This window comes from Paenibacillus chitinolyticus NBRC 15660 (genome assembly GCF_000739915.1).
In the GTDB taxonomy this organism is placed as follows: Bacteria; Bacillota; Bacilli; order Paenibacillales; family NBRC-103111; genus Paenibacillus_F; species Paenibacillus_F chitinolyticus.
In genome coordinates, this window is record NZ_BBJT01000007.1 from 173,015 (window position 1) to 230,685 (window position 57,671).

52 protein-coding genes and 1 pseudogene (2 of these 53 running past the window's edge) are annotated in these 57,671 nt (G+C 55.0%); 20 read left to right on the top strand and 33 right to left on the bottom strand.

Annotated elements, in window-relative coordinates; translation table 11 throughout:
• Positions 1 to 626, top strand: partial view of a LysR family transcriptional regulator gene (locus PCH01S_RS17990; RefSeq protein ID WP_042231860.1) — the 3' portion only. Its footprint begins 253 nt before the window's first position; only the last 626 of its 879 coding nucleotides appear in the window; its start codon lies off the left edge, out of view; it ends in the stop codon at positions 624 to 626.
• A 1-nt stretch (position 627) separates the two neighbouring features.
• Here the strand turns inward: PCH01S_RS17990 and PCH01S_RS17995 are convergent, their stop codons facing one another.
• The 9 genes from PCH01S_RS17995 to PCH01S_RS18030 all read right to left on the bottom strand — a co-directional run bounded on the left by PCH01S_RS17995 (position 628) and on the right by PCH01S_RS18030 (position 8,726).
• Positions 628 to 1,170: a hypothetical protein gene (locus PCH01S_RS17995; RefSeq protein WP_241688764.1), complete on the bottom strand. Its 543-nt coding sequence runs from the start codon at positions 1,168 to 1,170 to the stop codon at positions 628 to 630.
• A gap of 29 nt (positions 1,171 to 1,199) precedes the next feature.
• Complete coding sequence (locus PCH01S_RS31450; RefSeq protein ID WP_241688765.1) at positions 1,200 to 1,373, bottom strand: hypothetical protein; 174 nt, start codon at positions 1,371 to 1,373, stop codon at positions 1,200 to 1,202.
• 287 nt (positions 1,374 to 1,660) lie between these two features.
• Positions 1,661 to 2,173, bottom strand: a complete 513-nt coding sequence (locus PCH01S_RS18000) for a hypothetical protein (RefSeq protein ID WP_042231420.1) — start codon at positions 2,171 to 2,173, stop codon at positions 1,661 to 1,663.
• Positions 2,174 to 2,257: 84 nt separating this feature from the next.
• Positions 2,258 to 3,448 carry an ABC transporter ATP-binding protein gene (locus tag PCH01S_RS18005; RefSeq protein WP_042231421.1) on the bottom strand — a complete coding sequence of 397 codons (1,191 nt, stop codon included), beginning with the start codon at positions 3,446 to 3,448 and terminating at the stop codon, positions 2,258 to 2,260.
• A complete protein-coding gene (locus PCH01S_RS18010) occupies positions 3,445 to 4,476 on the bottom strand; it encodes an ABC transporter ATP-binding protein (RefSeq protein ID WP_042231423.1) in 1,032 nt (343 codons plus the stop codon). Before PCH01S_RS18010 ends, PCH01S_RS18005 begins: the two co-directional genes overlap by 4 nt.
• 25 nt (positions 4,477 to 4,501) lie before the next feature.
• Positions 4,502 to 5,347 carry an ABC transporter permease gene (locus tag PCH01S_RS18015; RefSeq protein ID WP_042231425.1) on the bottom strand — a complete coding sequence of 282 codons (846 nt, stop codon included), beginning with the start codon at positions 5,345 to 5,347 and terminating at the stop codon, positions 4,502 to 4,504.
• Positions 5,348 to 5,353: 6 nt separating this feature from the next.
• Positions 5,354 to 6,304, bottom strand: a complete 951-nt coding sequence (locus tag PCH01S_RS18020) for an ABC transporter permease (RefSeq protein WP_042231428.1) — start codon at positions 6,302 to 6,304, stop codon at positions 5,354 to 5,356.
• Positions 6,305 to 6,362: 58 nt separating this feature from the next.
• Complete coding sequence (locus PCH01S_RS18025; RefSeq protein WP_042231429.1) at positions 6,363 to 7,940, bottom strand: ABC transporter substrate-binding protein; 1,578 nt, start codon at positions 7,938 to 7,940, stop codon at positions 6,363 to 6,365.
• Positions 7,941 to 8,273: 333 nt separating this feature from the next.
• Positions 8,274 to 8,726, bottom strand: coding sequence for a MarR family winged helix-turn-helix transcriptional regulator (locus PCH01S_RS18030; protein WP_042231431.1), 453 nt, complete (start codon positions 8,724 to 8,726; stop codon positions 8,274 to 8,276).
• Positions 8,727 to 9,055: 329 nt separating this feature from the next.
• On the opposite strand from PCH01S_RS18030, the gene PCH01S_RS18035 reads away from it, so the two are divergent.
• Positions 9,056 to 10,624: a PucR family transcriptional regulator gene (locus tag PCH01S_RS18035; RefSeq protein ID WP_042231862.1), complete on the top strand. Its 1,569-nt coding sequence runs from the start codon at positions 9,056 to 9,058 to the stop codon at positions 10,622 to 10,624.
• Positions 10,625 to 10,639: 15 nt separating this feature from the next.
• Complete coding sequence (locus tag PCH01S_RS18040; RefSeq protein WP_174446829.1) at positions 10,640 to 11,413, top strand: SDR family oxidoreductase; 774 nt, start codon at positions 10,640 to 10,642, stop codon at positions 11,411 to 11,413.
• Between the two features lie 120 nt (positions 11,414 to 11,533).
• Here PCH01S_RS18040 and PCH01S_RS18045 read toward each other — a convergent pair whose 3' ends face one another.
• Positions 11,534 to 13,297, bottom strand: a complete 1,764-nt coding sequence (locus tag PCH01S_RS18045) for a methyl-accepting chemotaxis protein (RefSeq protein WP_042231436.1) — start codon at positions 13,295 to 13,297, stop codon at positions 11,534 to 11,536.
• Positions 13,298 to 13,553: 256 nt separating this feature from the next.
• Here PCH01S_RS18045 and PCH01S_RS18050 point away from each other — a divergent pair, with 256 nt between their 5' ends.
• The 6 genes from PCH01S_RS18050 (at position 13,554) to PCH01S_RS30535 (ending at position 19,103) form a co-directional block, all read left to right on the top strand.
• Positions 13,554 to 14,708, top strand: a complete 1,155-nt coding sequence (locus PCH01S_RS18050; protein WP_084706635.1) for a YhgE/Pip domain-containing protein — start codon at positions 13,554 to 13,556, stop codon at positions 14,706 to 14,708.
• Between the two features lie 84 nt (positions 14,709 to 14,792).
• Positions 14,793 to 15,323, top strand: coding sequence for a PadR family transcriptional regulator (locus tag PCH01S_RS18055; RefSeq protein WP_042231439.1), 531 nt, complete (start codon positions 14,793 to 14,795; stop codon positions 15,321 to 15,323).
• A 186-nt stretch (positions 15,324 to 15,509) separates the two neighbouring features.
• Positions 15,510 to 16,724, top strand: coding sequence for a selenium metabolism membrane protein YedE/FdhT (gene yedE, locus PCH01S_RS18060; RefSeq protein ID WP_042231441.1), 1,215 nt, complete (start codon positions 15,510 to 15,512; stop codon positions 16,722 to 16,724).
• On the top strand, positions 16,714 to 16,941 hold the full coding sequence (yedF, locus tag PCH01S_RS18065; protein WP_009675875.1) for a sulfurtransferase-like selenium metabolism protein YedF: 228 nt from the start codon (positions 16,714 to 16,716) through the stop codon (positions 16,939 to 16,941). Before yedE ends, yedF begins: the two co-directional genes overlap by 11 nt.
• 163 nt (positions 16,942 to 17,104) lie before the next feature.
• Positions 17,105 to 18,505 (top strand): DUF5050 domain-containing protein, encoded by a 1,401-nt coding sequence (locus tag PCH01S_RS18070; protein WP_042231444.1) that lies wholly within the window; start codon positions 17,105 to 17,107, stop codon positions 18,503 to 18,505.
• A gap of 139 nt (positions 18,506 to 18,644) precedes the next feature.
• A complete protein-coding gene (locus PCH01S_RS30535) occupies positions 18,645 to 19,103 on the top strand; it encodes a hypothetical protein (RefSeq protein ID WP_129112439.1) in 459 nt (152 codons plus the stop codon).
• A 334-nt stretch (positions 19,104 to 19,437) separates the two neighbouring features.
• Here the strand turns inward: PCH01S_RS30535 and PCH01S_RS18080 are convergent, their stop codons facing one another.
• The 3 genes from PCH01S_RS18080 to PCH01S_RS18090 form a co-directional block, all read right to left on the bottom strand.
• Positions 19,438 to 20,457: an NADP-dependent oxidoreductase gene (locus PCH01S_RS18080; protein ID WP_129112440.1), complete on the bottom strand. Its 1,020-nt coding sequence runs from the start codon at positions 20,455 to 20,457 to the stop codon at positions 19,438 to 19,440.
• Between the two features lie 167 nt (positions 20,458 to 20,624).
• The gene (locus PCH01S_RS18085; protein WP_042231448.1) at positions 20,625 to 20,918 is read right to left on the bottom strand and encodes an ArsR/SmtB family transcription factor; all 294 of its coding nucleotides are present in this window, start codon (positions 20,916 to 20,918) and stop codon (positions 20,625 to 20,627) included.
• A gap of 31 nt (positions 20,919 to 20,949) precedes the next feature.
• Positions 20,950 to 21,351: a winged helix-turn-helix transcriptional regulator gene (locus tag PCH01S_RS18090; RefSeq protein ID WP_042231449.1), complete on the bottom strand. Its 402-nt coding sequence runs from the start codon at positions 21,349 to 21,351 to the stop codon at positions 20,950 to 20,952.
• Between the two features lie 198 nt (positions 21,352 to 21,549).
• On the opposite strand from PCH01S_RS18090, the gene PCH01S_RS18095 reads away from it, so the two are divergent.
• A complete protein-coding gene (locus PCH01S_RS18095) occupies positions 21,550 to 22,752 on the top strand; it encodes an MFS transporter (protein ID WP_042231451.1) in 1,203 nt (400 codons plus the stop codon).
• Positions 22,753 to 22,855: 103 nt separating this feature from the next.
• Here PCH01S_RS18095 and PCH01S_RS18100 read toward each other — a convergent pair whose 3' ends face one another.
• From PCH01S_RS18100 to PCH01S_RS18130, 7 genes are all read right to left on the bottom strand, one after another.
• Positions 22,856 to 23,710: a diguanylate cyclase domain-containing protein gene (locus tag PCH01S_RS18100; RefSeq protein WP_042231455.1), complete on the bottom strand. Its 855-nt coding sequence runs from the start codon at positions 23,708 to 23,710 to the stop codon at positions 22,856 to 22,858.
• On the bottom strand, positions 23,700 to 25,787 hold the full coding sequence (locus tag PCH01S_RS18105; protein ID WP_255246851.1) for a cellulose biosynthesis cyclic di-GMP-binding regulatory protein BcsB: 2,088 nt from the start codon (positions 25,785 to 25,787) through the stop codon (positions 23,700 to 23,702). Before PCH01S_RS18105 ends, PCH01S_RS18100 begins: the two co-directional genes overlap by 11 nt.
• A 49-nt stretch (positions 25,788 to 25,836) precedes the next feature.
• Positions 25,837 to 27,090: a glycosyltransferase family 2 protein gene (locus PCH01S_RS18110; RefSeq protein ID WP_042231458.1), complete on the bottom strand. Its 1,254-nt coding sequence runs from the start codon at positions 27,088 to 27,090 to the stop codon at positions 25,837 to 25,839.
• Between the two features lie 10 nt (positions 27,091 to 27,100).
• Positions 27,101 to 28,651 carry a hypothetical protein gene (locus tag PCH01S_RS18115; protein WP_042231460.1) on the bottom strand — a complete coding sequence of 517 codons (1,551 nt, stop codon included), beginning with the start codon at positions 28,649 to 28,651 and terminating at the stop codon, positions 27,101 to 27,103.
• The gene (gene wsfD / locus PCH01S_RS18120) at positions 28,629 to 30,191 is read right to left on the bottom strand and encodes a glycan biosynthesis hexose transferase WsfD (protein WP_042231462.1); all 1,563 of its coding nucleotides are present in this window, start codon (positions 30,189 to 30,191) and stop codon (positions 28,629 to 28,631) included. Before wsfD ends, PCH01S_RS18115 begins: the two co-directional genes overlap by 23 nt.
• Positions 30,192 to 30,213: 22 nt before the next feature.
• Positions 30,214 to 31,344: a hypothetical protein gene (locus tag PCH01S_RS18125; RefSeq protein ID WP_042231468.1), complete on the bottom strand. Its 1,131-nt coding sequence runs from the start codon at positions 31,342 to 31,344 to the stop codon at positions 30,214 to 30,216.
• Positions 31,345 to 31,655: 311 nt separating this feature from the next.
• Positions 31,656 to 33,566: a family 20 glycosylhydrolase gene (locus tag PCH01S_RS18130; RefSeq protein ID WP_042231470.1), complete on the bottom strand. Its 1,911-nt coding sequence runs from the start codon at positions 33,564 to 33,566 to the stop codon at positions 31,656 to 31,658.
• A gap of 506 nt (positions 33,567 to 34,072) precedes the next feature.
• On the opposite strand from PCH01S_RS18130, the gene PCH01S_RS18135 reads away from it, so the two are divergent.
• The 3 genes from PCH01S_RS18135 to PCH01S_RS18145 all read left to right on the top strand — a co-directional run bounded on the left by PCH01S_RS18135 (position 34,073) and on the right by PCH01S_RS18145 (position 37,268).
• Entirely contained in the window at positions 34,073 to 34,750 is a 678-nt protein-coding gene (locus tag PCH01S_RS18135; RefSeq protein ID WP_042231472.1) for a response regulator transcription factor, read from the top strand.
• Positions 34,740 to 36,239: a sensor histidine kinase gene (locus PCH01S_RS18140; protein WP_042231475.1), complete on the top strand. Its 1,500-nt coding sequence runs from the start codon at positions 34,740 to 34,742 to the stop codon at positions 36,237 to 36,239. The genes PCH01S_RS18135 and PCH01S_RS18140 overlap by 11 nt, the downstream gene beginning before the upstream one ends.
• 270 nt (positions 36,240 to 36,509) lie before the next feature.
• The gene (locus tag PCH01S_RS18145) at positions 36,510 to 37,268 is read left to right on the top strand and encodes a hypothetical protein (protein WP_042231478.1); all 759 of its coding nucleotides are present in this window, start codon (positions 36,510 to 36,512) and stop codon (positions 37,266 to 37,268) included.
• A gap of 291 nt (positions 37,269 to 37,559) precedes the next feature.
• Here the strand turns inward: PCH01S_RS18145 and PCH01S_RS18150 are convergent, their stop codons facing one another.
• Entirely contained in the window at positions 37,560 to 38,195 is a 636-nt protein-coding gene (locus PCH01S_RS18150) for a hypothetical protein (protein ID WP_042231480.1), read from the bottom strand.
• Positions 38,196 to 38,622: 427 nt separating this feature from the next.
• On the opposite strand from PCH01S_RS18150, the gene PCH01S_RS18155 reads away from it, so the two are divergent.
• From PCH01S_RS18155 to PCH01S_RS18165, 3 genes are all read left to right on the top strand, one after another.
• Entirely contained in the window at positions 38,623 to 40,110 is a 1,488-nt protein-coding gene (locus PCH01S_RS18155; RefSeq protein ID WP_042231483.1) for a peptide MFS transporter, read from the top strand.
• 236 nt (positions 40,111 to 40,346) lie between these two features.
• Complete coding sequence (locus PCH01S_RS18160; protein WP_042231485.1) at positions 40,347 to 40,616, top strand: ArsR/SmtB family transcription factor; 270 nt, start codon at positions 40,347 to 40,349, stop codon at positions 40,614 to 40,616.
• 67 nt (positions 40,617 to 40,683) lie between these two features.
• Positions 40,684 to 41,799, top strand: a complete 1,116-nt coding sequence (locus tag PCH01S_RS18165) for an alkene reductase (protein WP_042231487.1) — start codon at positions 40,684 to 40,686, stop codon at positions 41,797 to 41,799.
• A gap of 149 nt (positions 41,800 to 41,948) precedes the next feature.
• On the opposite strand, the gene PCH01S_RS18170 is transcribed toward PCH01S_RS18165, so the two are convergent.
• From PCH01S_RS18170 to PCH01S_RS18185, 6 genes and pseudogenes are all read right to left on the bottom strand, one after another.
• Entirely contained in the window at positions 41,949 to 42,767 is an 819-nt protein-coding gene (locus PCH01S_RS18170) for an SDR family NAD(P)-dependent oxidoreductase (protein ID WP_042231492.1), read from the bottom strand.
• A gap of 24 nt (positions 42,768 to 42,791) precedes the next feature.
• Positions 42,792 to 43,223: a MarR family winged helix-turn-helix transcriptional regulator gene (locus PCH01S_RS18175; protein ID WP_009675904.1), complete on the bottom strand. Its 432-nt coding sequence runs from the start codon at positions 43,221 to 43,223 to the stop codon at positions 42,792 to 42,794.
• Between the two features lie 74 nt (positions 43,224 to 43,297).
• Positions 43,298 to 43,432: pseudogene (locus tag PCH01S_RS29890) on the bottom strand (SDR family oxidoreductase); the annotation flags it as partial.
• Positions 43,433 to 43,695: 263 nt separating this feature from the next.
• Positions 43,696 to 45,126, bottom strand: a complete 1,431-nt coding sequence (locus PCH01S_RS18180) for an alanine/glycine:cation symporter family protein (RefSeq protein ID WP_042231498.1) — start codon at positions 45,124 to 45,126, stop codon at positions 43,696 to 43,698.
• A 114-nt stretch (positions 45,127 to 45,240) separates the two neighbouring features.
• Entirely contained in the window at positions 45,241 to 45,384 is a 144-nt protein-coding gene (locus tag PCH01S_RS30925) for a hypothetical protein (RefSeq protein ID WP_169743586.1), read from the bottom strand.
• 124 nt (positions 45,385 to 45,508) lie between these two features.
• Positions 45,509 to 46,402: a putative RNA methyltransferase gene (locus PCH01S_RS18185; RefSeq protein ID WP_255246852.1), complete on the bottom strand. Its 894-nt coding sequence runs from the start codon at positions 46,400 to 46,402 to the stop codon at positions 45,509 to 45,511.
• A gap of 248 nt (positions 46,403 to 46,650) precedes the next feature.
• Between PCH01S_RS18185 and PCH01S_RS18190 the strand changes: the two genes are divergently transcribed.
• Positions 46,651 to 47,115, top strand: coding sequence for a MarR family winged helix-turn-helix transcriptional regulator (locus PCH01S_RS18190; protein WP_042231501.1), 465 nt, complete (start codon positions 46,651 to 46,653; stop codon positions 47,113 to 47,115).
• Between the two features lie 84 nt (positions 47,116 to 47,199).
• Positions 47,200 to 48,654, top strand: coding sequence for an MFS transporter (locus tag PCH01S_RS18195; RefSeq protein WP_042231504.1), 1,455 nt, complete (start codon positions 47,200 to 47,202; stop codon positions 48,652 to 48,654).
• A gap of 10 nt (positions 48,655 to 48,664) precedes the next feature.
• Here the strand turns inward: PCH01S_RS18195 and PCH01S_RS18200 are convergent, their stop codons facing one another.
• Positions 48,665 to 50,188 (bottom strand): alpha/beta hydrolase, encoded by a 1,524-nt coding sequence (locus PCH01S_RS18200; RefSeq protein ID WP_241688768.1) that lies wholly within the window; start codon positions 50,186 to 50,188, stop codon positions 48,665 to 48,667.
• Between the two features lie 262 nt (positions 50,189 to 50,450).
• Here PCH01S_RS18200 and PCH01S_RS29370 point away from each other — a divergent pair, with 262 nt between their 5' ends.
• Positions 50,451 to 51,905: a C39 family peptidase gene (locus PCH01S_RS29370; RefSeq protein WP_053228748.1), complete on the top strand. Its 1,455-nt coding sequence runs from the start codon at positions 50,451 to 50,453 to the stop codon at positions 51,903 to 51,905.
• A gap of 47 nt (positions 51,906 to 51,952) precedes the next feature.
• Positions 51,953 to 53,353 (top strand): M14 family metallopeptidase, encoded by a 1,401-nt coding sequence (locus PCH01S_RS18210; protein ID WP_042231508.1) that lies wholly within the window; start codon positions 51,953 to 51,955, stop codon positions 53,351 to 53,353.
• 67 nt (positions 53,354 to 53,420) lie between these two features.
• Here the strand turns inward: PCH01S_RS18210 and PCH01S_RS18215 are convergent, their stop codons facing one another.
• The 5 genes from PCH01S_RS18215 to PCH01S_RS18235 all read right to left on the bottom strand — a co-directional run.
• On the bottom strand, positions 53,421 to 53,984 hold the full coding sequence (locus tag PCH01S_RS18215; protein ID WP_042231511.1) for a DUF1003 domain-containing protein: 564 nt from the start codon (positions 53,982 to 53,984) through the stop codon (positions 53,421 to 53,423).
• 330 nt (positions 53,985 to 54,314) lie between these two features.
• Complete coding sequence (locus tag PCH01S_RS18220; RefSeq protein ID WP_042231513.1) at positions 54,315 to 55,376, bottom strand: LLM class flavin-dependent oxidoreductase; 1,062 nt, start codon at positions 55,374 to 55,376, stop codon at positions 54,315 to 54,317.
• A gap of 106 nt (positions 55,377 to 55,482) precedes the next feature.
• The gene (locus tag PCH01S_RS18225; RefSeq protein ID WP_042231515.1) at positions 55,483 to 55,989 is read right to left on the bottom strand and encodes a GNAT family N-acetyltransferase; all 507 of its coding nucleotides are present in this window, start codon (positions 55,987 to 55,989) and stop codon (positions 55,483 to 55,485) included.
• 168 nt (positions 55,990 to 56,157) lie between these two features.
• Positions 56,158 to 56,499, bottom strand: coding sequence for a zinc ribbon domain-containing protein YjdM (locus PCH01S_RS18230; RefSeq protein ID WP_042231519.1), 342 nt, complete (start codon positions 56,497 to 56,499; stop codon positions 56,158 to 56,160).
• A 144-nt stretch (positions 56,500 to 56,643) separates the two neighbouring features.
• Positions 56,644 to 57,671 carry the 3' portion of a metallophosphoesterase gene (locus tag PCH01S_RS18235; protein WP_255246853.1) on the bottom strand. The gene runs 343 nt beyond the window's last position, so the window shows 1,028 of its 1,371 coding nt (coding positions 344-1,371); its start codon lies beyond the right edge, outside the window; its stop codon occupies positions 56,644 to 56,646.

Below are 57,671 nucleotides of genomic sequence, written 5' to 3' on the forward strand. Positions count from 1 at the left end.
TACGGAGCGGCTGGTCGGGCAAGCTCTGCATTGGGGTCAATACACTGTCCGACGATCTGCTTCCCCGTATATTGGGCGAATTCAGGCAGAATTATCCCCAGTTTACGTTCAAAATTCATCAGAACGAATCATCGATCCTCTGCCGGCTGCTCAAAGAACAGACCATCGACTTGGCCATTGTCCGCATGCCGCTCCCCCTGCCGCTGCAGGATTTTACGGTGCATTATGTGCGTTCGGAGCGTTACTGCTTCGTAACGGCGGCCGGCGACATGCAGGCGCAGAGCCCCGTCACGTTCGAGCAGATCCGCGAGTATCCGCTGATTATTCCGAGTACGGAGGGTCTGGGGCTTCATCATATGATCCACGAAGAATTCGCGAAAAGACGGCTCGAACCCGACATCGTGTGCGAATGTTCCGATATGTCTACCCTGCTCCAGCTCATCTCTTCGGGACTCGGAGCCGGAATCGTGCCGGAAACCGTGCCGAAGCTGCATCCGGGCCCGCTCCTTCGATATATTCCCATCGAAGGCGACATCCTTCCGGCACAATCGGCCTTGATCGGCCTGAGGGACGGTTGGCTTTCGCGGGCGTCCCGGTCGTTTATCGACGCTTACCGGAACTGGTAACCTATGCGCGTCCGAACTTCTCCTCCAGCCGCCGCTTCATGGCTTCCCGGTGTTCGGCGAACTGCTTATGGCGGTGACCGTTCGCCCCGGAAGGATGGGGAAACCCGTGCAGAATGCCGCACTCCCCAAGGAATCCTGCCTCTTCCATCCGCAGCAGCAGGCCTTCTACCGTCTTTCCGAGGGGAATAATCAGCGCTCCGGGCTGCCGCTCCAATTCTTCCTTCGTGAAAGCGAAAGCCGTTTCCCGCAGAAATTCATTGGACAGAAGAGGCGGCTGCGCGCCCGTGTAGTTTTTTCCTTGTACGAAAACGGGGTACCGCAGCAGAGAAGTCGTATGCAGCACGGAGCCGATGCCTTGCGTGAACAACTCCCCGCTCGAAGCCAATCCCAGATAGCGGTGCAGCTCAAGCTCGTCCAGCATCGAAATCAGGTTGCGCCGCATGCTTCCCGAGAACCTTGCCGCTTCCTTCGCCTTTCTGACGATCTCGTCGTCCGGCAGTCCTTGAAGAAGACCGGCCCTTGCCGTTTCGAAGGCCGTTTTCATTTGGGTCCAGCCCGGCGTAATCCCCACGATCACGACTTGGGCGGACGGACAAATTCGTTGTGAGGCGCGTAATACATGGCCAGCCGGCCGCTTCTTTTCATCAGAAAATCGCCCGTGAGAAGGTCCTCTTTGGTGAGCGGACGATCCGCCGGCAGTGAAAGAATAGCAGGCTTGTATGTATGGAACTCGCTTGTCGGCAGCATGTTAGGCCGACCTCCTTCCTATTGAGGTGATCCGGGCTGTAGCGCGATCCACCCTTTCACGGTAAATCGGACTGCTGCGCTATTCCGGCTTTACCCACGGTTTTCTACGAGTATTGCCAGTCTGTTCCATGGAGAACCTGCTCCTCTGTTAGGGATAGGTTCGGGCCACTTGTTTCGGATATGCAATGCAACGCTTTCTGCCTGCTCCGGACTTGGCGCTTTTCCGCCCGCCCGTATCAATAAAAGGCCGGAACCGCATAAAGCACGGATTCCAGCCTTTACTTGTGTTATTCCTTCTCGGACAAAAATTTAAGAACAAGCGAATAAGTTCCGGTTTCTCCCGAAGCCGGAAGCGTAGGGGCATCCTCATTCTCCGGTGCCTTGTCCGCCCCCTCTCCCGCAGACGGCACCTCCAGCATGAGCCAGTTCGGAGCCAGCGAGCTTCGCAGCACCTCCGCTTCGTCAGCCGCCAGCGCCAGTCCCTCGATCCGTCCTACGGACATGGCGAAATCCGTTTCGGCTTCCCGGCCGAGCCGTTCTTTGAGCCACGACTGGAGCCCGCCCGTGGTATTGAATTTCATCCGGTAGCCGTTTCGGATGCCTTCGGCAATTTGTTCGCCGTGCGTCTCTCCGTAAACGAAAAAATCTTCGTAACTGGAATCGTCGCCTGATACTTCCTGCAAAGGCTTTACATCTCCGGACGCCGCACTGACCAGCAGCACCTCGTCAGAAAGGCCTAACCGGCGCACACGCTCCAGTAATACAGCCGTTTTTTGCGAAAATCTTCCCTGCTTCTCCATAAGAAACACCTCTATTCATAAGCTGTCGCTGTTTATGTCCGCCGCATCTTGCTCTATTCTTATCCCAGTTTATAGAAAATTCCGCTACTCATGCAAGTGGCAGGCCGCATAATGCCCGGGAGCGATCTCCCGTAGTTCCGGCTCCTGCACCGCGCAGCGGCCTATCGCAAACGGACAGCGGGAACGAAATTTGCATCCCGTTATCGACTCCAGCGGACTCGGCAGATCCCCCTGCAGAATACGGCCGCCTGCCGGCGCGGCCTTCGGATCGGGAACCGGTATCGCGGAGAGCAGCGCCTCCGTATAAGGATGAGCCGGGCTCGTATACAGCTCCTCGCTCGGAGCGACCTCCACCAGCTTGCCCAGGTACATCACGCCGATGCGGGTGGAAATATGCCGCACCATCGATAAATCATGGGCGATGAACAAATAGGTCAGCCCGAGCTCATCCTGAAGCTCTTCCAGCATATTGACCACCTGTGCCTGCACCGACACGTCAAGCGCCGATATCGGCTCATCGCACAGCACAAATTCCGGACTGGCCGCCAGCGATCTGGCAATGCTGATCCGCTGACGCTGGCCTCCGCTGAATTCGTGAGGGTAGCGGTCGGCATGCTCGCTCTTCAGGCCGACCCTGGCCAGCAGCTCAAGCACACGCTCACGCCGCTCCGCACGTGAAAAGGCGCTGTGGATCTCCAGCGGCTCGGAGATGAGCTGGAGGACGTTCATCCCGGGATTCAGCGAGGAATACGGGTCCTGGAAAATGGCCTGCATCCGTTTCCGATAAGGCTTTAGCTCCTTCTCGGCCATCGGGGCCATATCACGGCCGTCGTAGCGGATCTCGCCGGAAGTGACGTCGTGCAGCCGGATGATGCAGCGGCCTGTCGTGGACTTGCCGCAGCCGGATTCTCCGACAAGCCCGAATGTTTCGCCCCGGTGAATGCGGAAGCTGACGTCGTCGACCGCTCTCAGCTCCCGGGTGGTGCGCCCAAACAAAGACCGGGAAGCCGGGAAATATTTCTTCAGCCCCCGAACGTCGATCAGCACGTCCCGGCCTTGGTCCGGGGAACCGGCTGCATCGCCCGATTCTCCGCCGGCGGTGCCGGGGGCCACCGAGGCAGCCGTATGGTTCCCGTCTCTGGCTCTGCGGCCGCTTCCGGCGACCCGGGCACCGGGAGTCTCACCCCTCACGGCCGCTCCGGCCGCGCCCGGGTCGGCGCTCTTCAACGCAGTATGGCTCGCATCAGGGGCCGTTGTATCGCGCTCTTGGCTCACGAGTCTCCCTCCTTTCGCTTCGTGTCGGCCGCCTGCGGCACGTGCCCGCTATCGTGGTTGTCGGGTCCCCCCGCCAGCCAGCACAGCGAACGGTGTCCCGGCTGCGCTTCGTAATACGGCGGGAGCCGCAGGCACTTCTCCATCGCATGGGGACAGCGCTCCATGAATGGGCAGCCCGGGGGCGGATCAAGCAGATTCGGCGGCGTGCCCTCGATTGGCACGAGCTTCTCCCGGGAACCGCCGCCCGTCTTCGGGATGGAGCGCAGCAAACCCTGCGTGTACGGATGCCGCGGAGTCTCGAAGATGGCTTCCACAGGTCCCTCTTCCATCACGAGCCCGCCGTACATGACAACGACCCGGGTGCAGACCTGCGCGACCACGCCCAGATCGTGAGTAATGAGCAGAACGGACGTCCCTGTCGTATCGCACAGGCTCTTCATTAGATCCAGAATCTGAGCCTGGATGGTGACGTCCAGCGCAGTAGTCGGCTCATCGGCGATCAGCAGCTCGGGCGTGCAGGAAATCGCCATCGCGATCATCACACGCTGCCGCATCCCCCCGCTGAATTCGTGCGGGTACTGGTCGATTCTCTTTTCCGGCGACGGAATACCGACCTCCCGGAGCAGTTCTATCGCCCGCAGGCGGGCCGCCTTGCGGCCGAGCTTCCGATGACGGCGGATCACTTCGGTGAGCTGCGTCCCGACTTTGACAACGGGATTGAGCGAGGTCATCGGGTCCTGGAAAATCATCGCCACCCGGTTGCCGCGGAGCTTCCTCAGCTCTTCTTCCGGCAGCCGCAGCGTGTCCGTCCCCTGAAGCACCACCTCGCCGCCGACGATCTTGCCCGGTGGCTGAATCAGGCGGATCAGGGACTTGGCCGCCACGCTTTTGCCGCTTCCCGATTCCCCTACAATGCCGACCATCTCGCCTTTCTCTACCGTAAAACTCACGCCCCGGACCGACTGCACCTCGCCTTCCCGGGTGAAGAACGAGGTTTTTAAATCACGAACCGATAATAAGGAAGCCATTCATCTCCACTCCGTTGCTGAAAAATTAGCGCCGGTTCACCTTCGGTTCGAACGCCGAACGGAACACATCACCCAGGTAATTGAAGCTAAGAACTGTCGTCAGAATGAATAAACCAGGAAACAAGGCCAGGTAGAAGTTTTCACCCAAATAGCCCTTGGCGTTGTTTAGCATGCTGCCCCAGGAGGCATAAGGCGGTCTTACGCCGAGCCCGAGAAAGCTCAAAGCGGACTCCATCATAATCGTACCCGCTATCGAAATCGTGGCGGCCACGATAATTGTCGGGACAATGCTCGGAATAATATGCCGGGCGATTATCCGGAAAGTACTCTGCCCGGACACACGGGCATACAGCACATATTCCCTTTCCTTGACGGAAATGGTCTCCGCGCGCACAATCCGGGAGATATACATCCAGCTGAGCAGGCCGATAATCAGAATGATGGTCAGAATACTCGGCTTTAAATAGGCGTTCAGAATAAGCATCAGGAAAAAGGACGGAATGGACAGCAGAATATCGACGCCGCGCATAATAAAACTGTCCGTTTTGCCGCCGAAATACCCGCTGACCGTGCCTACGGCCGTCCCGATAACGACGGACAAGATCATCGACAGGAAGCCTACGCTGAGCGAAACCCGGCCGCCGTACAAAGCGCGCGCGAAATAATCGCGGCCGTTGTCATCCGTCCCGAACCAATGCTCGGCACTCGGAGGCTGCAAACGCTCCGTCAGATGAATGGCATTGGGGTCGTACGGAACGGCGAAAGCGAATATCGCCGCCAGCGCGTACAGCGCGAGCAGGATCAGCGCCGCGAGGCCCGACTTCTGCCGGAGCAGCTGCGCCTTGAGCAGGCGCCATCTCATGGAGTTCATTCGTCCTCACCTCATCGTTTTTATTCGGGGATCTGCCAGGCCGTACAGCACGTCGGCCAGCAAATTACCGAAAATGAGCAGGAAAGACGACATCATCGTCATGCCCATAATGAGCGGATAATCCAGACCGAAGACCGCGTTGATGCCGAGCGAGCCCATGCCGGGCCATGAGAAAATACTTTCCACAATAAAAGCGCCGGTGATAATCTCGGCAAAGGACAAGCCGAACAAGGTGATCACGGGCAGCAGCACATTCCTCAGAATATGGCGGAAAAGTACCGTACGTCTGGTCGAGCCGTAGGCGTACTGGATCTGGACGTAATCCTCCTCCAGCTGGCTGATCGTGCTCGACCGGATATAACGCATAAACACGGAGACATGCGTGATGCACAGGACCAGACAAGGCATGATGCCGTGCTTGATGACATCCCAGGCGGAATGGACACCGATCGTCCGCATCCCCATACTCGGAAGCCAGTGCAGTTGAACGGTGAAGACATAGATCAGAATCAGCGCAAACCATAAGCCCGGCAAAGAAATGCCGATGTACGACAGAAGGCTGAGCACACGGTCCGCCAGCTTGTTTTTATACACGGCCGAGATGAGTCCCAGTACAACCGCGACAAGCAGCGAGAGCAGGAATGCGGAGCCCATCAGCCCGATTGTTGCGGGAAGGCGTTCCACAATCAGGGTCAGCACGGGCCTGTGATTGTTCAGCGAATACCCGAAATTGCCCGCCAGTACATTTTTCAGCCATAACCCGTACTGGATGTACAGGGGCTGATCCAGCCCCATGTTCTGCCGGATCCGTTCCACATCCTCCGGGCTCATATTCGGCGTTACAAAAGAAAGAACGGGATCTCCCGGCGCCAGCCGGATCAGTGCGAACGAGACTATCGAAATAAAGAGCAGGATAGGTATCAACTGCAGGATGCGGTGCAGCACGTATTTTCCCAAAAGAAATTCCTCCGTCAATGACGCCTGGTTGTCTTTGGTTCCGTCCGGACTACCGGCTTCATTTCATGTAGATTTTCGAGTAATCGTCAAACAGCACAACCTGTTTCGGCACAGCCTCTTCGAGACCTCCGAATCTCGCGTCTACCGCCACGATCGACTTGCCGTAAGCGATCGGATACGTCGTGACTTCCTCGGCGGAAAGCTCTTGGATCGACTGGTAGAGCTTCGCGCGTTTGGCGGAATCCGTCTCCACGGCCGCTTTCGTCCACAGCGCGTCGAACTCGCTGTTTTTGTAATGCGAATAATTGTACGATCCGCTGCTGAGATAGAGCGGTTTGTACGCATCGGGTTCGAAGCCCATACTGTAGCCGCCGAAGGACATATCGTATTCCTTGTTGTCTTTGTTTAGAGCTTTCTTGCCCAGCGCCGCTCCGTCCAGAGGAATCAGCTCCACGGTCACGCCGATGGCTTTCAGCTTCTGCTGCAAGTAAAGCGACATGTTTTCCTCGGCCTTGCTTCCATTGAAGTACGCGAACCGGATTTTCAGCCCTTCGGCCCCGGCCGCTTTAAGCAGTTCCTTCGCTTTTTCAGGGTTATAGTCGTACCCCTTCAGATCTTTCTGCTGGTACAAAGTATCCGGCGAAAAAATGGAAGAAGCCGGCTCCGCAAACTCTTGGGACGAAAAGCCTGTCGTAATCAGTTCCTTCTTATCGAGGCCGTGCACGATAGCCTGGCGGACTTCCTTCTTATTCATAACTTCGATGTTCGTATTGAACACCATCGTCGTGACTCCGCCCGAAGGGAACGTGATGACGTTCGCCTGCCCGGTGCCCTTCACTTTGTTGTAGTCCTGGGGCTCGATCAGCATCATGTTGATTTCCCCGTTTTGGAGGGCAAGTACTGCCGCACTGCTGTCCTTGGCCACGCGGTAAGTGATGCTGTCCAGCTTCGCTTTCCCGGCAAAATAAGAGTCGGACCGTTCCAGCGTCACATATTCTCCCGGGCGGTACTCTTTGAATTTGAAAGGCCCGGAGCCGACCGGCTTGTTGTTCTTGGAGCTTTTCTCCAGATCGCTTTCTCCTGCGAAAATATGCTTCGGAACGGGGATCAGCTGTACCAGCGCGCCCTCGAATGCCGCCGTTGTCTGCGGAAGCGTGAATTCCACGGTCAGGTCGTCGAGTTTCTTCGCCTGGATAGGCTTGCCGTCCAGCACGAACAGGCTGCGGAAATAGCTGTGCTGCTTCTCGTCCAGCACCTGCTCGAAAGAAAACACGACGTCGTCGGCCGTCAGTTTCTGCCCGTCATGCCACGTCAGGCCGTCGCGCAGTTTCAGCACGTATGACTTGAGGTCCGCGGACGGCGTCAGGCTCTCCGCCAGCACGAACGTTTTCTTGCCGTCATTGATGCTGAAAAGCGGCGCAAACAGCGACTTGCCGATCGTAAGGGACATGCGGTCTCCGGCATACAGCGGATTGAATGTTTTCGGATCGTCCTTGATCGCCACGATAAGGCCGCCACCGGTTTTCGGAGCGGACGAACCCTCCGCCCCTTCCGGGCTTCCCGTTCCGCTGCACGCGCTTGCCGTTAGAACAATGACGGACATGAGGACAGCGGCTAAACTTTTGGACCATTTCATAAAAATCCCTCCCGATAAAGAATGAAATCCCGGAATTCCGGCGAATCTTTTGTTTACATCTAAACCCATCTGTTTAGTCGGATAAATGATAGAGAAACACACAGCCTAGGTTACTCGAACAGGCCGCCATCACCTTCGATGTCTTCCTTGACCTTCATGGCGCTTACCGAGCCATTGCCCCAATCCGCAGCCGACGCCGCATCTTTGATGTCCACATGGGCATCTTCGGAAGCTTAAGGAGATTGCCTGCCATCCGGCTGCCCGTTTCTGCATGAGCAGCCGCGGCTGCCTGACTGGGCGCTAGTAAGCTTGCATCTCATTTCTCCCGGCATCTTATTTCATCTTTTCTTTCAAAACGTTATCCAGCAGCCGTTCCAGCAGTGAAAGTCCCCGGACGATAGCTTCGAGCTCCTCCTGCGACGAGTTTTTAACGAAAAGCTCCTGAAACTCTTGCACGTTGGCGAGAATATCCTTCATCTTGTCCTCCGCTTCCGGGGACAGCTGAATCTTCACCACACGCTGATCTTCCTTCGTCCTGAAGCGCTCGATCAGGTTCATATTCTCCAACCGCGAACAAATGGCCGAAACGTTGCTGTCGACCATATTGAGCGCCGAACCGATATCGCTGACCCGCATGGCCCCTTCCTTATCGAGAAGAAGCAAAATGTTGATCGACGGAGCCGTAAGATTATGCGGAGAATAGTGCTGGTTGACGATTTTGGCGTGCTTCGTATCGATCACCCGCAGCAGCTCGCCCACCTTGACGCAATAATCCGTAAGTTTCATGGCATTCCTTTCCTGCATTTATTTATTACGATAAATATTATAACGATAAGTATATGGCGTCAATGCTTTTTCTTCCGGAATCGGGAAATATCTTTTGAAAATAATTCGTCTCGGCCGGAACGGCAAAAAGCCGTCCTTTCCCAAGCCCGTGGGCTATATGTTTTTTTCCTTTGTGCCGCCGCCCAAACACCCCGGACCTTTTTTAGTTTGCGGCCCATACGAAGCGCGAAAAGCCTCTGGTATAGTTAATCGCAAGAGGGCGGGCTTCTTGCCTGCATTCCGGGAGATTGTGGTACGATCAAGCCATGATCTATCTGCGAGGTGAGCCGATGACGACGTCTTTTACGGTTAAAAATTTGCTCGATATGCCGCTCTTCCGGGGAGTCGAGGTTTTGGCGGGGGCACAAGGGCTGTCCAACGAAATTTTCTACGTAGACTGCATGGAGACGCCGGATCTCACAGGCTGGCTGCGGCCCAATGAGCTTATCCTGACCACGGGCTACTCCTTCCGGTTCGAGCCGTCCATGCTGTGCAGGCTTCTCGATGAAATGCACCGGGTCGGAGGTTCTGCCGTCGGCATCAAAACGAAGCGGTATTTGCAGGAAGTGCATCCCGAAGCGATCGAGCTGAGCAACCGCTACGGCATTCCGCTGTTCGATATTCCGCTGGACGTGCCTTTTATGGACATGACGCGCTCCATTATGGACCAGATTTTGCAGCGGCAGGCTTATCTGCTTAAAGAAGTCCACGAAGTGAACCAGCAGTTCACCGGCATGGTCCTGAACCGCAAATTTTCGGAGCTTGTGATTCTTATCGGGAAGCTGCTGCGCTGTGAAGTGGCCATTCTCAACCGGGAAGGCGAAGTGGAGAGCTGCACGGCGGACTATAACGCGGCATCCGGTGTGGAAAACCGTCCTGTTTTTACGGGGAACCGGATATTCGGAACGCTGTCTCTTACGCGGAAGTTGGAAGACGGGGACCATTTCGAGAAAATGTGCCTGGATCATGCCGTGATGGCTCTCGCCATCGAATTTACGATCCGGCAGGCCCAGCAGCTTCACCGGTCGCGGGAGCAGGAGCTTTTTGCGGCGGAGCTTCTCTCGGGCGGGGTTTCCCGCCAGGAAGACCTGCTCCGGTACAGGGCCAAGCATCTGGGCATCCCTTACGGCGGCTTCGTTTACGTCATGGCGCTCCGGGCCTCCTGTCCCGCGGATACGGATTCCGAAACGGTTAAGACCCTTCACTCCCGCCTGGCCGAAGAAGTGAACCGCGACAGCGGCGGGCAAAGACGGCTGGCCGTCGAGATCAACGACCGCCTGCTCCTTATCTGCGCGGCAGACCGGCCGGAGACCGGGAAGCAGCTGGAAACCGCCCGCAAGTACAAGGCGGAGCTGGAGGCCAGAGCTTCCCGGATCGTTGGGACGGACGCAGCCGCCATGATCGTCCGGTGCGGCATCGGCGCTGTCCGCGGCCAATACGCGGACCTGCACGCGAGCTGCCTGGAAGCCCGGCAGGCTCTGGCTTTCGGAGAGCAGGCGGCGGATCAGCCGGAAGTGCTCCATTTCCATGACAGGCTGGTAGAACATCTGCTCATGGACGTTGCCGGCCACCCGCTTCTGGAACAGCTTCACGGGGAGCTGATACAGCCGCTGCTGGATTACGACGGCGAAGCCGGGACGGAGCTGCTGCCGACGCTCGAAGCTTACCTGAAGTCGGGCAGCACGAAACAGGTGGCCGAAGAGCTGTTCATCCACCGCAATTCCGTCTTGTACCGGCTGGAGAGAATCCGGGAACTGCTGCGGACGGATATTCATGATCCGGACATCCGGTTCCGGTTGGATCTGGCGATCCGCTACGGACAATCCCGGAAAATCAAGCGCGTTTGCCCTCAGCTTTAACTACGAAACGAGGAGATGGATGCGATGTCAACGTTAAGAGACCAGCGTGTCGTGATTATCGGAGGAAGCTCCGGAATCGGGCTGGCGGCAGCCCGGCAGGCTGTCGGACAGGGAGCGGAAGTGATTATCGCGGGACGTTCCGCGGAAAGGCTGCAACAGGCTGAAGAAGCGCTCAAGCTTCCGGAGAGCGGTGTGTCGTCGCATGAGGATATTCACCCGGCCGGGCGTGTGCGGACCTTCCGGCTGAACAACCGGAACGAAGACGAGCTGCAATCGTTCTTCGACCGGGTCGGAGCTTTCGATCATCTGTTCACCCCGGGCGCTTCTTATGTGCGGGGACCGATCACCTCGGACGCGGAGACTGCGCACAGCTGCTTCGAGGGAAAATTCTGGCCGCAGTACAACGCCGTCAAATACGCGGTGCCTTATCTGTCCCGCAGCGGCTCCGTCGTGTTGATGTCAGGGGCTTTCAGCCAGCGCCCGCTTGGCGACGGGGCTTCCTATGCAGCCTGCAACGGAGCCATCGAAAGCCTCGGCAAAGCGCTTGCGGTCGAGCTGGCTCCCGTACGTGTCAACGTGGTCTCACCGGGCACAATTGTGACCGATTTCAATTGGGAGGGCGCTTCTCGGGAGAAGCGGGAGGAGTCGTACAACGCGTACAACGACATGTGCCTGCTGGGCCGAACCGGAAACGCGGACGAAGTGGCGCACACGGTCGTGTACTTGATGACGAACGGCTACACGACCGGAAGCACTCTTTTCCCGGACGGCGGTTACATCTTACGCTGATGCCGTGAACGAGGAGCTGCCGCCCTTCCCTTGCTTCCGCCCATATGCCAAAAAGCCGCCGGCCCCGGAGATTTCCTCCGAGGCCGACGGCTGTTCTTATTGCAGGCAGGCCGGAACGCTTTAGGAAGCCGATGCGGCCAGCTCCCCTTGTCCTCGGTAATGAGCGTTTGGCTGACTTGCCGCCCCCGGTTCATCGCCCTCGAATTTGAATTTCTGAATTTCGTCCTGCAGCTCCTTCGCCATGTGGCTGAGCGCGTCGGAAGACGCGGAAATCTCCTCCATGGAGGCGAGCTGCTCCTCACAGACAGCCGCTACACTCTGGGAATGGCCGGAAATATCCGCAGACAAGCCGGCGAGCTGTTCCTCCGCCTTAAGCAGCTGCTCCATAGCGGCCGACAGCTCTTCGGTTGCCGCCGAGACTTCCTGCACCTGGCCGGTTACGGCCCCGATCGCTTGGTAGATGCCGTTGAACGCTTCCCCGGTGCGGTTCATAACGCGCGTTCCCGCCTCCACCTCCGCGGAACCTCGGTTCATGGCGGTCACCGATTGAGCTACCGTCTGCACCATCCGCTGAATACCCTTCGCGATTTGCTCCGAAGCTTCCCCCGTCTGCTCCGCCAGCTTCTTTACTTCTCCCGCCACCACGGCGAACCCTTTGCCGTGCTCCCCGGCCCTCGCGGCTTCGATGCTCGCATTAAGCGACAGGAGGTTCGTCTGCCGGGCGATATCCTGGATGAAGGCCGTGATCTTCTCAATGTTTCTGGACTGCTCGCCCAGGTCATGTATAACCTCGGCGGATTGTTCTATCGTGGTCCGGATCTGCTGCATCTGGACCACGGTTTCCCCGAGCAGCTTTCTGCCCTCTTCCGCCTGAAGCGCCGCTTGTTCCGATGACTCCACTGTGATCGAAGCGGACTCGGCAATGCGCTGGATACCCTGAGCGCTTTCCTCGATCGCCTGCTTGTTTTCACGCAGCTGGTTCACCTGCCGGTCGGCCGTCCCGGAAATATCCTGCATCGATTCGGCCACCTGCTGCGCGCCCGTGACCGCCTGTTCGGAGCCGTCCGACAATTCCTTGGAAGCGGCGGCCACTTCAACGGCGTTCCGGTTGATTTTGGCGAGCAGCGTCCGCAGGTTCGCTTTCATTTCATTAAAAGCCCCCGCCATTTGGCCGATTTCGTCTTTCTGCCTCAGCCGCACATCGTCGCCCGTCAAATCGCCCTCCGCGATCCGCTTGGCCGCCTGGGCCACCAGTGTTACGGGGCGTGCGATCATCCGGGTAATCAGATAAGCGAGCACAATGCCCGCGACAAGCGCCGTAAGAAGCGTGACCCGCAGAAGCATCTTGATGTCACTTACCTTGTGTGAAATCTCCTGAACGGACTGGTTCAACTGCGCTTGCTGAAAGTCTTCCAGCTCCGCAGCCGTATCCGCCAGTTGGCGGGCCATGGGCACGCACTTTTCTTCTACCAGCCGGGTGTAATTCCGGATATCCTCCGCTTTTTTGTAGGCCGCTATTTCGTCCACGATACCCGCATACTGTTCTTCCAGACTACTTAGCCGGGCGGCCAGTTCTTTGGACTTGTCCTGATGTATATTAGCCTGCAGCTTGCTCATATCCGCTTTGAACGTCTGTCTGTCCTGCTCGTAACTTTTAAAATGTTCTTCATTGCCCGTCAGGAGATAACCCCGCACGTTTTTGGTTTCTTCGGCCGCGGTTGTTCCCAAATCCTTGATAATCAGAATTTTCTCTACCCGGTCGTTAATGAGACTCTGATATACCTGGTTTACCGAGGTAAGCTGGTAGAGCCCGATAGCCCCGACCGTGAGAGTCAGCAGCAATACCGCTGCAAAGCTGAGCGCAAGCTTCTGTTTAAACTTCATAAGGTTCCTCTTTTTTATGTAATGTTTAGGTCTTAATTCCTATTAAACCTGAAATCACGGTTTTAAAACATGCTATTTTCGGCTTTTTTCGATAAAGATTTCATAAAATTTAAGTCTTCTGACTTAGTTTCATGTTTAAGACCCGTTCATCATTTATTCATTTGACAAGCCGGCCCGCCAAGCGTAGAATTACAAAAATAAATTACTCTAATTAGAGTACTTTAGATAGAATATATTTCTCTAGGAGTGAGAACACGTGAACGGATTTTTAAATTTTATGAAAAGCAAAGCCGTGATCGGCGGGTTAACGATGATCCTGTTTTACCAGGTCGCGTTTATCGCCATTTTTATGTCCGGATACAGCGCGATTCCGAAGAATATCGACGAGCTTAAGGTCGCGATCGTCAACGAAGATACGCAGGCCGGCAAGGAAATCGCCGCCAACTTGCAGAAAGAGCTCCCTTTCCGCGTCACGACAGGCGCTTCTCTGGAGCAGGCCCGGGAGGAGCTAAACGACCGTGACGTTCATATGGTCATCCATATCCCCGCGAACTTTACGGAGAAGCTTTCCCAGCAGAACCAGAAAGCTCCCATAGATTTTATGATCAACCAGTCCAACCCGGCGACGGTTACCAGTACGATGCAGTCGGTCGTTACGCAAATTACCGGCAGCCTGAACCAGCAGTTCGCCGTACAAAGCGCCCAGGGCATTTTGCAAAACTTGAATATGCCCGAAGAGCAGGCCAAGCAGCTCGCGGCCGAGATCCCGACGAAGCTTGCGCCGAGCACGATCAATATCAATAAAGTGCCTGCGGGGATGCATAACCAGATGGCGCCTTTCTTCCTGGCCATGGTCAGTTATGTGGGAGCCATGATTTTCTCCATGATGGTTACGGGCGCAACCCGGGCCTATACCCCTATCCTCGGCCGCGCCAAGGCTTTCTGGTACGCGCAGGGAGTAAACGCGCTTGTCGCCTTCTTCTCTCCGCTGATCGGCCTGACGATTTACTTCCTGATTCAAGGCGGTTACGAGGCCAGCGTCTTCCTTCAGGTATGGCTCGTTCATGCGCTGGAGCTGTTCGCGGCGATCGAATTTATGTCTATTTTCTGCTACCTGCTCAAAGACGCCGCGATTTTCGCGAACCTGACGCTCATGCTGTTCCAGACCATCAGCAGCGGCGCCGTCATGACGCAGGATATGATGCCGGCTCTGTTCAGATGGATAAGCCACATCTCCATCATGTACTACACCGTCCAAACCGATTTCAGCCTGCTTTTCGGCGGAGGCAAGATCGGGGAAAATCTCCTCGGACTCGCCGGTATGGCCATAGCGTCGCTTGTGGTCGGACAGTTGGCCTATCTGTTCGTTTCTCCCGGATTCAAGAAAAAAGCGCTGACGGATGCTTCTTGAGCTCTCTTCGTGTAAAATAAGAAGGTCTGCGGGGCCGATGGCCCCCGGCTTTTCACCATGATAGTTCAAAGGGGAGACTTTCCGATGTCACTGCAGATTTTTATTCTGGGAATCTTATGCGAAGGCAACCACCACCCTTACGATATAAAGAAAATGTTCAAGAAGAACAACATGGAAGACGTCCATAAGATCAGCGACGGAACCCTCTACTACAATTTTGATGTCCTGTTAAAAAAGGGCTGCATCGAAAAGCTGGAAGTCATCCGCGACGACAACCGTCCGGAGAAAACGACCTACGGAATCACCCCGAAAGGCCGCGAGTTTCTGGAACAGGAAATCTACGCGAGCTTCCGGAATTTCACCGGAGTCGAATCGCTCTACTCGCCTACCCTGTTTCTGAAGCATGCCGACAAAAACAAGCTCGTTTTTCTGATCGAGGAAGTCATGGACAAGCTGAGGAACAGGACCGAGCAGCAGAATCAGGAATGGGATGCCTTCAAAGATAAAACGCCGCCGAGCGTTCATCTCATACAGGAGTATGTCCAAAGCCGGATGAAGCTGGAGTCGGAGTGGCTGGAGAAGCTGCTTGCCTTCGTTAAAAACGGAAGCGAATAACGGGTCCGGTCCTCCTCATGGAACGGATGAAGTCACAATTCGGATCAGGTGCAAAAGAAACTTTTGCCCTGATTTTTTGTTTTTACGGAATTTTTTATAAAGCGGAATTCCCCTATTGTTCCGGAGGTTGTAGTAGAATGAAGGATGGATAAGATTGACTACTCAGAGTAAGGGGCTAGAAGAAGTATGCGGGAGACCGTCAAAAAAATTTTCACTCATTACTGGAGTCCTTATATCGCCATGGGTTTGGCCGGCGTCTTAAGCGCTCTGTACTTCGGCATCACGAACACCGTTTGGGCGGTAACCGGGGAATTCACCCGTCTGGGCGGGCACATTCTCCAGCTCTTCGGCGTGGATGTGTCGGATTGGGCTTATTTCAAGCTGGTCGGCATGAACGGGACTACGCTGACCCGTACCGACGGATGGATCGTCTGGGGGATGTTTATCGGCGCCCTCGTTATGATTCTGCTCAGCAACAATTTTAAAATCCGCATCCCGAAGCAAAAACGCCGGCTTGTGCAGGGGTTTGCCGGAGGAATTATCGCCGGTTTCGGCGCAAGGCTGGCCCTCGGGTGCAACCTGGCCGCCTTCTTCACGGGCGTGCCGCAGTTCTCGCTGCACTCCTGGATCTTCATCGCGGCTACCGCGATCGGCACTTATCTCGGCGTGAAGGTCGTGAACACGGCCTGGTGGAAAGGCAAGCCCATGCTGAGCAAGGGCAATACGGCCGCAGCCCCGTCAGCCGCGAAGAAACGGATCGTGCAGCCTTACGTGGGGGCCGGGATTGCCCTCGCTTACGCGGCGCTTATCGTTTATTTCTTCGCCGCGGGCAAAACCATGCTCGGCGCCGCCGCGATTTTCGGCGCCGCCTTCGGCATTCTGATCGAGCGCGGGCAGATCTGCTTCACCTCGGCGTTCCGGGATCTCTGGATCAGCGGCCGGGCCACCATGACCAAGGCCATTACCGCAGGCATGGCGATCAGCTCTGTGGCTACACTGATCATCATCCTCGTGTACGGGCTGGAGCCTATCACCAAAATCGCCGCACCCAGCACGCTTGTGGGCGGAATTTTGTTCGGCCTCGGCATCGTGCTTGCGGGAGGCTGCGAAACCGGCATGATGTACCGGCTGATGGAAGGCCAGGTCGTCTTTCTGCCGGTCTTTATCGGCAACATTATCGGAGCGACCGCACTGGCTTACGCCTGGGATCATCTCGGCGTCTTCAACCTGCTCGCGAAGAGCGGCTCGAAGATTAACCTGATCCCGCTGATGGGCCCTTACGGCGCCCTGTTCGCTACGCTCGCGCTGCTTGCGGCCGGATTCGCCGTGGCCGCTTATTGGCAGAAAAACTACCGGTTCGGAACCGGATTCAAGAAAGGGGACACCACACATGTCCGTTGATTACACACTCGATATCAGGGGCGAATCCTGCCCTTATCCCGTCATTTATACACTGGAAACCCTTCGCGATATGAAAAAAGGGCAGCTTCTGCAGGTGATTGCAGACTGCCCGGCCGCCTTCCGCAACGTACCGGAAGAAGTGGTGAAGCACGGCTATACGATGGCTCAGGAACCGGTCAGAGACGGACAGGAATTTACGCTGTATATCCGGGCGTAGCGAAAGGTCTGCAAGGATTGTCCTTATCATCCGATATAGGAAACTATCTTCTTTCGAAAGGTCGGTTGCATCCAGAATGAACGCATTCTTCTCTTCAGGTTTACATACCAGGAACAGCAAAAACGGTAATTCTTCACGCTTCAAAAGGAAAGCAGGGCGGCTCTTGCGCCTTGTTCCCGCGCTGATCGGACTCTCTCTGTTCGACTTCTCCGCAGGGATCTCCTCCGCATCCGCATCACCGGGACAGGATGTGTCGGTCGTCGTCAACGGCGCCGAACTGTTTCCCGATTCCCGCGCCTATATTCAAGGGGAGTCCGGCTTGACATACGTCCCGCTGAGGTCGCTGTCAGAGGCGTTTGGCACGGAAGTCGAATGGTCCCAATCGACGAAAACCGCCACTGTGCGCAAAGGCGCCACTCTTATCGACCTGACGGTCGGGAGCACTCTGGCGCACATAGACGGGCGCGAGGCCGCACTGGAATCTCCCGCGGAGCAAGAAAACGGCCGGGTCATGGTGCCTGTCCGTTTCATTGCCGATGCACTCGGCGTTGCCATCGCTTGGAATGCCGATACCCGGACGGTAACTCTGGGTGATACGCCGGCCCCGGCTTCCGTGTTTGCCCCGGGCGAAGGAAACGACGTCCAGAACATTCTGAATCAAGCATTCGTCACCCAATCGAACGGGTGGGTGTATTATCAGAATGTGGGCGATGAAAGCAAGCTGTACCGGATGAAAGAAGACGGGTCGCAGCCTGTAAAAATCACGGATGACCCCGCCGTTCAGATCCAAGTGACCGGGGGCTGGGTATACTACCGGCTTCTCACTCAAGGAGAACGGACCGACGCGGGGGAAGTGTACCGGATTCGGCCCGACGGCAGCGAACGCACGAAGCTCAGCAAAGAAAAAGCCGGACAAGTCTATGTAACCGGAGACTGGATTTACTATAACGTTACGGCGGGTTTCGGCTCAGGCCCTCTTTTCAAGATGAAGCTGGATGGAAGCGGCAAACAAGAACTTTCGCAAAAAGACGAGGATGTAATGGATTTCGTCCTCTATCAAGGACGCATCTATTACAAGCGGAGCACCGGAGGTCTCTATTCCCTGGACCTTGACGGCCGAAACCGCAAAACCTACACAAAGGAATTCGTTCATGAACTGCGCGCGGCCAACGGCTCCATCTACTACCATAAGGACGCTAACCAGCTGTTGAAAATGTCCATACAGACCGGCGAGGAATCTGTGGCTGTGGACAACGTGCCCTTGAGCCGTTATTATGTAGGACCCGATTATCTCGTTCTGGAAAAGGCGCTGAGCTTCCTTGACCGCAAAGTCTACCTGACCGATCTGCAGGGTGCCGGGGAAAAACTCCGGGTAGACAACACTCTTGTTCAGTTAAATGTTATCGGCGATTGGATCTATTTCATCACTTATGAAACAAAGAGTTCCGAAACGCACCGTTACGCAGACATCGTTATTTCTCTCGGCCGTATCAAGAAAGACGGCTCGCAGCGTGAAATCATCACGTCCAAAACGAGCAATCCGTTCCCTAACGATCGGCTGTAACAAAAACGCACAAAAAACCTCTCAAATGCAGAGTTTGAATAAAATAATAATTTTAACAAATTTTGTAATTTTTTCACTCTTTAACCTGTCTATTCTATTGGAGCTTAAAGTTCCTAAAATCAGGGTTGGAGGAGATCATATGCGAAAAAGATACGCAAAAAATTTGTTGGCCTTAGGTGTTGTTGCTTCAGCATTACTGGTAGGATCTCAATCGGCTTTTGCAAGTGACGGAGTGGGAGACTCCCGGGGAACCGCAATTCCTATTTCCCCCAATTCAGCTGCCGTGCAAACTATTTCCGACAGTACGGATGTTGATTATTTTACATGGACCAACAACACGGGGAACAGGATAAGCAGCGCTTCTGTTCATCTTTACAGCCCTTCGAACAATAATTATGATCTGCAAGTTATACAAATTTTGTCTCAACATAATAACTTCGAGGCTACGACAACAGCCAGTGACCACGGCAACGGGATAGAAGATAGTGTCAGCTTCAGCCCCATCTATCCTGGTGACACCGTCTATTTTAAAGTTTACGGACACGACTCCTCCCAATACGGAAGTGCTCCTTATACCTTGTCCTTCTTCACCTATTAAGACCAAACAAAAAAACCTTATTCCAGGAACACCCCGAAAAGGCCATAATGGACAATCCGGGCCTAGCGACCTGTATACCCGCAAAACCCAAAAACCCTCCGAAACCGCAAATGCGGAACCGGAGGGTTTTTCTTTTTCCGTTTGTACTATGCCTTGCGCTTCAAAATCCTTTTCTTGTGCATAAAAGTATTGATGCTTCCCGATGGCCTCTTGCAGATTGTTCAGCGCCTGGGTGCGAAACTGGATCTCTTTCGTTTGTCCGGTATGGCAAAATGTCCGCCGCCGTGTGACCAGTTCCCCATATACTGACATCTCTAAACCGCAAGATTCTCGGTCACTCTCCGTCCGCCTCGCTTACTTTTACAAGCATTTTTCCCAGATTGGTTCCTTTAAAAAGCTCCAAGAACGCTTTAGGAACGTTGTCGAAGCCTTCCACAATCGTTTCTTCGTACTTCAACTTCCCTTCGGACAGCCATTTGCCCAAATCGGCCCCGGCTTCATGAAAACGGGAAGCATAATCGCTCAGAACGAAGCCTTGGATCAGAGAACGGGTCTTAATCAGTTGAGGCTGAATCCGGGGACCCAGGTCGCCGTCCGTGCTGTTGTAGGAGGAAATGGCGCCGCAAAGCGGGATCCGTGCATGGTCGTTCAGCTGTTTCATCACGGTGTCCGAAATTCGTCCGCCCACATTGTCGTAGTAAACGTCAACTCCGTCCGGACAAGCTTTCGCGATTGCTTCATCCAGGTTATCCGCCGTTTTATAGTTAACCGCGGCATCGAAGCCCAGCTCTTTCTCCAGGTAGGCGGTTTTCTCGTCCGAGCCCGCGATACCGACGACGCGCGCTCCTTTCAGCTTCGCGATCTGCCCGACCATCATGCCCACCGCTCCGGCCGCGCCGGACACGACGACGGTCTCGCCTTCTTGCGGCTTGCCGATATCCAGCAAACCGAAGTAGGCCGTCATTCCCGTTAGTCCGAGTACGCTCAAATAAGCGGACAGCGGGGCCAGGTCTTCGTCCACTTTGCGGACGGCTGAAGCGTCTACCGTGTTGTACAACTGCCAGCCGAGCATCCCCAGCACTTTGTCCCCTGTTTCAAATTGCTCCGAACGCGACGATACGACCTCCCCGACAATCCCGCCGCTGATCGGCTCGTCCAGCTTGTAAGGCGGCACGTAAGATTTGGATTCGTTCATCCTGCCTCTCATATACGGGTCAACGGACAAGTACAGCGAACGCACGACAACCTGGCCCTCGGCAGGATCGGATACGGGAACTTCCCTGAATTCGAAATGATCTACGGTCGGCATACCCTCGGGACGCGAACGGAGTAAGATCTGTTTGTTCATCGGCACATGAATTCACTCATTTCTCGTTGGTTTTATTGAACAATGGTTAATAAAAAATAAAGCTACCGGACAAACTAGCTGCATCAAAGGGGGCGTGACCTGTTTTTTACCCTATTTTGATAGTTTTAAAACTCTTCAACTATTGACCAAAAAACACAGGCTTCCCGACAATTTTACAAACTGTCCAAGAAACCCGGCAAAAATCGATAAAACACGTCTCTACACAGTTCGCTCGTTTTATTCTGGCCGCTGCGGCTCACTTTTATGAGGCCGGCTTCATACAAAATCTTTAGATGATACGATACGTTCGATTTGTCCATGCCTATGGACTCGCCAATTTCCCCGCACGTATTGCTGCGGTCATGACGATGAAGATACCGGATCATCTCGATCCGCTTCACTTCGGCCAGCGCCTTAAAAATCTTGACCCGCTGCTCGTCTTCCACAATTAATTGTTCGATAGTCATAGAATTATTTTAGAATTCCTCCTATGTTATGTCAATTTACTGGCGACTCTTCTTCCTTATCAAAGCTTTTGTCGTTTAAAAAACTGTCTTCCAGGACGGCTGACTTGTCCCCGTATACTTTAACGATGTGATTCTCGCCCCAGGCGCAAAGAGAATCGAGGATTTTTTTCAGCCCCCACCCGTATTCGCTAAGCTCGTAATCCACGCGAGGCGGAATTTCCTGGTGGATCGTTCTTTTGATAACTCCGTCTTCCTCCAGCTCTCGCAGCTGCTGGGTGAGCATTTTTTGCGTAATCGTCGGCATAAGGCGCTTCAGCTCGCTGGTGCGCCTTTTCCCGTGCGTCAGGTGGCATAGAATCACACACTTCCATTTTCCCCCGATAATCTCCAAAGTCGCTTCAACCGGTATGTTGTATTTCTTCTTTGTTGTCATGTTTCAGCCTCCATTTTATAGGTTTCCCCAAAGATACTACGTTACTCTCAAGTACCTATAATACTTAAAAGTACGTTCTTTTCATGCAGGTCTCTATCCCCCATAATAGCATTCACCGGCCGGTATTCACCATACCGTTCGTTCAAATAACAGACTTCCAGTTATACCCGGAATTCTGAACCGATAGGAGAGAGAACCATGATTGCCGTTTCACAGAAAAGCACACTCGCTCTACTGGCCCTGGCCATTAGCGCATTTGCTATAGGCACCACCGAGTTTATCAGCGTAGGGCTGCTGCCTCTGATTGCGGAGGACTTGCAGACCTCCTTGACGACAGCGGGACTTACTGTCTCCATGTATGCGCTCGGAATTACGCTCGGTGCCCCGATCTTGACGTCCCTGACCTCCACGATGACGCGGAAAACGCTGCTCCTGTGGATTATGGTCGTCTTCATCATCGGCAACAGCTTGGCCGCCGGAGCGACGACCATAGGCGTCCTGCTTGCCGCCCGCATTGTCTCTTCGCTGGCCCACGGGGTCTTCATGTCCATCGGCTCGACCATCGCGGCCGATCTCGTGCCCGAACACCGCCGCGCCAGCGCGATCTCCATCATGTTCACGGGACTGACCGTGGCGACCATTACCGGCGTGCCGATCGGCACCTTCATCGGCCAGCAGTGGGGATGGCGGCTCGCTTTTGCGGCCATCGTCGTTGTGGGCGTCGTCGCCTTCATCGCGAACAGCGTGCTCATCCCTTCCACCCTGCCGAAGGGAGTCCGCACCACGTTCCGCGATCAGCTTAAGCTCGTGACGAACGGCAGGCTGCTCCTGATGTTCGTCATTACGGCGCTGGGCTACGGCGGCACCTTCGTCGTGTTCACGTTCCTGTCTCCCCTGCTGCATACCGTCACCGGGTTCGGGGAGAATACCGTCACCCTGCTCCTCCTCGTTTACGGGGTAGCCATTGCCGTGGGCAACGTGATCGGCGGCAAAGCCGCGAACCGCAAGCCTCTGCCCGCTCTGCTGGTCATGTTCCTTCTGCAAGCAGTCGTCCTGTTCACGCTTGCTTTTACGGCTCCTTACAAGGCAGCCGGACTGATTACCATCATACTGATGGGGCTGTTCGCCTTTATGAACGTGGCCGGGCTTCAAGTCTTCGTCCTGACGCTCGCCAAACGCTATGTTCCCGCAGCGGTTGATGTCGCATCCGCGATCAATATCGCGGCGTTCAATGCCGGGATCGCCATCGGCGCTTACCTGGGCGGTATCGTCACCGAACGTATGGGCTTGATCCATACCACCTGGGTGGGCGGCATCATGGTGGTGGCCGCCGTTGTTCTGACCGGCTGGAGCCTGCTTCTTGAAGGCAGGAATGCAGCCCAAGCAAAAGCGGCAAGTTAACCGACGATAAGAATCATTTTCCCTTTGGAGCCTGGTTCCATACACAAAAACCGGTACGCTGAGCCATTCAGCATACCGGTTTTTTTCATGCAACAAAAAGCTCCTAAACGTCATATTCCAGTTGTTTCTTCGCCTGAACGATAAAGTCGATCGGTGAGTGGATCGTCTCCGCCTGGTACTGGATCGCACCCATTTTCAAACTGAGGTCGACCTTGTATTTCTGGGCAAATTCCCGGGTGTTGAACTCTTCCAGGCTCTGCTTGATCCGTTCCATCACGACTTTGACCCCGTCACGGTCGGTGAACAACAGCAGCCCCCATGTGGCGTCTTCCTTGTCCAGCAAGTACAGGGCATCGTTGGTCCGGATGCTGGCTTGGCTGATTTTGGAGACGTCGATAATAGCTTCCGCAAGCTGTTCATCGCCGATGAGCGGGCGGATCTCGTTCCAGTACTTCACCTTGATGACGAGCAGCGTCAACGGAATGTTATACCGGGTCGAGATCCCCGCGAACACATTCGCATCCTTCCGGAACGCGAGGCTGTTCTTGAGGTCCGTCCGTTCGTCCAGCGTCGCCAGCCGGGCCTTCTGCTTCTGCAGATCGTCGTTCTCGGCCTGGAGCTGCCTCGTCGCCGTCGTGAAGAGCCAGATGACCACCGTCAGGACCGGCGTCATGATCAGCCAGAAGTAAGTCGATACGCCAATGGTCTCCCCGCGGGTTACGGTCTCGTACAGAATGTAGGTCCCGTACCCGAAAATGAACACGATGTTCAGGATGAGCCCGGCTGTAACCGTGGTGAAGTAAGTGACTATCACAAAGAAGAAAGCGAGATTGAGGAAAATCAGATTTTCCACGTACTTGTTCGGGTCCCCGGCAGTGAAAGCGACGCAGATGTTGCACAGCACCAGCAGCACCAGGAAAGCGATATCGGATAGAAGCGAACTACGATTAACTTTCATCGCGGCCACCTCTCTTCTTCAAGTGTTTGCGGATCAGCAGGATCAGCGAGAGAACCGCAAGTGCGGCGATCAGCACGAAAGCGACCAGGAAGCCGAGAACGTCGCCGCGCTGCAGCACGTCCTTCACCAGGGACTGGTCTCCCTCACCCGCTTCTTTCTTAAACCGGTAAGCGCTGACGCTGCCATCCTTATCGGTGAAGACGCCGTCGCCGTATACTTTCCACTTGGCGTTCTCGTTGGCGATCAGCTTGGAAGCCAGGTAATAGTTTTCGGCACGGGCTCCCGTCACGGCCAGAAAGCCGTTGCCCGCCTGGAATGGCGAGGCCAGAAGTTGGAGCGTTCCCAGCCGTTTTCCGTACTCGGTTTCAATGCTTATTTTTTCGTTGGACAGAATGCCTTCGCCCTTGGGATCGTACTTGAAGTATAGATTCTTGTTGTTTTCCTGAATGAGCTTGTTGTCGATAAACGTACCGATGGCGATAATATTGGAATCCTTCAGCTCGTCCGATCCCGCCGTATCCTTATAAAAACGGACGTCCCCGGTGTTGCCGCTGGCATACTGGCCCAGCAGGTTGAACACATTCGAGACGGAACGGTACGTGTAGTCATCTTTCGCCTCGGGAAGCACGACCGCTACGCGGTTGTACACTCCGTCACGCAGGAACGGATACGGATAGTTGTTGAACAGCATATCCGTCCGGTCCTTCGTTTTGAAATTAATCATGGAATCCTTCGTAAGGAAGGCCCATGGCGTCTGATTGCCGTTCTGCGTACAGGCGGCACTGATCATCTGCAGGTCAAAAGCGACCGTCACGGAGAAGTTGCCGGATACCGCGGCGTTGGACGGAATCGCGAAAACGGCCTTGTCTCCGTTAGCCATTTCCTTCGTCAGCTTCTTGCTGCCGATCGGAATGTTGTTAATGGAGACCGTCACCAGAGAACGGTTGAAGTCGAGATTCTGGGCATACCGGAAATCGAGAGTGATCTGACCGGCATCCGCGATGGACCGGTTGGTCGGCAGGGATACGAAATAGGACTTCTCCCGGTGGCCCGGCCCTCTCACTTCATCGCCCGTCTCGGTAAACGTCACCTGGGTGCTGTAAGCAACGGGAGGCGTCGTTACATCGGTGCTCTCCTCGACGATCTTCAGGTCGCTGTCCGTCTGTTCCATCAGGGACGGATTGGCGACGAAACGGCCCGCATGAACGAGCAGCTTCGGATTCTGGGAGGTCACGACCAGCGTCGGCTGCGTGTCCTTGTTCACCAGCTGGATGACGGCCTTCGTGTTGTAATCCTGCTTGCTCAGCAGCCCCTTGATTCCTTCCGGAAGCCGGTCATACAGCCCGACGAGGACAACCGCCTGCTTGTCCTCCAGCACATCGGCCCGGTAAGGCAGCAGCGGAATATCCTTATCCGCGTTTTTCTTGGCCTTGGCGAAGCCGGAGAGCGCGTATACGGCCGCCTCCAGTTCGGCGGAGTCGCCGTTATCCGGTACCGTCAGGACGCTCTGTCCGGCGCCGACCGTATCCAGTCCCGCGAAACGGTGACTGAAATCGTTGATGGCCGCCTTCAACTCGGCGTTCGTGTAGGCCACATCGATGCTCGATGTCGTAAACAGGCTGAGCCAGTGATCGGGCGCATCGTCCGGCGCGCATATCTCGTTATCGACCGTACGGATGTAGCCGGTTATCTCCAGCACGTTGCTGCCCTTCTTGAGCCATTCCTTAGGCGCGGATACCGACAACCGCTGGCGCCCGTTATCGGCGGCCACAGGGCGGAAGGAATAAAACGCATGACCGTTTACGGATAAAGTGACACTGGATATCAGTTCTTTAGCGAGCTGCGTGGCCTGATAATCCAGATTGATTTTGACCGTGTCCACGTTCCAGTAGTCCATCAGCTCGAAATACTTCTGTTTGGAGCTTACGGCACCCGACAAGGATGCTTCGCTTTCAGTGAATGCGGTCTGATAAGTGCGCGCTGCCCCGCTCGCGGGAGCAGCAGCGGCGACCTGGCCGAACTGGACCGCGAATATCGATAAGAGGCAGATGAACACCAGCCATTTTTTCATAGTCATCATGAAATTCTCCTGTACTCGATTTTTCGTTGAAACCTTCCTAAGCGCCTTAATAGCGTTCGGTTTTGTACCATTTTACTTCCCGGCCGAAAAGTTGATCCTTGAAATAGTTATAAAGGCCGTAAGCGGCGACCGCCATCCACATCTGGCAATAGGATACGTACATGAGCATGATGATCCAGACATTGGAGAGGTTCATCTCACCTTTTTCGGTGGTTAACGTGACATAAGTGCCTACTACAAAGAGCGTGACCGCAAGCAGCCATAGAAACGTACTGAAGCTTGCGATGGTCGTATGTACATAACCCAGCGCATTGAGCACAAGCAGAACATCGGAGGTCACGAGCGCCGTCACCAGGAGGAAATAGATCGACAGCAGATAGATAATATCGAACCGGATCCTCTTCGCTTCGGGGCGAAAGAGCAGCTTGCAGTTCTTCACGATCACGTAAATGTTGCCCTTGGCCCAGCGGGTCCGCTGTTTGAACCACACCTTGACGGTCTGCGGCTCCTGTTCCCACGTGACGGCCTTCGGCTGAAACTTGATCCGGTAGCCCATCATGTAGATCCGGAAGCTGATCTCGGTATCCTCGGCGATCGCCTTCACATCCCAGCCCCCGATGCTCTCCACGATATGCCGCCGCATAATGAAGTTGGTGCCGGGTATGGTGCACAGCTTGAACAGCTTCCACCTGCCGGCTTGTGCCATCCACTGGAACGACAGCGTTTCGATGTTAATGAAGCGCGTAAGCAGATTCACATCCCGGTTGCGGGTGCGGAACTTGCCGATGACGGCACCGAGGGAAGCGTCGTTCGTGATTTCCGCCACCAGATACCGCAGCGCTTTTCTTTCCGGCGTGTTGTCGGCGTCGTAGATGGCGATCAGCTCGCCCTTGCTCTGCGCGAATCCCAGGTTGAGCGCATTGGACTTCCCCTTGCCTCCCGTTACGGAATCGGTATTGATAATGATGAGATTGCGCCGGGGATTCCTCGCCTGGATGCCCGCCAGCAGCTCCGCGCTGTTGTCCGAGGAATTATCGTTGATCACGATAACTTCATACCGGTCGTGCGGGTAATCGAACGCCAGCAGCGCTTCCACCGTCTGGCTGATCACCTTGCCTTCGTTATGAGCCGGGACCATGATCGTGACGAAAGGCTCTTCGCCCGCCGGAATGTCCGGCATAGGCTCTCTCTCGGTTTGCACGTAATAGAAGTAGCCCGCGATAATGAGCAGAACATTGACAAGAAGAAGAGACCAGATGCACAAGACCGCTATCAACATCAGGTAGTCTGAGATAGTCATGGAGAGCTCCTTATTTCAAATATTTTTTGCGGTACAGACGATATCCGACCACGATCAAACCTCCGAAGACAACCAGGGACACCACAATAATGATGATAAAAATGCGGTTCTGAACGCTGAATGCCCCTGCCAGGCTCTGCTGCTGTTTCTTCTCGTATTCATAATCGGCACTGATTTTTTGGGGCGTGTATTCCGTATTGACCGGACTGCCGTTGATCGTAACGGTACCGCGGGACGAAGCGACGAGAGTATCCCCCGCCTTCACCTCATGACTTCCGTATTTATAATCCGCGAACGGAATCCCGGAGGACCCCAGCGTTCCGACAGCCTCCTCCATCTCTTCTTTGCTCCCGAAAAAGTCATAAACGACGGCGGTATCCATCGGGAAAACAGGAACCGACCGGTCCGCGGCGCCGAACTGCCGGAGAAAGCTCATCGGCATACTGTACGGAGCGGACGCGAAAGGCTTCGACGTATCGGACGGATCGATGTACAGCGTCTTTACGTCCGGGAAAAGAACCGCGGAATCGAAGAAGCCGAGACCCGATTTCGCGTACTCCTTGTCGTACGCCCAGTACATCTCCGTGCCGACGCCGAGCGGAGCCACCCCGTTCTTCGCCAGAACGGCGATAAACCAGTTCATCTTCTCCCGCAGGGTGCCGCCTTCCCGGCTCACTCCGTCCAGGACGACCGGAGCGTTGACCAGAATGCTTCCGTTGCGGGTCTGCACGTATTTCAGCGCTTCCTCATACCGCTTCATAGCCGGGAAGTCGGTATTGCCGAATACGGGCCGGATACTGATCACAAAAGGAATACCCGCCCCGTACAGCCTGTCCGCCGTCTCCTCCAGCAGATTCAGATCGGAGAAGGGGTAGATTTCTTTGAGGACCACATAGGCTTGGCCGTTCTCCTCTATACCTAGCCACTTTTTCAACACCGTAGCCATGGCAAGCTCGCTCAAGTTCCCTTTCTGAAAATAAGGGACATACGCCGTTCCGCCCGCCTCGGCGCTAAAGGGCGCCTTGCGCCCGCTTCCGCTGAGCGTAATCGTGCCGTACGTGCTTCCGCCCGTCTGCGTCAGCACTTCGATATCACGGACGGGGATATCCGCCTGCGTCCGCTTGTCCGCGGCAATCTCGGCGGTATCGCGGCTGACGGTCTCCGTTGCGGCGGAAAGCTTGTCGCGCGTTTGGGCCGGCAGTTGATACCCCACATGCAGGTAAGCTCCCGGATAAGCGGACAAATCGTCCAGATACGCCCGGTTGCTTATGCGGATATCCCCGTCGTTGACGACGGTAACGACGTTGGTGTAAGCCTGCATCGTTCCCTGCTTGTACCGGTCGATACTCGATACGGTCACCTGGGTGCGATAAGAGGCCAGGAGCTGCTGAAGCACGGTCACATTGCCTTCGCGCGGCGTCCCTTTGGCCAGGCTGTCGTAAAGCAGCAGCACCTTGACGGGCTGGGACCCGGCAGCGGACGCGTGAGGCAAAGGAATCAGCAGCAGAACGAGCAGGAACAGACGCGGCAGGCTGATTTTATAGGCTTGAATGCTGCGCAAGCGCGTTCCCACCTTTCCCGGTTCCGGTGCGGATCTTATCCGCTTCATCTGCCGCGTACTCGTGATTACGCATCAGGCGGCGGCTTAATCCGTCCGCAATCGCCATGAACGTGACGAGATCGAATGCGACCGTGAACAGAAATTCGTGCTTCGCGAGATCCGCGTCCCCCGCCCCGATGATCGAGACCAGAATGCCCGCCAAACCGATAAAAATCATCGTGACGATCAGAAGGAGACGTTGGGCAAGCCGAGGGTCGCGGGCCCGGAAAGCGGCGACAAACGAAGGCATGTACAGGCCCACGATGACTACGATCCAGATCACGATGAATCCGTACGTTTTGGGCGACAAGCCTTTCTTCATCACACTGTAACCGGAGAAGAAATCCGCGTGCGTCCCGAACGGTTTTCCGGCGGAGGCTTCATAGTTCCCCATCGCCGTAGGCCGGATCGTAAAAGCGTCCTTGGCCGCCACATTCAGGATGGAATGCAGCTTATCCGGATGAGTGACATAGTAGGCCAGAATGGAAACGAACCCATAGCGGCTGTAAAAATCTTTTTCAAGCATGGGTGAATTCACGTCCACGGTAGCGTAAGGCTCGTAAAAGATACTGCCTTTCAGGATCGCATACTGCTTGTCGATCTCGAACGATTTCAGCGTATTCTCGGGATTCGCGGTCTGCATCAGAACTCCCCGCGTCATGGCGTGATACTGGTTGATGTTCACGAATTCCTTGGAAATCATGGCGTAAGTCGCCACCCCCGATACGAACAGCAGCACCAGCGACCCCGCCGTAATCAGCCGGAAAAGCTTCTCTTTGCGGACCCACAGGAGTACCACGGCCATACAGGCGACGATCATGCCGACCGGGGCGTTCTGCTGCTTGGACGTCGTCAGGATCAGCGTGCTTATTACGAACAGTGCCAGCAGCGCGTAATCGTTGTATCTTTTGCGGTACATAAGCAGCCAGGACGCGAAGACGAACAGCATCATGACGTATACGATGCTTTCCCCGAAGAAGGAACTGAAGTAGGCGGTGTACCCCGTATCACCGAACATAAAAATAGCCAGGAGCGCAATAAGATAGCCGTGTTTCCTCGCTATTTTCCAGGTCAAAGCTTCCACCAGCAAATACACGGCAGCCGTCAAGAGCAGCGTAAAGAGCAGCGCTTGAAAGCGGATGTCGAATACGACGGAGCTGAACAGAAGCTGGTTGAGCAGGAGCGCCGCTTTAATGAAGAGCGACTGGGATGACACTATGGTCGTACCGTTTTCGTTAAAGTACTGGTAAATGCCGTATTGCTTGACGAAATAGCCGAAGCGCTGGCTGTCGTAATCCGGCAGATTGAAATAAAGCCCCTCGCTGTAGATGCTGCGGAAAAAGTCCCCGTTATCGGCTACTCCGATATACGGAGGAACAAACAAGGCAAAGCCGGTGATCAGCAGAACACCCAAAGCGGCCAGCAGAGCCGGAGAAACATAACGTCCCGCCAGCAAAAAACCTAGACGGAGCCGCTCTTTGATGGATTTTTCCGTCGTCATCCGGATCACCTTCCTTAGTTAGTTAGTAAGTATAAGCCAGCAGGGCCATGAGATTATCGAAGGAATACGCCTGGCCGGATGCGACATCGCCGAAGCCCCCGTTAAGCGGGCTGCCTTCGTCTTTCACCTGATAGGCGTTCATTCTCTGAATGCTGTCCTGATAGAGCGACGCATCGCCGATCTCCGAGCCGATCATCGCCGTAATCGCGTAGATCGCCGTAGACTGCACCTGAGTGGCGGGCGTCCCTTCTTTCGTATAGCGGCCGTACAGGGTCCCCGCTTTTACATGGTCCTTGATGTAACGGATGCTGGCCGGAGCCGGTTCGCCCGCTTCAGCCAAATGCAGCACCGTGAGCAGGGATTCCACCATGTTGATCCCCTCTGAGGTGTAGGCGTTCTTCTCGTAATCGAACCGTGTCTCGTAGAAAGGGAACGCGTCCGACAAATATCCTTTTGCGATAAGGCTTTTCATATTATCCAGCAGCGCTTGCCTGGAAGCATCCGGGGCAGGCAGCATGCCGAGCGTCCGCAGGTCGATATAGCAGAGCGTCACGAACTTGTTCGTAATCCCGTACGTTTCATCGTAAAAGTCGTAAAGCCTGCCGTCCTTCACGTTCGTTTCGTAGAACCGCTTGCCGTATTTCTCCGCTTCCTTAGCGTAAGCCGGTTCGTCGAAAGCCTTGGCCGCCTCGGCCAGAGCCCGGATCACCCGCAGATCGTCCACAGCCGCGTTGAGCGGGTATTTCTTCTGCTGTTTGGGACTGTACCGGTAGCTGAAGCCCCGCTTCAGGTCAAATGTCTGTTGGGCAAGCGCCCAATGCCGCGCGAATTCCTCTTTCCGCTTGGATCGTGCGTCTTCCCTCATTTGAAGCGAAGCGGATTCGCTGAGCACTTCGTGGCCCGTGGCCGCTTCCTTGGCTTCGTCCGTTTCCTTGAAATTCGTAAACACGCCGAATGGACCCGTCATGCGGGTCTTTACAAAAGCATACAACGCCTGCCGTTCGTTCTGCACGTTGATGATTTTTCCATTCTGCCCGGCCGGTTCCCCGGAAGGGGCCGGCATCGGAGGAGCGTCTTCTGTTTTCCGGTTGACGATCAGGAACAAAACCAGGCACAATACGACACCGAGCGCGATTGCGGTTCCTTTCTTCAAGCCGTCACTTCCTTTATTCCGAATCTCATTAAATCACCGTTATCTATGTTTAAGCTTAAAATCCGCTTTACCTGCCAAAATATTCTACCTCCTTAATACTGCCACAAAGTCGCAAATCAAAGCAATGCCCGTTCCATTAAATTTGACATAAGGCGACATTAAGAAAAGCCGCAAACGCGGTCTCCCGGCTTGAGCGGCTCTTAAGAGATAAGGAATTCCTCTGCGGGTTTCCCGCAAAAAAAGAAGACCCCTCTCCTGACGAGGAGGGTCTTCCGTTACTTCCTTGCATATTGGCGATTCCGGATTCCGGCTTAGAACGGATTATTGACGTGGAAAAAGACGTTTGGCGACGCCATCCGGTAGTAGAAGCTGCACCAGCCGACGCCTTTGTTCGTGAACCGGTTCGACGTGCTGTACAGCAGGCGCTCCTGCTCCAGTTCCTCGATCCGGCCGATCCGGCCTTCCGCGTAGTCCAAAAGCCGCACGGATGCAGTATCCAGACGGCTCAGAACCCCGCCGTAACGGATGTCGATGACTTCCCATCCGAACGGCTTGAACATGCTCAGCCACTGGGTTCTGTGTGCCGCCCGCAGGGCGCGCACCGCTTCCGCAATCTCCGGAAGCACGTCTTTCGCGATACGAGTCAGCGTATCCTTATCACCCGCATCATAAGCGCGCTTAAGCTCGATGCCGATCTCGCTCTTGCGCTTCAGCACGCCGGCCAGCTTCTCCGGCACGTCGAAGATGTAGTCGAGCGACGCGCCCGGGTCGCGCCTGCTGGAGATGTCCTGCTCCACCTTCGCGTAGTGGGCGGACATCTCCAGCCCCTCGATCTGCTTGTCGAACAAGCCAAGCAGCACGTCCTGGTACAGCAGGAACTTCGACGGGTTGCTCTGTTTGCGGTTGTCCGGCTCCGAACCCGGCGTTTCGTCCAGGTACTTCATCTGGAGATAGGCGTCCGCCTCAAGGCCGGTGCAGAACTTCACACGCTCGGCGAGCACGTCCCAGTCCGGGGAGCCCTCCGTATACGCGTGCTCCGCGTAAAACTGCAGGCCGAGCAGCGCAATGTACGGGTTGCTCTCCATCCCGTCGTCGCCCCACATGGTCGCGTAGGCTTCGCGGATGCCGTGCTTCTTGTTCACGCGCAGCGCGGCGTCGGTCGCTTTCAGCGACAGGCCGTAGTTCACGCCGAACGTATTGAACACCCAGACGCCGCCGGCGTATACGAGATTGCAGCCGAGCGGAGCGTGCTGGGCAATCTGGTTTTCGTAGTCCGTTTCTTCGGTATGCACATAATCCCAATACACCAGATCCACGTCTTTGGGAATACGGGCGGCCATCTCAGCCGGAATTTGCGTGTCTTTGTTGTAATGCTCGCTGCCCGTGCCGGAAGCCAGCTTAAGGAACATATCGCTCCACATCATCGCTTTCAGCCCGCGACGGCGCGTCATGTCCAGCACCTTATCCAGGTGCGTGATCATAATGTCAAAACGGCTCGTAAACCCGTTCTTGTCCAAATATTTGCCGCGGCCCAGCTCTTCCGCCTCGTCCATGCCGATGTGGATTTTGCGGCTGCGGAACGGTGCGCTGGCCGCATCGATCATCTTCTCGACTAGCTCGTCCGTTTTGTCGTAGCTGACCAGAAGGGCGCCCTTCGTGTCTTTGTAGTCCTTAACGGGCTCCCACTTCAGGAACTCTTCCAGGTGGGCAAGCGTCTGGATGCTCGGAAACGCTTCGATTCCGAACTGATCCGCATAATCGTCGATCTCTTTCAGTTCCGCTTGTGTATAGCGCCCGCGCATATACCCGAAATACGGCTCCCCTTCGATCTCGTAAGTGTCCTCGAGATACAGCATGACCGTATTCATGCCCATCAGCGCCATTTTGCGGATCATGAATTTAAAGCTTTCGAGCGTCAGTACTCCGTTGCGGGACAAGTCGAACATAGGTCCGACAACGTCCAGATGCTGTTTCTCCCGGATGCTGAACGACTCTCCGCCGCTTCCGTGCTGAACAAGAAGGCCGAGCGCGCGGTAAAACTGATGCTTCTGCCCGTAGCGGATATAAGCCGCTCCCTGCTCCAGACCCACTTCCAGATCGCCGGATGACGGTCCGACGGCAACTTTCAATCCGTCTTCCGCTTCCGTGACGGAAAGCTCCTGCAGCAATACCTGCAGACCCGGCTGCAGCCCTGTCAAATCTCCTTCGAAACGCAATTTCATTAGCGGTTTCCTCCCCAATTGTTTTCCTGTTCCCGGCTTGGCCGGTCTCTCTTTTTGTATGGGCATAAAGACCGAATCTTACGATGACTGAAAGCTCTTTACACCGTTTCATCGAGTCAGCAGCTTCATGAACTCCGGTAAAAGCGTGGTTCCAGACTAACGGCTAACTTCCCTCAGCGGAGACCGTCCCCCGGACGTCATTTCCACAGAGCGGTTGCGTGTAACCGTTTTTTTACCCAGATACTACGTTCTACAAGCCGCCGGATTGTCCTCCTCCAACCGTATTCAAATAATTGATTAGGTTAAAAGAAAATGTTTTCAAGACGGCACAAAAACATCCCGGCTCGGGAGTGCCGGAATGTAGTGGGCCGCATTTGCCATTTTTCTGACACAATAGATCTTTAAACTGGGGGTTTAGAGAGCAGGAAGCGCCGTATAGTTATTACCAGGGCGTCCGCCTTCTCCCGCTGATATACTAACGGTGATAGAAAGGAAGCGGACCGACTATGAAAAAAGTGCTGATTATCGAAGATGAAGCGCCGATTGCCCGCATTTTGCAGGCTTATCTGGAGCGTGAACCCTATAGCGTAAAATGGAATCCCGGAGACGGCGGCATGCTGGACTTGTTCCTGACCTGGAAGCCGGACCTGGTTCTCCTGGACTTGATGCTGCCCGACCTCGACGGACTGGACGTCCTGAAACAGATCCGGCAGCACGGAAGCTGTCCGGTCATTATCCTGACGGCCCGCGGTTCCGTACCGGACCGGCTTCAAGGGCTCCAGCAGGGAGCGGACGATTACATCCCCAAGCCGTTCGATCCCGACGAGGTGATCGCCCGGGTGCAGGCGGTGCTCCGACGCTCCGCCTATATGGCTGACAGCCGGACTGTCCGGCTTGGCAGCTTGGTCGTCGATTTTACGGCGTGCACGGTTTATTTGCATGACAAGCTGCTCCCGCTGTATCCGCGCGACTGGAGCCTGCTCGCCTTTCTGATCAAGCATCCCAACCAATGCTTCAGCCGCGAGCAGCTGCTCGACCGGGTGTGGGGCATGGACTACGAAGGAGGCGACCGCGTCGTGGACACGACGATCAAGCGGCTTCGTCAGTGCCTCCAGGACTGGCCTTCTTCCGAAGGGGAAATTCTTACCATACGGGGATTGGGGTACTCGCTGCATGTTCACTAAACCGCAAACACAACCGCAAACGATGCCCATGCTGCGTTTCTGGACCTGGCGCTATGCGCTGATTCTGTTTATCACCCTGCTCATCGTCAGTCTTATTGCGGGCGTCTGGATCACAAGCAACGCGAACCGGCAAAGTTACGAGGTGCTCCAGGCCAGAGCGGAGCAGCTCGCCGATTCCTACGCCCGGGTGATGACGCTTTATCCATTAAGCGGCCCTGCCCAGACTCAGGGAAGCATTCGCACCGAAGTGCGCGCGAACCCGGCCGTCAAAGTCTCCCCCTCCACCACTTCCTTTAATGTCATCAGCCCGATTGAGGTTGCACGGCCTCTGGGCGATGAAATGATGCAGATCGTTAACAGGCAGGGTAACCTCGATACGTTCAGCAGCAGCGGTGCCCAGTACGACAACGCGGAACGCCCCGGCGGATACGCTGCGGTGCTGAAAGGGCAGACCGACCGCGAAAGCTTCTCCCTGAACGACCGGACCTGGCTGCGGGTAGGCGTGCCGCTAATGGATCGCGGCAGTGTAATAGGTGCTCTGTATCTGAGCACGCCCACACCCGACAATGCGGAACAGACCCGGCAGACTTACGTGATCGCCGTTCTGATTACGCTGGGTCTTGCGCTGGGCGGCTGGACCGCTATTTACCTGCTGCTCCGCAAGCTCACGAGGCCGCTCCGGCAGCTAGCCAATGCCGCTCTTCAAGTAGCCGACGGGCACTATGCTCCTGTCCTGCCGGTCGCCCCCATGAAAGAAAGGGAGCTTATGCAGCTATTTACTTCCTTTAACGAAATGACCTCCCGGCTCCGGCAGCTGGAGCAGATGCGGACCGACCTCCTCGCCGGAGTGTCACACGAGCTGCGCACCCCGCTCACTTCCATCCGCGGAATGGTCCAGGCCGTCCACGGTAAGGTGGTCACCGGAGGCGAAGCGAACGAATTTCTGGAGATTTCTCTCGAAGAAACTAAGCGGATGCAGAAAATGATCGACGATATGCTGGAGTTCTCGTCTCTGGAAGCGGGAGCTGTCCACTCCGAGAAGACAACGGTGGATCTCTCCCTGCTCGTGACTCATCTTGTGCAGCAGTTAAGCTCCCTGCCCGCCTGCGCCAATGTTCGCGTCGAGACGGTCCTCCCTGCGGAGACAATCCGGCTGCTTGGGGATCAAGGGCAGCTTAAACAAATGCTCATGAATTTGATTATGAACAGTACGGCGGCGGGTTCAACCTCGATCACCGTGCACGCCTATCCCCTCGGTTCCATGATTCACGTAGATGTGAAAGACAACGGCAGCGGAATCAGGGAATCCGAAGTGCCGCATATTTTCGAGAGATATTACCGGGGAGACAGCCGGAGGAAGAAGAAGCAGGGGCTCGGTCTGGGCCTCCCCCTCAGCAGACTGCTCGCCCAGGCCAACGGCGGGGAGCTGGCCCTTCAGGAGACATCGCCCAAAGGAACGGTTTTCAAGCTCACCCTGCCTGCCGTCTGACCCTCCTTCTCATACCCGTCCCGACCTAAGCCGTTCCGCTTCCTAAGCCGGAACGGCTTTTTGCCTTGGAAGTTTGGGAACTTTTGAAGCTCTGAGACTCCGGCCCATTTCCGGGCGTTCTGTTCGTTACCGCAATCTTTCTCCGCTGCCATATTCCCAACACAATGGGCCTGTATAGTCTTACCTGTAGCCGGCCCCGACAGTCGACATTCACAGATAGAGAGCCGGTTAATCCGATCGCGATGCGATCCAAACTAGGGAGGAATCACTATGAAAAAGAAGTTGGCAATGGGAACGATGGCTTTGGCGGTTTTTGCAATGGCGGGCTCCGCTTATGCGGCGCAACCTGAGGCTTCTGCCCCTGCATTCACAAAAGCGGCCACTGCGATCTCCGCAGTAAAGGGCAGCACAGCTGTCTTCAATGAGGTTAAATTACCTCAGGGCGTCAGCTTCGAGGAATTTGCCAAAAAGCAAGGCCTGACCGCCGAACAGCTCATCGAAAAATTGAAAAAGGACGGCACGCTTGACCACTTGGCCGAAGCAAAGGGACAAACCGTTGAAGAGGCCGCTGAGTTTTTAAAGAAAAACGGACTATTCGCGGCAAGCCATAACGCTCTAGCCATCAGTACTTTTTCCCCTGCGGAGCAGGGAGACGGAAAAACGGACGGCACTGCAGGGAACACCATCAAAGCCGTGCTTTTAGAAAAAAACGTGACAAACGACAAAGGCCAAACAGCCGAGACCGTAGAGGATATCGCGCTCCCTCCAAGCTTGAGCTTCGAGGAATTCGCCAAGGCGCAAGGCTTGACCGTCGACGAACTGATCGCCCGATTGAAAGAGGACGGAACCCTGGGCACCATCGCCAAGGCAAACGGACAATCTGTCGAAGAAACGATCGAATTTGTGAAAAAGAACGGTTTGTTTGCGGCCGCCGGGAAGGCTTCCCTCTTCAGCACGATCATCTCGTCAGTGGACGGCGGTACAGTGGCTAGAGGGGCTGTCCAAGCAATTAAGCTCGATTCCAAGTAACCGGCGCAGTCGTCGGGACCGTAAGGGCACGCCGCAATCGTTTCAACATTCTTGTGTGCTCTGTCCGATAGGTTCTGCCCGATCGTATAGGTCTAGGTCAACCTGACAAATGGCTAGAAGAAACGGCAGGCCCCTAAAATAAAAAGCTGCCCCGATAGGTCCGATGACCACGGGGCAGCTCTTCTTTTATTCAAAAGAGAGACTTGAACGGTATTGCTGCTGTTCGTACGGGAATGCGTGTCGACGGTTGTGCCCGGGGGCCGGTGCTGCCGAGCGCGTCCCTCGCGTTCGTTATTTTCGCGGATCCTTCACCAGAATTCCCCGGTAAGCAACCGAAATGGCCTGGTCGAGCATATTGGCTCCGGTCATAAGCGGACTACCGCTCACCGTTCTTGCCGCCGAGTCAGGAATAAATCGGTTCACCGCGCTCATATAATTCGTTAGCTGGGTAGCGGTTAAATCGTCCCGCATCAGGATGCCGATCTTGGTCAGCGCCTGGGGCACGCCGATCTGCCAGTGGTACCAGTTGCCGTAAGGAGCCACGGTCGTGTTGTACTTCTGCGTATAAAGCCAGTCGAGGGCGCTCAGCACGTCATTTTTCAGAGCCGTATTTCCGTAGAAGGAAGAACCCTGCGTGTAGTAAACCGTAATCATGGAAAGCAGGCGGTTGTACGAATTGGTGATATCGCCCGATTTTGTATAACTGTCCGTGCTGGTAAAAGGGAGGTCGACCCACAAATAAGTCCGGTCCGCACCGCGGTTCAGGATATCCCAAACTCCTTTACCGCTGGAACAAGGGGCCGAAGCCGCCGCACACGAAGAAACGGCGCTGTCCATTTTGGCGAGTTTGCTGCGGAGCACGGGGTCCGAAACGGGAAGGGAATATTGATCGTCCCCCAGAATCAAATGCAGCAGCCTCAAACGCACGCCGTCACAAGGGTCCTCCGCCCGGACCGGACGCGCGCCTGCGCCGAGCAGCGTCGAATACAAGGGAAAAACAAAGGATCACGGAAAGATAAGGCGCTTTGGTCAGACGGTACATGGTCATACCTCCTCCATTTTATCAAAACTTAATGAAAGCGTTATCTTTTCCGTCATACGGAATTGTAAAGCCCTACACGTGCAAGATTTTTACTTTTATCGGCCTGATTTCGACTTCCAAATTTTACATTTTTGACTTGAATAGCATTTTTTTAGTAATCTAGTAGAGTGCCCTCTTACACCACTCACGTCATTATAAGCATTCTTTGCCCTCCGAGATTGTAACTTATGACACCTGGGTATTATATCTTGTGGGAAAAACTTACTTGGCTCCGCCCAAAAAGAGAATCGTTTAAACAGGGGAGATTGGTATATGCCGGCTATCGACAAGCAGAAGATCGTGGAAAGTGTACCCCAGAAGGGGTTTTTCGGACATCCCAAGGGACTGTTCACCTTATTTTTTACCGAGTTTTGGGAGCGGTTTTCCTATTACGGAATGAAAGCCATCCTTGTTTTCTACATGTATTACGAAGTGACCCGCGGCGGTCTCGGCTTCCCGGAAGGAACCGCACTGGCCATTGTGTCCATTTACGGTTCCCTCGTGTATATGTCGGGGATCATCGGAGGTTGGCTCGCCGACCGGCTGCTCGGAACTTCACGGGCCGTGTTCTACGGCGGGATTCTGATCATGTTCGGGCATCTCGTGCTGGCCGTGCCGGGGAACGTCGCTCTCTTCTTCGTCTCGATGGTGCTGATCGTGCTCGGCACCGGGCTGCTCAAGCCTAACGTATCCAGTGTCGTAGGTGAAATCTACAGCGAGCAGGATACCCGCCGCGATTCCGGCTTCAGTATTTTCTATATGGGGATTAATCTGGGCGGCTTCCTCTCTCCGCTTATCGTGGGAACGGTGGGAATGAAGAACTTCCACCTCGGCTTCGGTCTGGCGGCTATCGGGATGTTCCTCGGGCTGGTCTTGTTCGTTTCGACTAAGAAAAAGAACCTCGGGCTGGCCGGAACCGTTGTGGCCAATCCCATGTCCCCGGCCGAGAAGAAGAAAGTCTTCACGATTATGGGGATAGGAATCGTCGTGGCGGCCATCCTGGTTGCCATCGCCATCCCGGCGGGTCTTCTGACCTTCTCAACGTTTATCAAGCTGATCGGGGTGCTCGGTCTTCTTATTCCGACGATTTACTTCATCGTTATGTACAGAAGCCCCAAAACCACCGCCGTAGAACGCTCGCGGCTCGTGGCTTATATCCCGCTGTTTATCGCGGCGATCATGTTCTGGGCCATTCAGGAGCAGGGCTCCACGATTCTGGCCAACTACGCGGATAAACGGACCCAACTGGACTTCATGGGCCTGAACATTTCGCCGGCCTGGTTCCAGTCGCTCAACCCGCTGTTCATTATCATTTTTGCGCCTATCTTCGCGTGGCTGTGGATGCGGCTCGGCAACCGCCAGCCGACGATTCCGAAGAAGTTCTCGCTCGGCCTGCTGTTCGCCGGCTTGTCCTTCCTCGTCATCCTGCTGCCGGCCTACTTCGGCGGTGGCGCTCTGGTGAACCCGCTGTGGCTGGTGCTCAGCTACTTCATCGTCGTAGTCGGCGAGCTATGCTTGTCGCCGGTCGGCCTGTCCGCTACGACGAAGCTTGCGCCTGCGGCCTTTACGGCCCAGACGATGAGCCTGTGGTTCCTGTCCAACGCGGCGGCCCAAGCGATCAACGCGCAGATCGTCAAGTTCTATACGCCCGAGACGGAGATGCTTTATTTCGGCGTCATCGGCGGAGCCGCGATTGTGCTCAGCCTGCTGCTCTACGTGTTGTCTCCGAAAATTCAAAGCTACATGAAGGGGATAAAATAAGATTTTACAGGAAACCTCCGGTTCGAACCGGAGGTTTTTTTATGTTTCCGGAGTTTATAGGCAGCGATATTGAAGATGTTACGGCACATCCTCATGACGCATGACCGCCCCTCTTTTCAAGAGCCACTCCTGCCATTCACCCTAACTTTAGAACTATTGACAATAAATTCCTAGTGAATTACGCTATTTCTAGAAACACTAAAATACGACGACTTCTTGAAAGCGGGTTTTACGCAGTGACCGATGATTATGCGGTTAAAGTCTACAAAGCGCTCGGTGAAATCACACGTCTGCAGATCGTCAAAGCGCTGGTGAAACAACGGGAACTGGCCTGTCTGGAGATGGCCGAACTGTTGAAAATCACGGCCGCTTCCACTTTGACGCACCACTTGAAGCCACTGCTAGAGAGTGGAGTGATTGCCGTCCGCAAGGAGGGAACGTTCCGTTACTACCGCATCCAGCGGCATGTTCTTGAGCAATACGCGCCTTATCTGCTTGGAGAGTAGAGCGGCACACTTTTTATTTCGGTATTTGCAAAAATATAAAATTATCGAAAAACGGAGGAGAGTTACGATGGCTGAAAACAAAGAACTCTTTGAAGCAACCGGCATAAGCACTTGGAGGAAATTGCAGGACGGTCCGGAGAGCAAGCTGTTCGAACCGGTGAAAATCGGAGCCTGGAGCCTTCGAACCCGCACGGCCATGGCCCCGATGACCCGCTGTTTCGCGGATGACAAGACAGGCATCGTCGGAGACGATGTGGCGCGGTATTACCGGAAACGGGCTGCGGACGGAATCGGTCTGATCATTTCCGAGGGCATTGTGGTCAGCCCCCGCGGCAAGGGGAATCCGGGAGTGCCGGGCCTCTATACACAGGAACAGATCGAGGGCTGGAAGAAAGTAACCGAAGCCGTTCATGCGGAGGGCGGCACGATTATCGCCCAGATCTGGCACGTGGGGCGTCTGTCTCACCATGAGCTTACCGGAAATTTGCCCCCGCAGGCCCCGTCCGCCATTCGGGCGGAAGGACATGTGGCCCGGTTTCGCAAGCCTTACGACACCCCCGAAGAAATGACGGCCGCGGATATTCAGGAGCTGGCGGGGCAATTCGCGCAAGCGGCCCGAAACGCGATTGAAGCCGGCTTCGATGGCGTCGAAATCCACGGTGCGCACGGATATCTCATCGACCAGTTCAATTCGGATGCAAGCAACCGCCGGACAGACCGGTACGGCGGCGACCTTGCCCAGCGGTTAACGCTGACGAAAGAAGTGCTAAAGGCGGTTATCGACGCGATCGGCTCGGACAGAACGCTGATTCGTTTCTCCGCCCTCAAAGTCGATGACCCGGATTATATGTGGCCGGATCCGGACGGCGCCATTCGTACGTTCACGGAGGCGTTCCGGGAAGCGGGCGCGACCATGATCCACCCTTCCACCATGCACTTCACCCGCATACTTGCGGACGGAAAAACGATGCACCAGCTCGTACGAAAATATTGGGACGGCGTCATAGTGGGAGTCGGAACTTTGAACCCCGAAACCGCCGAGCAAGCTTTGGCCGAAGGAACGATTGATGTGGCCGCTTTCGGCCGTCCCCTCCTTTCCAATCCGGACTTTATTCACCGTGTGAAAAACGGCGAACCGTTGGAGGAATACGACGCGAAGAAGCACCATGGTGTTCTTGTATAACTATATTTAATAAAAATTGTTCAGTAGTCCAACAAAACAAGCCGGCACCTATTAGGGGTGTCGGCTTGTTTTTATGCTTGTCAGTCCGCATTTGCCGCTTCAAGGCAGCACCGGCCGCATGGCCCCGGCACGCTGCCGCCCGAGGCCGCTTAGGCCTGTGACGCTCCTGCGGCCTGGGCCATAAACGCTTTGAAATCCGGAACGGTCGGATTCGCCAAATAATGCCCGCCCTCTACCTGGATCGTCTGGCCGGTGATAAACTTCGACTCGTCCGAGGCCAGGAACAGCACGGTGTAGCCGATATCGTCCGCTTCACCGTGGTACGGCAGGGCATTGTACTTGGCGAAAATGTCCAGCACCGGCTCCGGCATGTTGTTCTTCGCGGCAGGCGTCAAAATCAGACCCGGCGCGACTCCGTTGCAGCGGATGTTGTCCTTGCCGTACTGAGTCGCGATATACCGGGTCAGATTCACGACGGCCGCCTTAGAGGCTCCGTACGCGGAGCGTGTGGCATCCGAGGCGAAAGCGGCCATCGAGGCCGTATTGATGATCGAGCCGCCTCCGGCTTTGATCATATGCGGAATCGCGAACCGGCTGCCCAGCAGGACACTTTTCGTATTCACGTTCATAAGCCGGTCCCACTCTTCGAGATCCATGTTTACGACGTCGACGTCTTTTTTTAAATTGGTCAGGCCCACGTTGTTAAAAAGAACGTTCAGAGTCCCGTACTGCTCGACGGTAAAATCAACGGCATCACGGATCGACTGTTCGCTGGAAGCATCCAGGAAGACGCCCGCCGCTTCCCCGCCCTCGTTCTTGATCGTCTCGGCCGCTTCCCGCGCGCCTTCAACGTTAAAATCACCGATGACGACTTTGGCCCCTTCTCTCGCAAGCAGTGCTGCCGCGGATAGACCAATGCCGGATGCCCCGCCTGTCACTAAAGCCACTTTACCTTGTACTCTTCCCATCTTGTTGACCCCCCTGCAGGTTAGTTATTCTTGCTCCTTGATGTTCTTAAGCAGCTTCTCGTAAATGGATAGGAACTGTTGAATCTCTTCCTCGTTCAGCACTTGGAACAACTCGATTCGAAGTTCCTTGCCTTTCTGCTGAGCCTCCCGGAGAACGGTAATTCCCTGGTCGGTAATCGCCAGAAACACGTTGCGGCGGTCGTTCTCGTTATAGCGCCGCTCCGCGAGTCCCAGCTTTGTGAGCCTGCCCGCAATGTTGGTCATGGCTCCCGGCGTGTATCCCAGCTTGCTTGCCAGCACGCTCTGCTTCTGAGGACCGTTCTGCTTGAGCTCGGACAGAGTGATAATGGGAGAAATCCCTATGTTCGGCTCAAAAGATTTGGTCCAGCGGATGATCGCTTCGTTCGTGAACAGCTCGACGGTATGAATCAGCTTGAATATATCGTTTTTATCCAAAATAGCCTCCTTGATAGAGGGTAGTCATACAAGCAGGGCTGCTTAAACGGGTCAGGTTAGGATGGCTTCGCCGATTATCTCAGCTTCGTCGCTCCACCGTCAACCATGACGGTCTGTCCCGTCATATAAGCCGAATCTTCGCTGGCCAGGAATAAGGCCATACGGCCAATGTCGTTTTCAATCCCGCCGAGTCTCCTCATAGGGATTTTGAACAGATTCCGGAAGCTTCGCCTGTTATTATGGCGATTCTGCCTTGTAATTTTTCAGACACGATATTATTCATCTCCCGTGCATATATTTTAACATCTAATAATTTAACAGTAAACAGTATCTCGGTAAAGTACCCCGTTGATTGAAATAGTCAAAGGGGCGGCGAACCTTTTTAACGTAAAAAAGACGCCGGGCATAAATGCCTGACGCCTTACTGGATTGGTTGGATTTAACAGGACCGGAGCCTGTCGGACGGACGCTTTTATGAACGCGCTTGATCCGAACCCGACGCAGCCGGGGCCGATTCCCAGCATTCGATCTCTTCCAAACCGGGGATACGGTCTTTCGTGAAGACCGGATCTTTGCCCGCTTTTTTCTGTTTCACATAGTCGTTCAATACCGCAAAAGCGATTTTGGATAGCCAGGTGATCGCAATCAGATTGACCACGACCATCAGGCCCATAAACAAGTCGGCCAGATCCCAGACGACCTGAACCTTGGCGACGGAGCCGAAAATAACCATGGCCAAAACCGCGATCCGGTAAAGGCGGACCCAAGCTTTATTGGAATGGAGGAATTCGATGTTCGTTTCCCCGTAGTAATAGTTGCCCAGCAGCGTACTGAACGCGAAAAGAAACACCATGATCGCGAGGAAGCCGGACGCCCACGACCCGATATGGACGCTCAAGGCGGCCTGCGTAAGCTCAATGCCGTTGAGGCTCGGATCGGTATACGCCCCGGAGAGCAGCACGATAAAAGCCGTGCTCGTACAGATGATCAGCGTATCGGTCAACACGCCGAAAGACTGGATCAGCCCCTGCTTCGCCGGATGGGATGTGGTTGCCGTCGCCGCGGCGTTCGGTGCGCTCCCCATTCCCGCTTCGTTGGAGAACAAGCCGCGCTTCACTCCCTGGAGCAGCGCCGCTCCGAGCGAGCCGCCCGCTATCTGATCGATACCGAAGGCGTTTTTCACGATCAAAGCGAGGACTTCGGGCATTTTCGTTATATTCATCAGCACCACGAACACAGCGACCCCGATATACAGGACCGCCAGCACAATAACGATGTACTCGGACATTTGCGCAATCCGTTTGACACCGCCGAAAATAATCGCCCCGAAAATTACCGTCATAATGATGCCGACCGTCAGACGGTCCGTGCCGAAGGAATTTTCGAACGCGATCGTGATCGTATTCGACTGGACCGCATTAAACACCAGACCGAATGAAATCGTAATCAGGACGGCGAACAACGCTCCCATCCAGCGCTTCTTCAAACCCGTCTGCATGTAATAAGCGGGTCCTCCGCGGAAGCCGTTCTTATCCTTGATTTTGTAAACCTGCGCCAGCGTGCTTTCGACAAAGCTGGAAGCCGAACCGATAAGCGCGATGACCCACATCCAGAATACGGCGCCTGGTCCCCCCAAAGCGACGGCGATGGCCACCCCGGTAATGTTCCCGGTTCCTACGCGGGCCGCCATACTGATGCAGAACGCTTGGAAAGGCGAAATATTGTCGCCGGAGACGCTTTTGGACTCGAACAGCACCCGCAGCATTTCCCGGATCATACGGAACTGCATAAATTTCGATCTATACGTAAAATAAAGACCGATCCCGATCAACAGGACAATCAACAGTTTAGACCACAGAAGATCGTTCAACAGATTAATCATACCTTGTAAAAAATCAATCATGGAGTACCTCGCTTGTCGGTTATTTTTTGCACAGATATGATAAAAAACTTTTTAAGTATATCAAGTTTTCTTCCGTTGAGGTAGGCTCTTAGGGCCAGTTTCAGATTTTGGAAATTACGGTTCCGTTGGAGGTCCGGGCACCCCGGAATCCGACTGATCCGGCTGCGGCGGCGGCGAGTAGACGTTCATCTTCGCTTCGGCCGATTCGGCGGCCAGAAATAGCGTGAACAGCAGCCAGGTCAACACCATTTTTCTCATCATAACCTCCGGCATCCGAATGTGATTGGGGTCTCCATATTATTCCCTTCTCTGCAAAAAAAAGCAGCCTGCGCGAGTGCAGAGCTGCTTGATTTTACCGGATTCCGGCGGAGTTACATTCAGGTTATAAAGGCTTGCCCCAGAGGACGGTTACGTCGACCGTGACTTCATCTATTGCCATGGCCGTAGCTTCCCGCAGCCGTTCATCCCGGGCTCCCCAGGCTAAAGGCGTCATGGTCAGCAGAGGCTCCAGCAGTTCGGGGCCGAACCGCCAGGAATACCGGAGACGCCGGCTGTCCAGCAGCCTGAAGCGCTCGCGGAACCGTTCAACGGCGAGACCGCTCGTGAAAAACTCCCGTTCCGTGCCGGCGTATAACAGTTGACGGAATTCACGCAGATAGTTTTCTTCCGGGATGACTTTGATCAGCAGCCCGTCTTCGTCCAGCAGTCTGCGGAACTCCGCATAATTGGAAGGCGACAGGATGTTCAGAATCACGTCGAATCCGGCCGTCTTAAACGGCGCGTTCGCAAGGTCTGCGGCGCACCACAGCGCACCCGCATCTCCTTTGGACGCCTGCCGGACCCCCTCCTTCGCCAGATCCATGCCGACCGCCAGTAAATCGGTGGCCGCCCGGTCGCTCAGCCGCCTTCTTATGCCGGATAAAAGCGAACCCTCCCCGCAACCGGCATCCAGTATGCGCAGTTTAGGGTGGCGTTTGTCCGGTAACACAGCCTCCGTTATCCGTTCGCCGATATAATCGCGTACCGGATCGAAAAGCCCGTTCTCGTTAACGGTTTTCCGGGCCGCGAAAAGATTTTTGCCGTATTTGGTCTTAACGGCTTGCGGCAGCAGATTCAGGTATCCTTCTCTCGCGAGATCGAAATTGTGCCCCACGCCGCAGCGCAGGCTTTTTCCCTCTGTTATCGTCATCTGCCCGCCACAGACCGGGCAACTGAATATCGTTTCATGGGCCGCCAAGAGCTGAGCAGCCTCGTTTCTGTTTCTTTGAGTGGACATGCCAAAAACACCCCGTTCATTCGAATAGTTGAATGAAAAAGGCACAGATAAACAAACCCTTACACCGTTCGCAAAAAAACGGAAGAGTTTGGCTTAGCTGTACCTTTCATTAACGATAGCGAATGAATTGGATGATCATAGTCGGCAGTTCCCCTTGCGTATTTTAGTGAAGAAGCGTTAGGCCCCTTCTCTTTTGATTATAACAGATTTTCTTTGACAGCAGATGGTTTAGGAACTATACTAATTTTATGGAAAAGAATAGAACTTCTCAGACTAACAACAGTACCGGCGCCAACAGCGGCGGCCGCAGCCTCGGCCGTCTGATCCTGCAGCTCCGCCGGCTTGAACGGCGGCCGCAGACTTTCGGAAGCGCGGGGCCGCTCACCCCCAGCGAAATCCACACGATCGAGGCGATCGGAACCGAGGGCGGCATTCTTATGAGCGAACTGGCCGGGAGGCTGGAAATCACTAAGGGCGCGGTGACTCAGCTTATTGTGCGTCTGGAGGCCAAGGACCTGGTGGCGCGTTCACCGCATCCGGAGGATTCCCGGGGCACGCTGATTTCGCTTACCGCCAAAGGAAAGGAAGCCCACACGGCGCATGAAGAGGTGCATCGCGCTTTCTACGAACAGCTCCAGGAGCAGTTGACCGAGCAGGAAATCGAAGTGTTCGATACCTGTATCGACAAATTGGTCACTTTTTTAAAAAAATAAAAAGTTAAAGAATCTCTAGGACAGAGCATTATTTTTTTGTCCAATTAGTTTAGTAACTATACCAATTATCGGAGGTGACCGATTGTGCAAGCAGCAAGAACACGGACAAAGGAACTGCGTCCTTCGCTCATGGTAACGGCTATTTGCCTAGGCGCTTTTATTTCGCATTTTACGGCCGGGATCGTGAATGTCTCTCTGCCCCAATTCGCCGCTATCTTCGGCACTACGCTCGGCACGGCCCAGTGGATCACAACCGGATATCTGCTCGTTATCGCCTCTTTGCTGCCCGTCATGGGCAAGCTGGGAGACCGCTGGGGCTTCCGTCTCATCCATAACCTCGGGTATATCCTGTTCGGCATCAGCTCGGTACTGGTGGCTTTCTCCCCCAACATCGGGGCGCTGCTCGGTTTCAGAATCGTGCAGGCTGTCGGCGCGGCCATGTTTCAGGCGACCAATATGGCCCTGATCACCCTTCACCTGCCCAAGCAAAACAGGGGGCGCGCGCTGGGCACGGTCAATACCGCCGTCGCTCTCGGCGCCATGAGCGGACCTATCGCCGGCGGAATGGTTGCGGAGTGGCTCAATTGGCACTGGCTGTTCCTGATCCACGTGCCCGTGGCGGCGCTCGCTACCCTGTTGGCCTTCCGCTTCATTCCGCCCGCTCCCGTTATGGACAAGCAGCGATCGGCTCCTTTCGATACCATGGGGGGCTTGATGTTCATGGCGATCATCAGCTCTGTCATATGGACGATATCCGGCAGTTCCTCACGGGGATGGCTGTCTCCGGTAACGGCGGCCGTGCTGGCTTCGGCGGCGCTCCTGCTGGCCGTCTTCATGATATGGGAGCGGAGGCAGGCGAATCCTTTTATCCCCGTACGGGCTTTTCGGATTCCCGCGTTGTCCGCCGGCCTGATCATCAGCTGCGTGGCATTCGTGCTCGCCAACAGCTTCCTGGTGACTCTCCCGTTCTACTTGTCCGGCGTATCCGGGATGTCCCCGTCAGCCGCCGGAGCAGTCATGACGGCCTATCCGATTCTGCTCGCCGTTACGGGTCCGTTCGCGGGTCATTTATCGGACCGCTTCGGTTCGGGTTTGCTCGTCCTTCTCGGACTGCTTGCCATGGGCGGCGGTGCGGTTGTTTTCTCCCTCGGCCTCGGCGTGCTGCCTATGGCGGGATTGATTGCCCTTCTGGCGCTGGTCGGCCTGGGCATGGGCCTGATTACTTCGCCGAACAACAGCACCATTCTCCATCATGCACCGAAAGAACACGTAGGCGCTATAGGAGGAATGATCGCGCTAACCCGCAACTTGGGCATGGTCGTCGGAGCGGCTCTGGGGCTCGGGGTCGTCCAAGGTGCGGCTCCGTCCGCTTCTTCGGAACCGGACCGGCTTCTTGGCGCATTGAGTTCGGTTTTTGAAATCAATGTCTGGCTGTGCGCGGGCGCCATAGCTCTGCTGGGCCTCAGCTTTTATCTGGAAAAGCGCCGACGTGTCCAGCTTGATCCGGTGCGGAGCGCTCAACCGGAAACGCACCCTTAGAACCGGCTTTCTACCCGTTCTTCCGTCTGCGCTCCTCTGCCGTTTTTCCCCGTCTCCCGTTCACCGCCGCGCCCTCTCTGTATTCAGGCTCCCGGTCAAAGAGGAACCTTGCCGCCATTTGCCGGTATGCCGCCGCACGCTGGCGGCTGCCCCGCTGCTCCTCCTTCTCCGCCATCCAGGAGGCCAGGTCGGCAACCTCCATCTCCAGCCAATTCTTCTTCGCGACAAACCACTCATCGTACAGACCCGGCAGCAAAGGGTCCGGCAGCCTGGCGAGCAGGCGGCCGGCCGGTTCATACCGGCGATTTTCGTCGATGGTACGGATTTCTTCAAGCTCCTTTAAAAAATCCAGCAAATCACAGCGCAGGAGACAAAGCAGTCTGACATATTCCCGATCGACGGAAACGATGGAAGACCCTCCTTCGAAACTTTGCAGCATATTTTTGAAATGATTCAGATAGACCTTGAGATTCCGCAGAGCCGCTTTGCCGGAAATTTGCGGGAACAGGGCATCGCACAGCTCCTCCCGCGTTGCAGTCGGATGGAAGATCATATACACCAGCAGACTCTTCGCATAGCGCCGATTCCACCCGTCCACCATTTCCCTTCCATTCAAAAAGACCCGGAAAGGCCCGAGCAAATCAATCTTAAGCACCTGGGCAAGCGCCGCCTGCTTTTCTCCTTCTTCCAGGAAAAGCTGAAGCGTATCCCGCAGTTCCCTGACCAGCGGCTCGTCGGCTAAAGGCCGGCTGTCTTTTCGATGCAAAAACTGTTCGATCCACAGCGCCGTCGTACCCGCCTGTTCCACGAAGGGCATATTCGCGGCACCGGGCACGATCAGGAAGGACGCGCTAGGCAGGACCCCGACCGCCAGCGAAGCCGCCGTTACATAGATAGGATCACACTCCCCCGCCAGAACGAGCGTACGGTGGGCGATGAACTTTAATTCCTTCCAGCCGTCTCCCTCCATAAAAAGCTCCATAAAGCCGACATACACATCCGGATTCATCCGCCGGTAAGCCTCCCTGACTATCTGAAATGCGGATGTATGAACAGGGAGCGAAGTTTTAAAGGCAGCCAGTTCAGCCGCTAAAGCATCCACTCCCTCTTTTATTAGCCGTTTACGCTCCGTTATCTTTCTGCGGATAAGATCCGCCGGTATTTTAACAGGAAGTGAAATCAGCACAAGACGATCCACGCATTCCGGATAGGAACGGCAGAACTGGACCGCTGCGCTCGCCCCTATTCCGTGGCCTATAAGATGAGCAGACGCAATTTCAAGCGCTTTCAAAACTCTTCGCAAATCGGCGGTTATAAAATCCCAGTCTAGGCTGTTTTCCTTTAACTCCGTACTGAGCCCATGTCCCGGAAGGTCATAAAGCACAATGCGGTAATGTCCGGTGAAATAAGGAATCAGCTCGTTCCATATCGTCCGGTCCAAGCCAAGCCCGTGCAGGAAAACGAGGGTCTGGCCGTTTCCTTCTTCCGGCGGATATTCATGGTAATGAACGGTTACCCCGTCTTCAAAATGCATCTGTATCTTACCCCCAAACGCGTGCCGCAGGTCTTTTTTCCTATTTTAAAGGCTGCGCATCCTTCCAGGCAACAGAATTTTCCGGTTTTTGTCGAATATTTCCGGCTTTTTGTAACCTTGCTGTAACCCTCACTTTGTTACCATAAAGGAAGTTTTTGTGCCTTTATCCATGCTGTTTATGGGCCGAATCGTGTATTTCACGAGAATTATCAGGCGTTAAGCGCTGTAAATGCGAGCATTTCAACGAAAAAGGAAGACTGCGATGAAAAAACATACCCGCCCCCAAAAAGGCAGCAAGCGCATTGGCTGGGTCCTACTTTTGTCGGTTTCCGTGCAGGTCTTATTGCCTACACAACCTCTTTTTGCCGCCAAAAGTGAAAAAGAAATCGTGCTGAGAATAGACAGCAGTCTGGCCTCCATAGACCGGAAGCTTGTTTCCATCAGTCCGGAGGACGCCACAGCCGTGCCGTTTCTGGAACAGGACACGACTTTCGTGCCGCTCCGCTTCGTATCGGAAGCGCTGGGCGCCAAAGTGGAGTGGGAACAAGCGACACAGACGGTGACGATGGCCACCTACGACCGCCAGATCCTGTTCGCCGTAGGCAGCAGGCAAATAACCGTCAACGGGCAGGATCACGTGCTCTCCGTTCATTCCATTCTGCGGAACAACGTGACGTTCGTGCCGCTGCGCGGCATCGCCGAATCTCTCGGGAGCCATGTCGACTACGAAGACGGATTCATCCGCATTTCCGGCCAACAGACGTCTTCGTCAAGCTCCGGTACGGCCCCGGAAGCTCCCATCGAGAAGAATACCGCGTTGAAGGAGGGCATGTCTTACCGGGTTTATCAACATGCCAACTTCCTGGACGGATTCGCTACACGGCAGGAAGCCGTCTCCTTTGCGAAGCAGTATGCGAACTCAACCGTCAAGAACCGCAAGGATGAGGTCGTATGGGACAGTTTCCCTCCTTACCGGGTTTACCAGAGCGAAAAGTTTCTGGCCTATTATGACAGTTATACCGATGCGGTCAGCCACGCCAAGAAATATGCAAACAGCTTCGTTACCTACAAAACGGCCGCGAAGCCCGTCTGGACATTCGGCGGTCCTTCCAAGCAGCCCGTCTATATCAACGTCCCGCTTATCCGTCAACTTCCGGAGCTGCCCCGCGGCTGCGAAGTGACGGCGCTCGCTTCGCTGCTCCAGTTCGCCGGGGTGCCGGTCGACAAAATGACGCTGGCGGCTGAAATCCGCAAGGACCCGACTCCCTACAGCGAGAAAAACGGCGTCATTTCCTTCGGAAGCCCGCACCGTGGATTCGTCGGTGATATGTATTCGTTTAACAATCCCGGCTTCGGGGTTTATCACGGTCCTGTGTTCGAGCTCGCGGAACGCTACTTGCCCGAGCGGGTTGTCGACCTTACCGGCACGGAGTTCGAAGATGTTTTGCATTTCGTGGGAACGGGCACTCCGGTATGGATCATTTCCAACGTAACGTTCCGTAAGCTGGAACCTTATCACTTCCAGACGTGGATGACTCCGGACGGGCCGATCTGGCTGACAAAGAAGGAACATTCCGTCGTTATAGTCGGATACGATGAAGATTACGTCTACATCCGCGACCCGCATAACAAAACAGGCCGCGTGGCCAAGCAGCCTTTTAAAGAGGCTTGGGAACAAATGGGCCGGCAGGCCATCAGCCTGCTCCCCGAAGTCTGATCTTTGCTTTTTACCACCAGAATCTATCCAAAGGGAAGTGCCGTGCCATGCCTAACAAAATACGGGGAATGCTGCTTGTTGTCTTTGCCCTTGTTCCGTTCCTATTCGCAGCAGCCGCCCATGCGGCGGAAACGACGGATATCGTGAACCCCATCCAGACGTATACCTATGAACAAATGACAGAAGATATCCGGCAGCTTGCCAAGTCTTATCCCGAACTTATCGAATATAAATCCATCGGCAAAACGCGCTACGGACGCGAGATCTGGGCCGTCCGGCTTGGAACGGGCGACGCGAAGGTGCTGGTCAACGCTTCGCATCATGCCAGGGAATGGATGACCACCAACCTGGTCATGAACATGATCGACCAATACGCCCAGCTTTACGTCCGCAATGGGGCCATGAACGGCCGGGCTCTTCAATCCGTTCTGAACAACACGTCCATCTGGTTCGTACCCATGGTCAACCCCGACGGCGTCACGCTCCAGCAGAAGGGCTTATCCGCTTTTCCAAGCGAAGCCCGGGCAGGCCTTCTCGCCATGAATGAGAAGAGCTCCGATTTCTCGCGGTGGAAGGCGAATGTGGAAGGCATTGACCTGAACCGCCAATATCCGGCGGAATGGAAATCCATCCGCAACGATTCCGGCCGGCCGTACTATAAGAACTTCAAAGGGGACGAGCCGCTCCAGACCGCGGAAACGAAGGCTATGGTCGCCTTCACCAAAGAAGTCGATCCGGATATGGAGCTGTCTTACCACTCCTCCGGAAGCATCCTGTACTGGAATTTCCATACCCTGGACAAAAATCTGGAAAGGGACCGTAAAATCATGGCCCAGGTCGCCGCCATGACCGGGTATACACCCGTAAAACCGGAGTCCAACCCGTCAGGCGGAGGTTTTACCGACTGGTTTATCCAATCCCTCGGCCGTCCCGGATTGACGCCTGAAATCGGCAGATATGCCGGGGAAGGAAGCCTGCCCCTGTCGGAATTCCCGCGCATTTGGATCGAAAACAGGGATTTGGGCTTGTTTGCCGCCCAGCAAGGATTCGAGCTTTGGAAAGAGCGGATTCCCGTCGAGTACAAAAGCTTCGATCTTATTCTGACGGAGCCCCTACCCCTTTATTCGGAGGCGGACAGCCGGAACAAAACCGGCGCTTCCCTGACGGCACAGCCGTTAAAAGCGGACGCGCGTCTCGGCAATTGGTTCCGCGTCGATACCTGGCTCGGCAAATCGTGGATTCATGTGAACAAGCCCCTGCTGGGGAAGATCGAAGTCAAAGAATCGAAGGTCGAATTGACCGGCAAAACCCTCATGTACCGCGAGCCCCGTCTATCTTCCGGCATTCTGTCGGAGCTTTCCCCACAGACGGTAACGGCTTTTGAGCAGATGGAGGACTGGTACCACATCCGTACCTGGTTAGGGGATGCCTGGATTCAGGTCAAATAGAGGCCGGAGAGATTGAACAGGAAAAAAACGCAGCAAGGAGCCGCTGACAGCGGCTCCTTTTTTGCGGTTATTCTGCGCCATCCCCGTTATTTTTCTGCGAGGCCAGGGCGGTTAGAAGTTGTTTGACTTCGGTCAGCTCGTTTTCAATCCGGTGCAGGCGACTCTGCATGGCGTCGATCTCCTGCTCCGCTTTATAATTGATGGCAAAATCAATTACGGATTCATGCTTGTCTCTTGCGGCCTGCCGGTTCTGACTCATCATAATGACCGGGGCTTGAAAAGCGGCAATGAAGGATAAGCATAAATTCAGTAAAATATACGGAGCCTGGTCAAAATGCAAAGGCGTAAACGGAAGCGTGTTCCAGGTAATCCAAACCGCCAGAAATAGAGCGAAATAAATGATAAATTTCCAGCTGCCGCCGAAGAACGCGAGCCGGTCCGCAATGCGGTCCGACCATCTCGTCTTTTTGACATACTCCTCGTCCAAATGAGAAAGTATGCTTTTCTCGTAATGATCCACCAGCCGATCGATCCGTTTGGTGCTTTCCTGGTTAAGTTCGATATCGAACCCTTGAATTTTCGAAGCGTCTTCAGGCTCTTTTTTCCATTGAAAATAAGGCTTCTTCTCCATGCCGTCAACCTCCTCGCGAATACGAGGAAGTCACATGAAAACCTATGTTTGGGAAGAGTTGAATACCCGAGGCAGCCAAATCTTCATCGCACGAGGTCTGGACATGACTTCCTCCATGCTACTATCCGGATCCGGTTCTACCGACTTCCGACTGCCCATAAAGATGTTCAACTCCTTTTCCAAATGTTTCCACACCATTATCATACTCCTGCTTGGCTCCCCTGTATATAGGCGTTCGCCCCTGCGGCGTATGGTCAGGCGAGAAGTGCCCGGCAAAGGCGAATGCAGCCTAAGCATTCTTCCTGCACTAACCTACAGCGGTGCGGCCGACTAAGCTCTATCTGCGCCTTCCGCTTCCCATGCGGCAACTTCCTCGCGTACCCGCGGCGCCACTTCGGTCCCCAGCAGCTCGATGGCTCGCATGACTTCGTCATGAGGCATCGAGCCGACCGGCACGTGCAGTAGAAACCGGGTAATGCCGACGTTCTTGCGGAGATGAACGATCTTGCGTGCGACCGTTTCCGGGTCGCCAACGTACAAGGCTCCGTTAAAGCTCCGCGCGGAATCAAAGCTGGAACGGTCGTAACGCCCCCAGCCCCGCTCCCGCCCCAGCACGTTCATGACGGCCTGGGTAGAAGGGAAAAACTTGTCGGCCGCAAGCTCCGTAGTCTCGGCGATGAAGCCGTGCGAATGCGAGGCGACCGTCAGCTTCGAGGCGTCGTGCCCTGCGTGGGCGGCCGCTTTCTTGTACAGCTGCACGAGCGGCGCGAACTGCAACGGGCTGCCCCCGATAATGGCCAGCACAAGAGGCAGACCGAGCAGGCCCGCGCGGACTACGGACTCCTGGTTGCCTCCGCTGCCGATCCAGACCGGCAGCGGATTCTGAACCGGACGCGGATACACGCCCAAGTTGTCGATAGCGGGCCGGTGGCCGCCCTGCCAGGTCACTTGCTCGGACGCCCGGATCTTGAGAAGCAGTTCCAGCTTCTCGTCGAACAGCTCGTCGTAATGGTCCAAATCGTAGCCGAACAGCGGGAACGATTCGATAAAAGAACCCCGGCCCGCCATGATTTCCGCACGGCCGCCTGAGATTCCGTCCAGCGTGGCGAAATCCTGAAACACGCGCACGGGGTCCGCCGAAGAGAGCACCGTGACCGCGCTGGTCAGCCGGATACGGCTCGTCTGCGGCGCGGCCGCGGCGAGTACGATTGCGGGAGAAGACGCCGCATAATCCTTTCGGTGATGTTCCCCTACCCCGTACACGTCCAAGCCCACCCGATCGGCGAGTACGATCTCTTCCACAACCTCACGCAGCCTTTGCGCGTGGCTGATCACCTCGCCGGTATGAACGTCCGGCGTCGTTTCCACAAATGTGCTTATCCCTATCTCCATTTTGCAGCCCTCCTGATTCAAATAATTTGTCTTCTCGCGGCTTTCAAAGCATACAGGTCCGAATCGACCGTTGTATCGTTTATGAAGTTGGCTTTGGCGGCTGGAGTTAAGCCTGTTTATAAACCTCGGCCATGAGTACTTTTTTGTACGGCTGGAATTCTTCCTCGCTCATAGGCTCCGGATAACTCATAATTTGCAGAGCAAGCTCCGGCTGCCCTTCCCTGAGAGGCGGCTGGAAATAGTCGAAGGCGTTCAAATGAAAGCCGAGGCGTTCGTAAAATTCGATTCTCCGTTTGGAATCGGTGTCGTTCGCGGGCTCTACCTCCAGGATGACGGGAGTTGAAGAACCGCTCGTATAAGCCGCCATCAGCTTTTTGCCTATTCCTCCGCCCCGCTGTTCCGGATTGACCGCGATATGTTCCACGAAACGAAACGCTTCGAATTCCCAGACGCCCATAAAAGCCAGGATTTCCCCGCTCTCGTTCCGGCTCACGTTAAGCCGGTAAGCGGGATGAGCGAGCAGCGCCCGCTGCCCCTCACAAGTCCTTATTTCCGTATCGGGAAAAGAGGCCTCCATTAATTCAAATACTTCATCAAACTGAACCTTGTTCATAAAAACCCTTCCTTTCGATATGTCCTTTATATCTTAAAATTAAGATTCTTTCTATAGTTACCGAGCCTCGCTTGTCCCAACGGAGACCTGCCCATACGGCCATGCAAAAATAAAGCCCTCCAAGTCAGAGGGCTTCCTGATACAGGCTCGTTTTTATTCTATCCCGCATTAAATTTTCTTAACGAACTCCGATTTTAATTTCATGGCTCCAAAGCCGTCGATTTTACAATCGATATCATGGTCTCCGTCAACGAGACGGATGTTTTTTACCTTGGTGCCTATTTTCAGAACAGAAGAGCTTCCTTTAACTTTCAAATCTTTGATGACGGATACGGAATCGCCATCCTTTAAGATGTTGCCGTTGGCGTCTTTGACGACCTTTTCTTCTTCCCCGTTCCCGGGTTCGGCATCTACATTCCATTCATGGGCACATTCCGGGCAAACCAGAAGATTCCCATCCTCATAGGTATATTCGGAATTGCAGGCAGGGCAGTTTGGCAGATTCGACATAAGTTCGTGTTCTCCATTCGCTGGTCGGTACCTTCTTTCCTTATATTCTGCCACACTCTCATCGTCCTGACAAACATTCCGCGGTTCGCCCGCCTAAAAGTCATTCAACGTGGAGCCGGGAGCCGCTAATTTTCGGTTTCGCTCCTATTTGACGATGCCGAACTGGTCGTACAGAGCGGTCGCGCCCGATTCCGTGGTCGTATAAACCTGGAACGTGATTTTATCGTTTGCCACGGTAACGCCCGTAAACATTTCCTTGCCCGGCTGGCCGTATTTATACGCATAAGGGAACGGCCCGGACTTCGGCGTGTACCTTTTGTTTCCGGCAGCGTTGCTGACCAGATAAAGGGTCCCCTTCGGATTAATCAGGTTCCCGTCTTTGTCCACCGCCGCGTCCTTCTGCGGCACATTATTGTACATCGGATAGGTGCGCGTATACGTATGATCGTGGCCGCTCAACACGACGTCAACGCCGATTTCATCGAACAGAGCCGCAAGCTTCTTGCGGAAGAAGAGAACATCGCTGTCGGAGGAATGATTCGCTACGGAATAAGGCGACTTGTGGAACAAGACGATTTTCCACTTCTTGTCCGTCTTGGCCGCTTCCGCTCTCAGCCACTCTTCCTGCTTCCGGTACACGGCGTCGGTTCCTTTCGCCTCGTTGTACTCGGTATTGATGACCAGAAAACGGGCGGGACCGTAATCGAAGGCATAGACCGACCCGTCCGGCTTCGCTCCCGTATTGGAGGTGTTCGGCAGGTTGAAGTGGTACCAGAAGTTGTTGTTGGACTTGCTCTCATGGTTGCCGAGCGCAGGCACGAGAGGCGTCTTCTTCAGAATGGCCTGCGGCTTGCCCAGCAGCCAAAACCATTGATTCTCGATGTCCCCGTTGTCTACCAGATCCCCCGTGACGGTAACAAAACGGGCCGCGGGAAATTTCTTGACCGCTTCCTCCAGCGTGTGGTTCCAGGTCGCGTATTCCCGCTCGGTCGTACCCTGCAGGTCCGTCGTGTAGAGGAACGTGAACGCACCGCCGCTCTGTTCCTCGGTTTTGAACGTGCCGGGCTCGCTCCAGTTCCCCTCCTGGCCGTCTCCGGCGCGGTACGTGTACTCGGTGCCCGGCTTTAAGCCCGTTGCCGTAACCTTATGATCGGCGTAAGCGGTCTTCTTGC

Excerpts from the sequence above, each read along its gene's own strand:
- PCH01S_RS17995 (WP_241688764.1), bottom strand. The coding sequence starts at position 1,170 with ATGAAAACGGCCTTCGAAACGGCAAGGGCCGGTCTTCTTCAAGGACTG.
- PCH01S_RS31450 (WP_241688765.1), bottom strand. The coding sequence starts at position 1,373 with ATGCTGCCGACAAGCGAGTTCCATACATACAAGCCTGCTATTCTTTCA.
- PCH01S_RS18000 (WP_042231420.1), bottom strand. The coding sequence starts at position 2,173 with ATGGAGAAGCAGGGAAGATTTTCGCAAAAAACGGCTGTATTACTGGAG.
- PCH01S_RS18010 (WP_042231423.1), bottom strand. The coding sequence starts at position 4,476 with ATGGCTTCCTTATTATCGGTTCGTGATTTAAAAACCTCGTTCTTCACC.
- PCH01S_RS18015 (WP_042231425.1), bottom strand. The coding sequence starts at position 5,347 with ATGAACTCCATGAGATGGCGCCTGCTCAAGGCGCAGCTGCTCCGGCAG.
- PCH01S_RS18025 (WP_042231429.1), bottom strand. The coding sequence starts at position 7,940 with ATGAAATGGTCCAAAAGTTTAGCCGCTGTCCTCATGTCCGTCATTGTT.
- PCH01S_RS18030 (WP_042231431.1), bottom strand. The coding sequence starts at position 8,726 with ATGAAACTTACGGATTATTGCGTCAAGGTGGGCGAGCTGCTGCGGGTG.
- PCH01S_RS18035 (WP_042231862.1), top strand. The coding sequence starts at position 9,056 with ATGACGACGTCTTTTACGGTTAAAAATTTGCTCGATATGCCGCTCTTC.
- PCH01S_RS18040 (WP_174446829.1), top strand. The coding sequence starts at position 10,640 with ATGGATGCGATGTCAACGTTAAGAGACCAGCGTGTCGTGATTATCGGA.
- PCH01S_RS18045 (WP_042231436.1), bottom strand. The coding sequence starts at position 13,297 with ATGAAGTTTAAACAGAAGCTTGCGCTCAGCTTTGCAGCGGTATTGCTG.
- PCH01S_RS18055 (WP_042231439.1), top strand. The coding sequence starts at position 14,793 with ATGTCACTGCAGATTTTTATTCTGGGAATCTTATGCGAAGGCAACCAC.
- yedE (WP_042231441.1), top strand. The coding sequence starts at position 15,510 with ATGCGGGAGACCGTCAAAAAAATTTTCACTCATTACTGGAGTCCTTAT.
- yedF (WP_009675875.1), top strand. The coding sequence starts at position 16,714 with ATGTCCGTTGATTACACACTCGATATCAGGGGCGAATCCTGCCCTTAT.
- PCH01S_RS30535 (WP_129112439.1), top strand. The coding sequence starts at position 18,645 with ATGCGAAAAAGATACGCAAAAAATTTGTTGGCCTTAGGTGTTGTTGCT.
- PCH01S_RS18085 (WP_042231448.1), bottom strand. The coding sequence starts at position 20,918 with ATGACTATCGAACAATTAATTGTGGAAGACGAGCAGCGGGTCAAGATT.
- PCH01S_RS18090 (WP_042231449.1), bottom strand. The coding sequence starts at position 21,351 with ATGACAACAAAGAAGAAATACAACATACCGGTTGAAGCGACTTTGGAG.
- PCH01S_RS18095 (WP_042231451.1), top strand. The coding sequence starts at position 21,550 with ATGATTGCCGTTTCACAGAAAAGCACACTCGCTCTACTGGCCCTGGCC.
- PCH01S_RS18100 (WP_042231455.1), bottom strand. The coding sequence starts at position 23,710 with ATGAAAGTTAATCGTAGTTCGCTTCTATCCGATATCGCTTTCCTGGTG.
- PCH01S_RS18105 (WP_255246851.1), bottom strand. The coding sequence starts at position 25,787 with ATGACTATGAAAAAATGGCTGGTGTTCATCTGCCTCTTATCGATATTC.
- PCH01S_RS18110 (WP_042231458.1), bottom strand. The coding sequence starts at position 27,090 with ATGACTATCTCAGACTACCTGATGTTGATAGCGGTCTTGTGCATCTGG.
- wsfD (WP_042231462.1), bottom strand. The coding sequence starts at position 30,191 with ATGACGACGGAAAAATCCATCAAAGAGCGGCTCCGTCTAGGTTTTTTG.
- PCH01S_RS18130 (WP_042231470.1), bottom strand. The coding sequence starts at position 33,566 with ATGAAATTGCGTTTCGAAGGAGATTTGACAGGGCTGCAGCCGGGTCTG.
- PCH01S_RS18135 (WP_042231472.1), top strand. The coding sequence starts at position 34,073 with ATGAAAAAAGTGCTGATTATCGAAGATGAAGCGCCGATTGCCCGCATT.
- PCH01S_RS18140 (WP_042231475.1), top strand. The coding sequence starts at position 34,740 with ATGTTCACTAAACCGCAAACACAACCGCAAACGATGCCCATGCTGCGT.
- PCH01S_RS18145 (WP_042231478.1), top strand. The coding sequence starts at position 36,510 with ATGAAAAAGAAGTTGGCAATGGGAACGATGGCTTTGGCGGTTTTTGCA.
- PCH01S_RS18155 (WP_042231483.1), top strand. The coding sequence starts at position 38,623 with ATGCCGGCTATCGACAAGCAGAAGATCGTGGAAAGTGTACCCCAGAAG.
- PCH01S_RS18165 (WP_042231487.1), top strand. The coding sequence starts at position 40,684 with ATGGCTGAAAACAAAGAACTCTTTGAAGCAACCGGCATAAGCACTTGG.
- PCH01S_RS18170 (WP_042231492.1), bottom strand. The coding sequence starts at position 42,767 with ATGGGAAGAGTACAAGGTAAAGTGGCTTTAGTGACAGGCGGGGCATCC.
- PCH01S_RS18180 (WP_042231498.1), bottom strand. The coding sequence starts at position 45,126 with ATGATTGATTTTTTACAAGGTATGATTAATCTGTTGAACGATCTTCTG.
- PCH01S_RS30925 (WP_169743586.1), bottom strand. The coding sequence starts at position 45,384 with ATGAGAAAAATGGTGTTGACCTGGCTGCTGTTCACGCTATTTCTGGCC.
- PCH01S_RS18185 (WP_255246852.1), bottom strand. The coding sequence starts at position 46,402 with ATGTCCACTCAAAGAAACAGAAACGAGGCTGCTCAGCTCTTGGCGGCC.
- PCH01S_RS18190 (WP_042231501.1), top strand. The coding sequence starts at position 46,651 with ATGGAAAAGAATAGAACTTCTCAGACTAACAACAGTACCGGCGCCAAC.
- PCH01S_RS18200 (WP_241688768.1), bottom strand. The coding sequence starts at position 50,188 with ATGCATTTTGAAGACGGGGTAACCGTTCATTACCATGAATATCCGCCG.
- PCH01S_RS29370 (WP_053228748.1), top strand. The coding sequence starts at position 50,451 with ATGAAAAAACATACCCGCCCCCAAAAAGGCAGCAAGCGCATTGGCTGG.
- PCH01S_RS18210 (WP_042231508.1), top strand. The coding sequence starts at position 51,953 with ATGCCTAACAAAATACGGGGAATGCTGCTTGTTGTCTTTGCCCTTGTT.
- PCH01S_RS18215 (WP_042231511.1), bottom strand. The coding sequence starts at position 53,984 with ATGGAGAAGAAGCCTTATTTTCAATGGAAAAAAGAGCCTGAAGACGCT.
- PCH01S_RS18220 (WP_042231513.1), bottom strand. The coding sequence starts at position 55,376 with ATGGAGATAGGGATAAGCACATTTGTGGAAACGACGCCGGACGTTCAT.
- PCH01S_RS18225 (WP_042231515.1), bottom strand. The coding sequence starts at position 55,989 with ATGAACAAGGTTCAGTTTGATGAAGTATTTGAATTAATGGAGGCCTCT.
- PCH01S_RS18230 (WP_042231519.1), bottom strand. The coding sequence starts at position 56,499 with ATGTCGAATCTGCCAAACTGCCCTGCCTGCAATTCCGAATATACCTAT.